Here is a 57,671-nt window from a genome sequence, read left to right on the forward strand (position 1 = left end):
TCACGGTACTTGTTCACTATCGGTCACCAGAGAGTATTTAGCCTTGCGAGATGGTTCTCGCAGGTTCCCACAGACTTCCACTTATTCCGTGGTACTTGGGAACGCTCATCAGAGAGCCACTACAATTTCGCTTACAGGATTTTCACCTTCTATGATTCGTTGTTCCAAACGATTCAGCTATCATAATGGTTTTTTACTCTCCGTCTTATTTACGATTCAGACCACAAGCGCCCCACAACACTCCTGATACAACGGTCGTATCCTTGAATGTATCAGAAAGTTTAGGCTCTTCCGCGTTCGCTCGTCACTACTGACGGAATCATTATTATTTTTTCTTCCTAGGGGTACTGAGATATTTCACTTCCCCCTGTTTGCTCTACTACACCTATGAATTCAGTGTAGAGTTCTCAGGCATTACCCTGAGAGGGTTGCCCCATTCGGAGATCATCGGGTCACAGGTTGTTTCCACCTATCCGATGCTTATCGCAGGTAACCACGTCCTTCATCGCCTTCTGGTGCCAAGGCATCCACCGTATGCTCTTTGTAACTTAACCAAAAATCTTTATCGATTCACATGTATCTTCACCCGTTTCCAAAATTACTGGTTGAACAGGTTTCTAAGATGCATCTTTTCATATATTTATTGGAAAGAACATTAAATTTTAGGATTACATAGTAGTTCATGTTCGATATATTTGTTCATCTATTGGCATTCTCATTTTCATGAAATTGCTTGGATAACTACTAATACCTACTAATAAACTGACTCTTCTAATAATATGTCAAAGAACGATTAAAAATTGTTTCTGTGGAGCTGATCGGGATCGAACCGACAACCTCGTGGTTGCAAACCACGCGCTCTCCCAGTTGAGCTACAGCCCCGTGGCACGGTGATGGCATCAAACGTACACGCCGTTGTGGGCCTGAGTGGAGTTGAACCACTGACCTCACGCTTATCAGGCGTGCGCTCTTACCACCTGAGCTACAGGCCCGGGGATAAATATATTTCTATAGAACTAAAGTGTAATAGAAAAGGGTGCATAGTCTAAATCATTTCCGAGACAATTTGAATCTCGAAGCGCTTTCTTACTTTTCAGTAAGAAAAGCTCCTTAGAAAGGAGGTGATCCAGCCGCACCTTCCGGTACGGCTACCTTGTTACGACTTAGCCCCAGTCGCTGGTTTTACCTTAGACGCCTACTTCCTTGCGGTTAGCGCAGCGTTTTCGGGTACCCCCAGTTTCCATGGCTTGACCGGCGGTGTGTACAAGGCCCGGGAACGTATTCACCGCGTCGTGCTGATACGCGATTACTAGCAATTCCAGCTTCATGGGGTCGAGTTGCAGACCCCAATCCGAACTGAGGATGGTTTTTTGGGATTGGCTCCACCTTGCGGTTTGGCAACCCTTTGTACCATCCATTGTAGCACGTGTGTGGCCCTGGGTGTAAGGGCCATGAGGACTTGACGTCATCCCCACCTTCCTCACTACTTGCGTAGGCAGTCCACTTAGAGTGCCCAGCATTACCTGATGGCAACTAAGTGCAGGGGTTGCGCTCGTTGCAGGACTTAACCTAACACCTCACGGCACGAGCTGACGACAGCCATGCAGCATCTGTATAAGCTCCCCTTGCGGGACGCGAACTTTCATTCGCCTTAGCTTACATGTCAAGCCCAGGTAAGGTTCTTCGCGTTGCATCGAATTGAACCACATGCTCCACTGCTTGTGCGGGCCCCCGTCAATTCCTTTGAGTTTCAACCTTGCGATCGTACTCCCCAGGTGGGATGTTTAACGCGTTAGCTCAGGCACCGATCCCGTTCAACACATATTAATATATGCTGAACGGGACCGACACCGAACATCCATCGTTTAAGGCGTGGACTACCAGGGTATCTAATCCTGTTTGCTCCCCACGCTTTCGTCCCTGAGCGTCAGTAACGAGCCAGATGATCGCCTTCGCAACCGGTGTTCTTCATGATCTCTACGCATTTCACCGCTACACCATGAATTCCATCATCCTCTCTCGTACTCAAGATAAACAGTATCGGAGGCAGTTCTGCAGTTGAGCTGCAGGATTTCACCACCGACTTGTTTACCCGCCTGCGGACCCTTTACACCCAGTAATTCCGGACAACGCTTGCACCCTACGTATTACCGCGGCTGCTGGCACGTAGTTGGCCGGTGCTTATTCGCAGGGTACGGTCAATCCCGTAAAACGGGACATTCATCCCCTACAAAAGAGGTTTACATCCTAACGGATTTCATCCCTCACGCGGCGTCGCTGCTTCAGGCTTTCGCCCATTGAGCAATATTCCTCACTGCTGCCTTCCGTAGAAGTCTGGACCGTGTCTCAGTTCCAGTGTGGCTGATCGTCCTCTCAGACCAGCTACCCATCGTCGACTTGGTGGGCCATTACCCCGCCAACTATCTAATGGGACGCAGGCCCATCTTGTGACATCCTTTTGGGATCTTTCATTCAGCTACAATGCTGTAACTGAACTTCATCGGGTATTAGCCCCGCTTTCGCGGGGTTATCCCCGTTCACAAGGTAAGTTGCCTACGCATTACTCACCCGTTCGCCGGTTTACTCAGAGTATTGCTACTCCTTTCTCCCTGACTTGCATGTGTTAAGCACGCCGCCAGCGTTCGTCCTGAGCCAGGATCAAACTCTCCGTTGTAATTTTTAAAATTATAACTTCGAGCCTGATTTTGCCTGTTTATTTAACAGGTTGAAGTCTCTTGAAGCTGACTAAGAGCTATGCACCATCTTTTCAAAGAACACTTGAGAAAAAAATTCCGACCCAGAAGAATTTCTATTAGGATCGGTGAACCACATTGTGTGGGGTTAATAATATACTAAAATTAATATCAGATGTCAAATTTTTTTACTGAATTTGAAAATTTATTTTATTCTAAAATCATTGAATATAATCTCAATTCAGTATTTTTATAAAATTTAAAAATCCTTTTGAATTCTGTGAATTTCCGCCTCGATCCGCTTATAAACTTCTATAAGTGGTAGGTTTGTTTGCCGCGCAAGCTGTTTACATTCTTCAAATTCAGGAAATATCCTTTCATATCCGTCGATTTTCGCCACTTTTACCTTCGTTAATCCAAACTCGGTGATAACCTCCCTATTATATCTTTCCACTTTTTCTCGCCTGCACTCCTGGATTCGAAATCCCAAAGTTGATGTTTCCGATAATAATAATTTTCTTATTGTATTCATCTCTGAATGATAGCATAAAACGGATAAAATCGTACCGGGTCTTCCCTTCTTCATAATTGTTGGAGTGAGAAATGCATCGAGAGCTTGATTTTCCAATAATAATTCTATTATATAAGGATAAATTTCGGGATTCATATCATCTATATTCGTCTCAATCAGATATACATTATCTTCTAAACAATCATCAATTTCACCAATTACGATACGCAATAAGTTTGGAATTTCCTTTATTTTTCGTGATCCAGCTCCATATCCTACTATTGTAGGTGTGAATTTTCTTGTGCCAAGAACTCCGATCGATAATGATTTGATTATTGCAGCTCCGGTGGGAGTTGCTAACTCATAAGGTATTTCGGTAAAAACAACAGGATAATTCTGAAGAATCTCTATAGTTGCCGGAGCTGGATTCGGAAGAGTACCATGCTCGGCTATAATAATACCACCGCTTCCTAATTTAATTGGGGATGAATATACGGTTTTAATATCCAGCTTATCTAAACATATTGCCGTTCCGACGATATCTACAATCGAGTCGACTGCACCGACTTCATGAAAATGAATTTTATCCACTGTTGTTCCATGAACTTTAGCTTCAGCATTAGCAAGAGTAGCGAATATTTTTTTTGCATTCTTTTTAATCTCTTCTGTCAATGTACTAGCGTCGATAATTTCATTAATTTCTTTTATACCCCGATGATGGTGGTGCTGATTGAGCGATACTATTACATCAACTTTTACTGCATCGATACCATTACACGAAACATGAGACGCCTCCAGTTCAACATTGTTGAGTTTAAGTTTTTTAACCTCATCGACAAGCTCTTGAAAATCTACACCCGCATTTACAAAAGCACCCAAAGTCATATCCCCGCTAATCCCGCCGATTGTATCAAAATAAGCTGCTTTCATTTTTTTTCTTCTTAATGTTTTAGATTTTTAAATATTTCATAAACAATTCTGTTGCACCAATATTATTCTCAACGAGAGCAAGTGCATTGCGTCCCATTGATAACCTTTTTTTATCTTCTCTGATTAACATGTAAAACACCTGATAAATTTCTTCGCTTGAATGAACAGATTTCCCACCCGTTGAAGAAATAAGAAATTTTGCCTCCTGTGAGTTTTCATGTCTCGGTCCAAAGATTACCGGTATTCCATACACCGCTGGCTCAAGGACATTGTGTATACCCGAACTGAATCCACCACCCACATACGCAACATTCGCGTACTGATAAAGAGGCATCAAAACACCAACGCTGTCAACCACTATTATCGATTCACCGTTATAATTATGGAGATGAGAGAATCTAATGCTTGACACTTTTCCATTGAATTCTTTTTCAAGATAATCAAGATTTTCTTCTGTCGGTTCATGAGGAACCCAGATGATTAACAATTTTGTATTTTCCAGCAGTAAACGATTGACCGCAGTCAATAAATGTATATCGTCTTCCCTCCAACTGCTTCCTATCACAATTATTTTTTTATCTGCTGTGATCTTTGAATCAAGTAATTGCTTCCTTCTTGAATCAGCGCTTCTTTGCCAAACCTGATCGTAACGTGTATCTCCAATTTCTTTTATTATCGGACGGGATATTTTAAATTCAATAAAATTTTCTCTATCCACCGATGAAACTGTCAGGATATAATCGACCGAATTATAAAGCGCCCGAAGAAAGTTTTTTATCACCGGTATCTCCCTGTATTTTTTCCGGTGGAAAGTTGCGCTGGCAAGATATGCAGGTATTCTCCTTTTATTCAACTCCCACAAATGGTTAGGCCAGAGATCGTATCTCATGAATACTGCCCCGAATGGTTTAATCATCTCTATAAATTTACTTGCATTTTTAGCACTATCGAACGGAATATAGGTTATCACATCGGCAAGCTTATACGACAAGGAATGCTCGTATCCCGATGATGAAAAGAACGATACTATTACCCGAACCGATGGGTGTTTCTGTTTCAATCCGGCAATAATCGGTTTTGCCTGCTCGAATTCTCCCATTGAAGATGCGTGGAACCATATTCTTTTTTCAGAATCCGATATGCGAGATAAACCTTTATCTAACCGCTCAAACAATCCTTCACGCCCATTCCATGATCGCTTTGCTTTCGTGTTGATGGCGGCGTAAAACCGAAATGCTAACCAAAGAGCAGGAACGATTAAAATGTTATAGAATAATTTCCAAATCATACCGACATCAACTTATGAACTTCTGATATCATCATCTCCACGGTAATCTTTTTCATGCAATTAAAATGTTTTTTTGGGCATTCAGATCTTCCGATGTGGGAACACGGTCTGCACTTAACGCTCACCGCTTCCACTACAGAACTCTCAGTTCCTGACGGAGCGAATCCAAGATGCTTTACTGTTGAGCCAAATATTGCCACAACTTTTTTCTTGCGTGCGGTGGCTAAGTGCATTAAACCGGAGTCGTTAGTTATTATAAGATTGCAATAATCTAAAGTTGCCGCAGTTTCAAGAAGATTTAGTTTCCCTGCAAGATTGTCAGAAACATTCGCGCCCGATCTGCTGTCTATCATTTGCGATATGTCGTCGCAATATTCTTGTTCATCTTTTCCACCAAAAATTAATATTTTAGATTTGTAATCACGGCTTAATCTTATACCTAATTCAACAAATCTCTCGGGCAACCATCGCTTCGTAAAATGTTTCGCCGACGGTACAAATCCGAAAATATTTTGATAACGCGATAAGTTTAACTGCTCGGCTAATGTCTTTGTTATTTCGCGAACTTCATCGGGAATAAATATTTCCAATCCCTGGATATCATTAATTACTCCAAATTTTTCTACCGTCTTAAAATAACGATCAACAACACTTTCGTTATCTCCGAATAAATTTACGCCGAATTTTACCAATAATAATCGCTTCAATATCTTTTTATTGATGACACGCGTGTACCGAGACATCGATAAAAATCTGATGTATCTGCTTCGTAAACTGTTATGCAGATCGATGATTATATCGTAGCGTGTTCGCGTGATTTTTTGCTTCAATGATTTCAACTCATCCGGATCCGCTGATTTTAGTTCGATAAGCGATGAAATATTTGGATTGAAACGATAGAGATCTGCGTATTCCGATTTGATCAGGAAATCTATTTGTGCGGATGGAAATGTTTTACGCAAACAGCGCACCACAGGTGAAGTTAGAATTACATCGCCTAAAGAGCTTAAACGAATAATTAAAATTTTTTGAGGAGTAAGCATAACGACTAAGAAACTTACCACTTTTTGAGAGGATTTGCAAGGATGAGATTATAAAAGGTTGACTTAATGGCCGACTGAAAAATAATACATATTTATCATAAAAAAATATTATTTGCAAAGTTTTAGTTTATGTATGCCGCCACCTTCTTTTATTGAATATATGTATCCACTTTTTTCATCTAAATCCTGGAAATAAAAATTTGACCCAGATTCTACAAAAATTGGTCGCCAAGTAGCTGCCTTGTCGGTGGTCTTATATATACTCCCGTTTTGAAATAATGCATATATTGCATCCTGATTTTTGGATAGATAAATATTTGCATAAGCTGGAATGGACAATCCATTACTAGAGTTTTGCCACGATTGTCCTCCATCCGTTGATTTTAGGAATATCCGTCCACCAATATAAATAACGTCAGGATTTTTCGAATCAACATGTATCGAATAAATTGATTCTATTTCATCATGTGAAAAACAATGCAAAATATCCCATGATTCACCGCCGTTAGTAGATCTATATAATACTGTATCATTATATAATGATCGGCTTGCATAAATTATATTTGAATTCGAGCGGGCAATTGCAATTGCATACGGTCCATCTAGAACATAATTTGTATCAAGCGCACAATTGTCCGTATAATAAATAGTCACAATTGACCATGACACACCACCGTTTGTTGATCTGTACATATAGGAACCATACCAGCCATATACTTCAGCAAATAAAATTTGAGAATTATTTGGATCGATCGTTAAAATATCTACACTAGGGGATTCAGGATCATACCAGAATCCACTATCAGCGTGAAACCAAGTTGTTCCTCCATCAGTTGTTTTCAAAATCCCCGGAAGACAATCGTTCCTACTTCCCAAAGAAGCATAGCCCACATCTGGATTGTTTGGATCAAGTACAACCTTGTACGGATCAATACCAGTTACTAACGTATCCCACGTCCCTCCCCAATCTGTTGATTTCAAAATAGCACCGACACTACCGGTGTAATAATCGTACGATGTTGTCGCGAAAAGTATATTGGGTTCTGTAGGGTGGACAGTTACTCTTGGATCATATATATCTGAAACTTTAATCCACTTTTTTTCAAACAAACTACCATGCTGGCTCGCCTTTACCCAATATCCTTTACCCGGCTCAAGCGTATCTGCACGCGAATAACCCGAGCCGGAATCATAACCGTAATAATTAGATGTAACTATGCCGCAAAAATCAGATTCAAGTTTGTCGACGGCAATCTTTTCATTAAATGAACCTATCATATTCCATCCGGTGCGTAAACTGCATCCATATTCCTGCTGCAAACTGCCGATAATTGTTATTTGCTCGTTCTGCGCAAACTTCAACCAGTATCCGGTTCCCGCTTCCAGTGTGTCTTTCATAATATATCCCCCTTCAAAACTAAATGCGCTGGATATTGCTGTTGGAAAAAGTGTTATGGTTCTAAAATCGGGAACATTGAGGGAAAGTGAAATCAGATTCCATCCTTCATGAACGTTTATGGTTACTGTATCGGTTTGAGTGCTTTTAGATGATTGGCTGTTCTTTGAATTTTGATCGTTTAATCCACTCGGACTGTGTGAAATACCTCCCAGCCATAGGAATTGGATTGCTATGATTAACAATATGGTAATAATCCGCTTCACATCGCCTCTTTATGGTTAATCGAACATTATTAACGATGTAATATCTAATTAAAAAATTTAAATATCAACTATTATCACATATAAAATATCTGATTTCCCGATAAAAATTCTCTACCCCGGATGCCGTTTGGTTGTAAATTGAATTTTTAATTCATCATCGAAAGCGTGAAAAGATTCGGCATCGAATAATACAAATCTGACAAGTTTGAGGTGCTCGGCTTTTATTAAAAACTCTATCGCTTCGGTTATCATTATTTTTGCACAGTGAAAAATCTTAAAGCCCCCAACGCCCGTTCCCAGCGCAGGGAAACTTATTGAAGAAAAATTTTTCTGTTCGGCAAGTGATAGTGCGCTTTTGGTGGAATTCTTGATTTTTATTTCATCTGTGTGAAGATCCTGTCCCATTACCGCGGCGTGAATTACATGCTTCGCTTTTAAACTACCGCCAGTGGTTAAAACCGCACTGCCAATTTCAACCGGTCCCAATTTCATTGCTTCTTGTTCTATTATAACTCCTCCCCTTCGTTTAATAGCACCTGCTACACCGCCGCCCATCCAAAAATGATTGTTAGCCGCATTCACCACAGCATCAACCTGTTGATCTGTTATATCACCCTGAACGATTTCTATTATCGCTTTATTGATATGATAAGAAGATGCCATTTCGATTTTCTCTAATTACCTTTTTAACGGCAGATACAACCGTATTGTTGTCCCTTTATTTTGTTTGCTTTCTATATTAATTTTTCCGTTATGATCGTCGATTATTTTTTTAACTATCGACATTCCAAGTCCGGTGCCGTGTTTCTTTCCGAAAGTGAAGAACGGTTCGAATATTTTTGCGCGCACATCTGGCGGCATTCCGCATCCCCGATCGATAAATTCGATTACGAGAAATTCTTTTTCCTGAAAAACATTGACGGTCAATTTCCCGCCGTTCGGCATCGCATCGGCGGCATTGGATGCTATATTATAGAAAGCCCGCAGAATCTTATCCGGATCAAGCATAATTTTGCCGCGATATTTTATTTTTTTCTCCAGCTTAATTTTGCGTCTATCCAAATCCCTGTCGATGATCAAAAATATCGTCTTGCCTATGTCCGAGAAATCAAATTCCTGTAAATTCAATGTGCTGATCCCCCGCGCGTAATCTAAGATCTCCTGTGTCATCGCGGTGAATCTATCGATCTGCTGCATCATCTCTTCGGCAACTTTTTTTATCTCCTCATCGTGCGATCTTTTTTTAATAACCTGTGCCGATACACGCAACACTCCCATCGGATTTTTGATGTCGTGAATTATCGTGCTCGCCATTCTCCCCACGGCAGAGAGTCGCTCTTCCTGAATCATCCTTTGCGCAAGCTGGGCGTTTTCCAGAGCGAGCGAGGCATGAACGGAGAATGCCTCTATGAATGCTTCATCTTCTTTTGTAAAACATCCCTTGATCTTATTCAGAAGTTGAAACACGCCGATTATTTTCCCATCCCGATTTTTCATCGGCATACATAAAGTTGATTTTGTGCGATAGCCGGTTCGTTGATCGACTTTCGGATTAAACCTTGAATCGCTGTACGCATCGGGAATATTTATAACTTCTCCTGTTGCCGCAACAGCGCCGGCAATTCCGGAGCCAATCGGTAATCTGATCTCTACCTTTGAAGAACCTTTCTGTACTTTTGACCATAATTCTTTTTTTGTATCATCGATTAGATATAAAGTGCCTCTATCGGCACCAACAGTTTTTGCAGCTGTTTGAAATATCAATTCTAAAAGGTGATCGACATCTATCGAGCTGTTCACTATTTTGGATGCTTCAACAAGTTGTTCCGTTTTATCAAGCTGAGTGCGGAGAGCGAACAAATTAGTCTCTTGGTGGAGCACATATGTCAAATTATTCGATCGTAACCGTAAAGTTACCATCGTAAGTAAATTCATCAAGAAAGCAGGACTTGCTTTAATCAGTTCATTGAATTGCTTACGCCCCATCCAGGCAAGTGAACACTTTCCTATTGCCGTTGCCTGCGCCGATCTCTGACGCCTGTCGATCAGATCAAGTTCACCGAAAAAATCTCCTTCATGCAATACACCTAAGATAATTTCTCCTCCCGTTTTCATTTTTTTGGATATCTTAACAGCGCCACCAAGAACTAAGAATAAGCAGTCTCCCTTTTGCTCATCTTTAAAGATGATTTTTCCATCAGGGTAATTTATTCTTTTAAGCGTACCTGAGGTGTTTTTAACAAGTTGAGGATCAACTTTATGAAATAATGCGTTCGATTTGATTTTATCCATTTTCATTATAATTTTCCCATAAACATCCCCAAAATATGAAAAGATGATCATAGAAACAAGCTAAATATTAAAATTTGATAAATCGTAACCTTTCATACGCTTTTCCGTACTTTTTAGAAGGAAATTAAAGATTATAAGACTGCGTATTATGAACCAAATAAAAACTTTTTTGCGGCATTCCTTGATTATCGGACTGCTTTTTTTCATCTTCATTTGCATTTCTACATTTGCATTCGCATCTGAACGATTAATCATTCAGCTCAAAGATTTCACGCAAACCGAATTAAAAAGCGGAGGTTTCATTCTCCCCTCCGATCAAACAATCCATATCTACGCTGTTGGCGGCGGTGGGAAAAAGAGCGGTATTTTCAATTCAGATATGTTTGCGTACGGCTGGATCATCAACGCAGATACAAGGGAAGTTGTTTGGCAAATGGAAAGATCGAACACACGAAGTCAAGACTCGTACAGAAAATTTGACGATGATATCAATCTTAAAAAGGGAAGTTATGAAGTTTATTTTGCCGGATATGCGTATGGCGGCGGCTCCATATTCTCAAATTTTTATATCAACATAGATCGGCAGAAAAACTACTCTTCAAGTCGTTCCGACAGCCGTGGTTTTTTCAACTGGCTTGAAGAAGTTTTTTCAGACGAATACGAAAGCGATTGGAGGAAAGTCGCGAAGAACTGGGAAATCTCTCTTTTCACAAGCGATAAGAATATTGATATTTCCACCTTCAACGTACCGAAAGAATTGCAAAATATACTTTACAAAGCAACACGTCTTGGCGAGGATGTTCATATCCGTCAGCGATTCTCTTTAAAAAAAGATATGCCGATTCGAATTTATGCTTTTGGAGAAAAAGATTATCAAGGTTCTTATGCCGATTACGGATGGATACTGAATGAAAAATCGAGAGAACGTGTGTGGGAATTTAAAAAATCAGGTATCAAAGACGCAGGCGGCGCCGATAAGAATGTTAAGTCCGATGAAACGATTACTCTGCCTGCTGGTGAGTATGTTCTTTATTTCATAACAGATGATTCTCATTCATTTATAGATTGGAATGCTGCGCCTCCAAGTGATCCATTCAATTATGGGATAACGTTATGCGCAAAAAATCCAGCCGATAAAGATGCGTTTAAACTACTTCAATCGACTGAAGAAAAAAATATTATCGCGCAACTGGTAAAAATTACAAACGATGAATCCCGCTCTGCAAGCTTCTCGCTTAAAGAAGACACTCCTGTTCGTATTTACGCCATCGGAGAACGAAGCAACGATTGGCGCCGAATGGCAGACTTTGGCTGGATTATCAATTCAAAAACACGCGAGAAGGTGTGGACAATGAATGACGAAGAAACCGAACATGCCGGCGGCGTGGAAAAAAACAGAATGATAGATGCAATAATTACGCTGCCCAAAGGATCTTATACCGTTATGTATCAAACCGATGATTCTCACGCGTATGATGACTGGAACGGGTCACCTCCGTTCGATCCGCAACATTGGGGAATTACACTCTATGGTGAAGGTGAGTCGTTCTCAATGCAAACCGTGGAAAAAAATATTACAGATAAAGAAACGGGCGTTATCACCCAGATAATTCGTGTCGGTGATGAGGCGAATAAAACTCATCAATTCAGACTCGATAAACTAACCCGCGTCAGAATCTATGCGATAGGTGAAGGACAAAACAGAGAAATGTACGATTACGGATGGATAGAAAATTCCGACAAACATGTTGTCTGGGAAATGACTTACGGAATGACGTTTCATGCGGGCGGCGGGCGAAAAAATCGCTCGGTGAACACCACCATCATGCTCGAAAAAGGAAACTACACACTTCATTATACTTCCGATGATTCACATTCATTCAACGATTGGAATACAGACCCACCCGATGACCCAACTATGTGGGGAATAACATTGTACGATGCAGACAAATAATTTTCCGGAGATATGATTATGAACTTGAGATTATTTCTGATGGCTTTTGGATTTCTTGGTTTATTGAATTTTTCCTCAGTAGCACAGGAGAAGGAGGAATCATCGAAATTCAAGAAAGATTTAGATTCTATTATAGAGGATGCTTTCCATCGTTTCGACGAAAAATTGGGAACTTACATCTTCCGGGATGAACCTGAAAACTTCGATGAGTTTGAAGAACAAAATGATGAAGTCGATTCTTCAACTAACGACAACGAAAATATTCGGAAGCCGGAGAAACGAAGTTTCCCGCGCGGTCTTTATTCCGTTCCACCGGAACATGGGATCGTCCGCAATATTTCTCCCGCGATGCCTTGGGAAATCATCGATGAAAATCTTCTCTTCCGTTATAACCGTGTAGAAGGTTTGTTTCTTGGACTGAATTTTCCTCAGAAATATTACTGGGATGATCATCATATGTCGCTTTTTGCATCGGGTGGTTACGGATTTAAGTCGCACAAATGGCGCGGGGGAATTGGTGCCGCCCAGCAATTCGGAACGAACGAAACATTATTTGAAATCGGAGTTGAAGGTCACACCTTAACAGATACACACGACGAATGGTTGCTTGATCTCGATGAAAACAATTTGGCAGCATTTCTCCTACGGTACGATTACCGTGATTATTATGAGAGGAGAGGAGCTTCTGCATGGACCGGTATCTACAAACGCTGGCAAAAATCCGATTTACAATTTCAGATCTCATACAGAAACGATTCTTATAAATCTCTGGAAAATACAACGAACTGGTCAATCTTCGGTACTGATAGAATATTTCGTGAAAATCTTCCCATTAACGATGGAAGAATGCACAGCCTTCTTGCTACACTGCACTTCCATTCAACCGAATCGCGTAAACTGTTGACCGGCGGCTGGAGTTTCTCGGGCAGCGCCGAATTAGCCGGAAATGCATTCGGCGGTGATTTCGATTTTAATTCATACACTATTGATCTGCGCCGTTATCAACCGATAAGTAAATACAATAACCTCAATATCCGTTTACGCGGATCATCAGCCACTGGCGATTTACCTCTTCAAAAACAATTCTCGCTCGGCGGTTTAAGCACATTACCGGCATACAGATTCAAAGAATTCAACGGCAACAGAATGCTTCTTCTAAACGCTGAATATGTTGTTAATGGCAAGATGTTCGACGATGTTGATTTTTTCCCATCGTGGCTTCTCCGAAATATCAACATGATAATTTTTGCCGATGCAGGTTATGTGAACGATGCAGATCGTAATGCAAATTTAACAGACGGATTTAAGTCACTTGACAAAACAACCATTCGTTCCGATTGGGGAGTTGGCATAGGAACAAGAGATGCAAAATTGCGTTTAGGATTCGCATGGCGAACAGACGTTGCACAGCCGCCGATGGTGTTCCTTAGAATCAACAGACCTTTTTAAAATTTTTGGATTTCCAAAAAGGTTTTTCAGTCAACGGAATAGTTCATCTTTTTTAACTCTTCAGTTGCTCTTACGCGTTGATCGCCCTGCAGTTCTATATTACCATCCTTTACGGTCCCGCCGGTTCCTAATCGTTCTTTAAGAATCTTCGCTATTTTTTCCATCGTGGCGGGATTATGTTGCAGACCGGCAATAATGGTTACAGATTTTCCTTTTCGACCTTTGGTTTCGAGATAAATACACACCTGTCTACCGTTGCCATCATGTACACCCTTCTTGGTATCGCGTGTGGGTTGCGTAGAATTGGGAAGAATCAAGTGAAGATCAGAGAGTGATTTTAATTTCATATTTCTGTCGGGAGTGATGAATTTTCCGATTGATTAATTCACTCCTTCAGGTCAATAAATGTTATAGATTCTTGGAACTTCTCAAACTTCTTAAAAATCGTTCGCTATACTGTTACTTTCCTTTAACCAGCGCCACCATCTCCCTTACTGCGGTTTCCAATCCCACAGAAAGCGCGCGAACTATTACCGCGTAACCGATGCTCACTTCTTCTATCTCCCGTATTTTCACTATCGCCTGTATATTTGTGTAATTCAAACCGTGTCCGGCGTTTACACCAAGCTCCAGCTTTCGTGCAAGACGCGACATTTGACTTATAATCACAAGATGTTTTCTTTTTTCACGCGCCGCGATTGCTTCCGCGTATTCTCCGGTATGAATCTCAATCATGTTTGCGCCAACATCTTTCGCCGCGTCTATCTGATCTTGGGCTGGATTAATGAAAAGACTGACTAAAATTCCGTTATCCCGGAATTTATTTATAACTTTCTTTAATACCGCTTTCTGTTTTATAACATCCAAACCACCCTCAGTCGTCAGTTCCAGTCGCTTCTCGGGCACAAGCGTTACCATTTCCGGTTTGATCATCAAAGCGGTCTTTACGATATCCGGCGCTATCGACATTTCAAGATCGAGTTTGGTCGTGATGATTTTTCGGAGTTTCTTCAGATCGTTATCGCGGATGTGCCGCCGGTCTTCCCGAAGATGACACACAATGCCATCCACTCCGGCTTGTTCACAAACGGTTGCGGCATCAGACGGATCGGGCAATTCCCCGCCGCGCGCGTTGCGCAGTGTTGCTATATGATCTAAATTTATGCAGAGACGCATAGGCAGTTCCTGTTCACAGTTTTTTTCTTATAATATATTGAAATCTTTCGGGTTTTTTACTTACAACTTTAATTTCGGGCGGAGATGAAAATGCCGGTTGTATTGTTCCGGTTGTATCGGCAATTAACTCCTGATAGTTCATACTTACCTGAAAATCTTCCGTTGATAATCTGGCTAACTGTTCAATGCCACCGCGAACTATAATATCCATTTTAGGTGGAATGAAAATAACTTCTCTGTTTGGCGGAATTGAAACCGCGGTCACCGGAATTCCCGTAAATATTTTTTCGGCGAACGGTTGTACATCAACAATCACATGGGCGGAAGTATGAAGCAACCTGACAGATGGTGTAGCCGGTTCCTCTAATGGCAAGTCGATGTTGAGTGGCGCATTCAGATCATCGAATCTCCGAAATACGGTTGGCCAAGACTCGATCGTCCCGATGAGATGCCGCGAACCGCCTACGGTAATGCTGTCCGGCGTTACACGTATGCTGCCAACCTGTCCATATCCGGTTTTATATCCCGCGGATAGGTTAACAGTAATTGGAACACGTTTTTCACGATATTCATCTATGGCAAGTATCATAGTATCTGGAACAATTTCAATCGGCTGGATTCCAAACGGAATCTTAACATGATCGGGAAGATCTTTTGCCGTGATAATAAAATCATTGGGACCTAAGGATGAAAGATCGATTGAATATTTAAGATCGGGAGTGAGATAAAATCCCGCCAACGCCCACCCTCCGGCTTTGAATCGTACGTTGACCGTTTTAGGAAAAGGATATTTGAGTGCTTTACCTTGCTTCAGATTTTCGAGAACGACGGGAAAATGCTTTACTACTGTATACTCTTCTCGCAAATTAACCGATATCCAAGTAAGCGCTGCGAATAGAAACGATGCAATAACAATATGATATCGTTTTTGTTCCATCATGAAAAAATAAAAAACTCCATCCAATTAAGAGGGATGGAGTTGATAAATATTCCTTTAATCATTTCTGAAATTTCACCCGAATCAACTCAGCAATAAGTTGATCACGGTTTGCCCGCGAAATTTGTCTGCCAAAAATTGAAAGTCCCTGCACACTGCGTGCGTAATGACGAAGTTGATGAACCGTCATAGATTCTAATTCCTGTTTATAGGTCGCCTCATCGTCGCTTCCCACAACAGGATGTTCGATATTTTCTTCGGCTTTACTTTCCTCCTGTAACACCGGAGGTTTCTGTGGTTTAACCACAGGTGCTTTGGTAACTTGTTTGGTGGTTTTAGTCGCTTTTTTTTCTTCTGCTTTTGGAGTCGGTTTAATCACGGACACACGGGGCGGGAAGATAAGTATTTCGGTTCCGGAATCGGGGCGCGGTATAACGTGCTTCGAGACCAGGTCTCCAACCCTTTGGGCTGCTGCCGCGCCTGCATCCACAGCAGCTCTCACCGCAGCCACATCTCCTTTTATTTTAATGCAGATGAGACCGCCGCCTGTTCTTTCTTTGGAAATTAATTGAACCTCCGCAGATTTGCACATGGTATCGGCAGCTTCAACAGCCCCAACAAGTCCGCGGGTTTCAATCATCCCTAACGCGTAATCGAGCATCGGAATTTCAAAAAGCTAAATTAGAAATGTTGTATTACTTATCCGAACGTTTCGGAAGAATCATTTCAACATCAACATGCGGACGCGGGATTACATGGACAGAAACAAGTTCACCCACACGTTGTGCCGCCGCTGCTCCGGCATCGGTTGCCGCTTTAACTGCGCCAACATCGCCGCGAACCATAACGGTTACGTAACCGCCTCCAATAACTTCTTTTCCGATAAGTGTTACCTTCGCAGCTTTCACCATCGCGTCGGCTGCCTCAATCGAGCCAACCAGCCCTTTGGTTTCAACCATCCCTAATGCATCAAGTGATATTTCCGCCATTAATGAATCCTTTCATCAAATATATATGTTGCAATACAATAATACGTGATTCGAATATACCAAAATGGGAGCATATAGTCAATATTTTAGGTTGCTAATCTATCCGTATTTCGGTATATTTTTTCTGACTTATATTCATCTTCCTAAGGAAATCAGCCATGGCACTAGGCAAAAAAGCAAAATTATGGATTATAATTCTTTCAATCCCTGTCGCATTTCTGGCAATCGCTCTCATCGGGCTTAAGCTTTACCTAACGAGCGACCGGCTTAAATCGCTCATCATACCTAAGATCGAAGAAGCCACGAATCGAACCGTGACCGTGCAGGACATTTCTTTTTCGGTCTTTCCGTCATTTGCAGTTTCGATAGATGGATTACAAATATCTAATCCGCCGGAGAGGAAATTTACGAAAGAACTTTTTCTCTCATTCGAGAACCTGCGGCTTAAAGTTAACCTCTTCGCGATACTTAAAAACAATTTAGAAATCAATTACGTAATAATTGATCACCCCGTGATAAACATGGAGGTGTTGGAAGACGGTTCTAATAATTATTCGATGTCTGAAAAAAAATCTCCAGATGGAAATGTTGAAGTCGTAAAGAACAGCGGCGGCGCCCTGCTCCTTTCGAATCTTGAAATCAATAACGGCGATCTGGAATTCATCAACAAAAAATCTGATTTCCGATTTACAATGATCGGCTTCAATCAAACTTCCCGCGTAATTTCCGAAACGGGTAAGAGAACATTAGAGATAAACGGAACAACGTCGACCGAAAAAATCAGTTACGGCACTGGCACATCATGGCTTCTCATCGAGCAGCCCCTTAGCGGTTCTATCAAACTGACATACGAAATCGACAAAGATAAATTGATCTTCGATCAGGTAAACGCGAAACTTAGGGAGCTTCCGCTCAGCGTTACCGGTTCTATTGCTCAGCTTCAAAAAGAAACGATGCTGTTCGATCTGACAATCTCAACACCCGGCACACAAATGCAGCAATTACTTTCGCTTGTGCCGCCGGATTTACTTAAAGCGGCAAAAGGTATTTCAAGCTCTGGCGATATAACCTTCTCGACGATTATTAAAGGTTCGCTGGGAGAAATACAAACTCCCGGCGTCACCGGATTATTTGCGGTATCGAAAGGTACAATACAATATACCGGACTTTCGAAATCGATAACCAACATCAACATCAAAGGCGGATTTAACCGTCCAGAAGTTATTGCAGGTGAAAAACCTATCGGTAATTTTTCGTTGGATAAATTCACGGCATCCCTCGGTACAAACGAATTGAACGGAAAATTGAATCTGAATAATTTTGATGATCCGTTTTTATCGGCATCATTTTCCGGAATCCTTAATTTGAATGAAGTTAAAGATTTTTATCCGCTTGAACAAGGAACGGAATTGAGCGGAATTATAAAGGGTAATATTTCAATTGAAGGAAAAGCAAAATTGCCGCAAAGCATTAAAGCTGACGGTAAAATTGAATTTGGCAACGTGACAATAAAAACGTCAAACTCGCCTAAACCGCTCAGTAATCTTATTGGCACAATTTCATTTAATAATCAACTCATAGAGTCTAAGCAACTCGCGATGAATATCGGTGAGTCCGATCTTACGCTCGGATTCGTCATGAAAAATTATTTGGCTATGGTGAATGAAGATGCGAAGAAGGCGGGCGGGAAACCTTCGGCGTCGATTACGCTCACGTCAAAACAACTTCGGACGATCGATTTGATTTCCGAAGAGAAACAAGCAGTAACGGATTCGGGGAAAAAGGAACCTGTAAAACAAAAAGCGATGTTTCTTCCCGGAGTCGATGTTGACGCGAATGTTTCGATAGGAAAATTAGCCACGGAGAAATTTGAATTCACAAACGCACGCGGTAGTTTGAACATAAAAGATGGTATCATCAATTTGAAAAATTTTTCAGTGAATGCGTTTGAGGGAACGATTCTCACAAAAGGAATGCTTGATGTCAGGGACATGAAAAAACGACCGTTCAATCTTGATCTTGAGATGGTCGGTGTCGAATCGAATGCCGCCCTTCCGAAATTTACTTCGTTCGGAAAGAATATCTTCGGCAAGTTAACAATGAACACAAGAATCAAAGGCGATCTTAATGATACACTCGGTTTAAACGCACAAACGCTCGGCGGCGACGGCAAGGTTCAAATATTTGACGGAAAGTTACTCGGTTTTCCTCTTACAACAAAACTTGCCGAAGCTACAGGAATAGAAGAACTGCGACAGGTTGATTTTAAAAATTGGTCAAACGCATTTTCAATATCCGATGGTAAAGTAAACATCAAAGATCTAAAAGTAAATGCCGGCTCTACAGATTTTAATATGAACGGAACCCACGGACTCGACGGGGCAATGGATTACGGACTGAACATTAAACTTCCTTCTTCGGCATCAGATCGGCTTAAATTATCCGGTGTTGCAAGCCAACTCGTGCAATTTTTCAAAGATAAAGATAATCGGATTAGCTTAGACTTCAACGTCAGGGGTGCTACAACAAGCCCGTCTCTCTCGCTGAACACGAAAGCACAGGAAGATATGGCGAAGCAGGCGCTCGATAAAGAAAAACAGAAATTGCTTGACGAAGGAAAGAAAAAAATCGGCGACGAGTTGAAAAAGAAAGCAGAAGAGGGTATCAAGAAATTTTTTAAAAAGCCGTAAGGGCATGGCAACACCAAAGATAACAGTTAGACCGAAGCAATCACTCGGCCAGAATTTTCTAATCGACGATAATATCGCTCGAAACATCGCAAAGTCACTCAAGCTTCAGGGCGAAGATGTTGTTATCGAAATCGGGCCCGGACAAGGCGCTTTAACCCGTCATTTGGTGAGCAATCCAAAACGACTCATCGCTGTGGAAATAGATGCTCGCGCTATAGAGCAACTGCGCTCAACCATATCATCAAAAAATCTCGAGATAATTCACCAGGATTTTCTCGACATATCATTAAAATCAATCTCAAAAAAATACGATACAAAAATTCGAATAGTAGGGAATATTCCTTATCATCTCACGAGTCCGATTTTATTTAAAATTTTCGATGAAAGAGAAGCAATTTCCGATATAACCCTGACAATGCAGCGCGAGGTAGCACAACGGATTACGGGATCTCCCCGCACAAAAGAATACGGAATTTTATCTGTCTTCTCCCAATTCTACGGAACTCCGAAACTCCTCTTCAACGTTTCACCGAACTGTTTTTACCCGAAACCTAAAGTAACTTCATCTGTCATCCAACTATTGATTCGCGATGAGTTACCAGGAGATGTAAACTTAAAATTATTTCATGATATAGTTAAAACAGTTTTTGGAAAGCGAAGGAAAACATTACGGAACGGTTTGCTGTACATGCCTTTTGAAAAAGAAGTTCTCGAAAACATTCAAACCAGTACCGATCCTTTGTTTATCAAAAGACCGGAAGAACTTTCAATCAAAGATTTTATTTCTCTCACGAATAATATCCAGCGTATACTTAGTTGACTGTATGGATAAGATAAGATAAAATGCATCCGATTTCTGATTTCTTAAATATTGCAACTTTACTTTTACACTGGATAGTTTAACGAGGATTTATTCGAGTGAATATTCAAAATATATTTAAAAATCTTAAACCTGTTGATGCTCTGTTCATCATTTTTTCACAGATCCTTTCTATTCTCGGTTGTATCTTTTTCCCCGGAACAATTACGAATGTTTCGATACTGATCATAAACATTGCCGTTACTGTTTTAATATTATTTCTCTCAAAAATATCGGTATCGAATAGATTCAAGATAGCGCGGTTCATTCATGATTGGTATCCGGTGCCGGGGATTTTTTTTATTTTCAAGGAAGTCCACTACACTATCATGGCAACCGGCGGAAAAGAGTGGGATAGATTTTTAATAAATATCGATAGGGCGATATTCAACGTTGATCCGACAGTCTGGTTGTCGCAATTTTCAACTCCGCTTATCACCGAGATTTTGCAGATGGCTTACACAAGTTATTATTTTATCATGCTCGCGGTAGCAATCGAGTTATACCGAAGAAAAGAATTGAATAAATTTAATTTCTTCGCGTTCACTATTGTTTACGGTTTTGTTTTGTCTTATTTGGGTTACTTAATGTTTCCGGGAGTAGGACCAAGATTCACGCTGCACAATTTCGCTCTGCTCGATTCCGAGTTGCCGGGGTTATGGTTAACTCCATATCTCAGAGATTTTATAAATGCCGGCGAATCGATACCGAAAAGTGTAATCAACCCGATCGCCTATGCGCAACGCGATATTTTCCCGAGCGGACATACGCAAATGACTTTACTTACTATGTATTACGCTCACCGCTACAAGCTTTCAATCCGATATATTATTGATCTACTCGGAGTTCTGCTGATAATAGGAACGGTCTATTTGAGATATCATTATGTGATTGATATAATCGGTGGATTTATTTTTGCAGCTGTAACGATTTGGACCGCAAAGAGGTTGATTTTGTGGTGGGAAATGAAATTTAACGCTTAACAATTAAGCCTTATAGAAATCCCGTAGATAATGAGGTACGCAAATCTATAATAATCTCAACAAAATAGGGAATATTTCTTAGATATTCCTTATGATTTTGATAAAAATAAATCAGTTGTTTTTTACACCCGATTTTTGTATCATCTTTCATTCACGGATGTGGTTCTTTCCGCCATTATAATTCGGCAGAAATAAATCTCCAATCTGATCAAGGCATCAGATATCTTTTAAATCAATTTATGACAATTCATCATTTGAGTTTTCATATCCGGGTTTTTCTTTTCATGGAGGTTTTATGCACAGAATATTTTTCTCCGTTTTGTTATGTTGTGTATTATCGTTTTGCAATTCCGGTTTTTCTTTCGGATCGGGAAATCAAAAAAATAAATCACATAGAACTCCTTCAACGGTTAACGACTTCACACAAATAAACATCAACAATATTTCAACTTATGTTAAGAACGATGGAACATTCAACCGTATTCCATCAACCGGTAATTCAGGTTTTGAATGGCCAAAAGGCAGCGGCAAGACAGCTATCTACGCATCCGGTTTGTGGATAGGCGGTATCGATGCCGCAACCGATTCTATTCGTATGGCGATTGCCGAATACAGTTCCGAGTATATTCCGGGTCCGATCGCTTCGGGTGTGAATATCTACGACCCGCGCTGGAAAGTTTATAAAATATCTACCGGAGACGACGCACTTAATAATCCCGATTATGCTAACTGGCCCGCTGAAGACGGAGCGCCGTGGATCGATGTCAATAGTAATGGTGTTTGGGATCCCGGTGTCGATAAGCCCGAGCTTCTTGGCAATCAAACTGTCTGGTGCGTATTCAATGATGCCGATCCAAACTATATACATAATATCCATCCTCAACCGGTCGGTGTAGAAATCCAGCTTACCGGTTTCGCGTACAATCAGGCCGGAGTTCTCGGCAACACAATTTTTTACAAATGGAAAATCATAAACAAGGGCGGAAAAAATATCAACAATGCTTACGTAACCGTATGGTCTGATGATGATCTTGGAGAAGCCAGTAACGACCTGGCAGGTTGCGATACAATTCTCGGACTCGGCTACACATATAACAACGGCAGTGATGGAATATACGGCAGCGCGCCACCGGCAGTAGGTTTTGATTTTTTCCAGGGACCTATCGTTCCTTCTCCCGGCGACACGGCATATGTTTCTGGTAAATATATTCCGGATTATAAAAATTTAAAAATGACTTCTTTCATACGATATAATAATGACGCCTCTAATATCGGTAATCCTAATACCGTTCAAGATGTGTATAATTACATGCGCTCATTTGATAAAAACGGTGTAAAGCTTCAAGACCCGCTCGGAAATCCGGTAGACTTCATGTTTCCGGGAGATCCCAACCAAGGGAATAATCCTCCGACTAATTGGATTGATAATAATCCGTTTGATGTAAGGTACATGATTACTTCGGGTCCATTCAATCTGGCGCCGGGCGATACGCAGGAAATTGTCGCTGCTAACATGATAGCATCGGGATATAATCCGGTTAACAGTGTATCGATTTTAAAAGTGGCAGACCTTGTTGCCCAATCTGTTTATGACAACAATTTCCGTTATGCACCTCCCGCCACATCGATCTCCTTAGATTATGTAAGCAGCCAATTGACGAGAGTTAAATTACAAGCTGATGCGAACGGTATCAACGCGACAAACATTACCGCATACCTGCGGAAGTACGACACAACGATCGCCGTCCTCGAACAATTATTTGACGATGGTCTTCATAACGATATTGCTAATGGCGACAATATTTTCGGGAATCTGATTCCGGTCGTGCGTCAGGACAGCGGTTTATACCTCGATCTCGAGGTCACTTACAATGATGCCAATGTCATTCGCTGGCCCCACGTAATTGAAGAAATCACTACCACCGGTCCTATAACCGTCACAAGCAGCACCATTAACGCCGACAATTTAAACAACGACGACATTCCGAACCCGGGAGAAACTGTCCGGTTCAATTTTACTCTTAATAATAATTCTTTCACCAATTTACCGAACATCAAACTCTCAACCGAGCCGACAGGAGAGATAAAAACTATAGATATAGGAACATTAAACACCGGTTCATCCTATACGATGAATTACATTCCGGATGATGTTAATTCATACTTTAGTTTTTACGTCGACCCCGGTTATTCCGACTCGGTATATCATGTCAAGATTATAATATCAGATTCGAGCAGGAATCGTTGGACAGACACGCTGACATTCCCCGTTGAGCAATACAGAGATGAAATCTATGGAACACCTTTGTACCACGCATCCGGAAAAAGTGACTGGATGATTAATTCTACCATCATTGATCCTGCCGCCTCAACCGATCATCTCTATCTTATTACAGTTACAGATTCTGTTGATACGAATCGTAACCAGGGAATAACTCTTAAAGACACAGAAACGGGTGACACGCTTTTTTCAAAATTAAACATTCAAACTCTGTTAGATGGCGGATACTCTGTTCCGGTTGCGGACGGAATAAAATTAATAGCCGGCGATAATTTCGGAAGCATGGGTCTTCACCGCGATTCAACTATCTGGATTTCCAACTATCCGGCTTGGTTTGAGGGTAATCGTTTCAACATCGATGAACACAGGGCTTTTAACAACGGTGTAACAACCGGATCGATGCTGTTCAATTATCTCGGTCATATGTCTCCAACTTTTTCTTCTAAAAAATCTTTTCCTGTTGAAGTCCGATTCGATGTCGGCAACACACAGAAAGCATATCGTTTGAGACGTACCGGGCCAAGTAACGGTTACATGATTCAATCTATAAATCCGTTTGTCAATCTTCCGTTCAGCGTGTGGGATATAAGCAATCCTTCCGCCCCGCGTCAGATTACGATTGCCTGGCGCGATCAAAATGATAACAGTATCTGGGATCCAACAACGATTGACGATGGCGTTGAGATTATTTATATCTACAATAAAACATACAACCCATCGATGAGCACTCAATTTTCCATGCCACCCGCGGCAATCGAAGACGAAACAACAATCGGCGGCAATGCCGATATCGTTTACGGTTTATCATTAAAAATAAAATCGGGACATATATTGAATGAAAACCCCGGCATCTTGTTCATCCGTCCCAATTATCAACTCGATTCTTCAGATACATTTATCATTAACCCAAAATTATTTTATTCTATCTCAAAAGGATGGAACATCGTCTCCATTCCAACCCAATGCCCCAGTTATCATAAGCAATATCATTTCCCCAACGCGGTATCAAAAGCTTTCGCTTATAACGGCACATATCAAGCTGTCGATTTTCCGGAACAAGGGATTGGTTATTGGTTGAAATTTTCAGAAGATCATAACGTTGCCGTGGTTGGAACACCGAGTGTTGAGGAAACAATTAAAGTGAGGGCGGGTTGGAACATGATCGGGTCTATTTCTTATCCCGTTGATGTGAATGGCTTGATTTCTGATCCTGCCGGAAATATTGTTTCGAGTTATTTTGGATTCACGGGCGGGTATCAAATTGCCGATACAATTTACCCCGGCGCGGGTTATTGGATTAAAACAAACGACAGCGGTTATATTATCATCTATCGTACGTTCAGTTTTCTTAAAAATGAATCCGCAAAAAAAACAGTCGAACAACTCAGCCGCATAACCATCACCGACGCGAGCGGAAGTTCGCGCAATCTCTATTTCGGTTTTTATACGGATGAATTTAAAAAGGATCTTTTTGAATTACCTCCATTGCCGCCGCAGGGAGTGTTCGATTTACGTTTCAAATCTCAATCGTTTGTGGAGTGCATCAAAAAAGGAGAGCGCGGAGAATTTCCGATATTGCCGACCGACGCGATATATCCTGTCAAAATTTCATGGTATAACTCCCAATCAGGTATAAGCGCAAAACTTATAATTGATTCGAAGAAAGTCGGCTTAGACAATAACGGCACAATAACACTTAACAGCCAAGCATCCGAGTTGAAACTTGTTCTTGAAACGGGAAATACAATCCCGATTGAATTCGCGCTTCATCAAAATTATCCGAACCCGTTCAATCCTGTTACAACAATTAAATATGAAGTTCCAAAGACGAGTCATGTTTCGTTACGGATTTATAATTTATTGGGACAGGAAGTAAAATGCCTGATCGATGAAATCATCGAAGCGGGTTATCATGAAATAGAATGGAATGGTTCAAACAATTACGGAGTTCCGGTAGCAAACGGTGTTTATTTCTACCGGATGTTTACCCGCCCAACAGTTGGCGGGCAAACCAAATCTTTTAACGATGTGAAGAAGATGATAATAGTAAAATAAAATATCTGCCTGAGCTCCGGCTTCTATCAACGCAATAATTTAGATAGAAGCCGGAGTTCTACAGCAGATTGCTCTTCACAAAGTGATGGCTTCGACACGAATTTTTCATTAATCAGTGGCGCATAACGTTCGGTGAATAATGCAATACTTCTGTGAGCATATCAATCTCATTCAAGCGAACAAAAGTATTGAGATTCATCGGCAGAGTTGATTTTCTTTTCACTGTAAAACCCGTGCGTCATTTTTACGGCTGTTAGCCGTCGTGTTACAACCAAGCGATCAATAATGTTTGTCAAGACAATAGTTCTGTATTTAGAGAACTGACAATCCTGAAAATGTTGTCAAATGCCTGCCGCTCTTTACCAGAATGTATCAAGCTCACGGACGAGACCACAAGGTTATCGAAAAGGAAATTGTAAATGGAACTAGCATTTTGAGATCTGTTGATAATCGAAACGATTTGGGGTGCGATACGTTTGTACTCCGAAATAAGTTCAGAACCGTTTGGGAGGTGGACTACATAAGTGTCTCTAAACCGCCTTAGTGTTTCAAGCTCTGGACAATTGTCGGGCAGCCCTTTTGCTTCTATACAAGCAGACGTTATGAAACATCCACCTGATTTTTCTTCTTCACCTTTTTCGTATCCAGCATCATATGATTTCTCTTCTTTTGTGCTAGATAGAGGTTTTGAAAAGTTGTCATGTATCCAGTGGGAGAGCCCATCATCCTTCTTTGCATTCTCTTTCCCTTTTTCAAACTGCTCGTCATATTTGTTTTTCTCTGTCATAAAGTAATATCCTTTCTTTTTGGTTGTGTAGCATGGCGGCTAACGTGTCGCAAAAGTACGCAATGCTGAAGTGAACTCATAACAAACTAATTATCGTAAGCGGAAGCATTGAGCGATTCGAGACTCAATGTCGAAGAATCTCTCAGGAAAATTTGGTTGAGCGTTATGTTTTTGCTTGTTAGGCGTTCGTTGTTTTTCACTCGTTGAAGGCCAATCGACATTATCCCCATACTATTCCTTACTAAGTATGTTAAGATATGTCTGAACACGATTGATTAATATATTTGATCGTTTGTCAATAAATTTAGAACCTTTTCGTATTGTATATACATTACATGATTTCCCCTCGTCGTAAGGGAATGGCTGTTGAGCTTGCTCGTAAGTCGGATCAATAGCTTCCGTTTTGTCCTCTTTACAAAGCCACCAATGTGTACCACCGTCGGCTGTATTGCACCAATTCGGTTGGAATCCTCTGTCTTTTGCAAACAAATGAAAGCAAGCATGCGTTGCCACAAAGCAATGCCCCTTTACGTTCAAATCTTTTAGGTCGTGCAAGCGTTGCAGTTCTGTAGTGAGTAGATCAGGCGAGAGGCATGACCGGACAGCATCGAAAAATATTTGATCTTCAGGTGATAATCGATTTAATGGTATTTTCATTATGATTACTCTTCAAAAAGATGCCAAGCATCTAAGTGCAAAACAATGACGCCTAACGTGTGCGCAAACTATGCCACGCCGCCCGTCCACGCTTGCGTTCTTCCCAAATGACGCGCGGTGTGGCGCGAACTCCACTGTGGCGCGCGTCGGTATTGTGCGTGAGCTTTGACAATGTGTGAGCGTCGTAGTTTGTCGGTGTTAGGCGCAGGGCTTTTTGCTGATTTCATCATATACCTGATGGTCGCCAAGCCATGAAATCGTAAAGAGGATACAAAAGCTCCAAGTTGGAAATCATTTCAGCACGTATTCGGTCGATATCTAGCAAAGTATCATCAGGTTTATATTCCTTGACGATCCCAGAATATACTCCGCCTTTATCCTTCTTTACAAATCGGATGAGTTGGTCTTGCGTTAAGCCAGTTTGAAGGGGAAGTACAGACGAATCAATTTCATAGAAGAAGCCCTTTCCCAGTAAGGGAGTGACAAGCTGGAACAGTCTCTGCCGCTCAGCTTGGCCACGATTCAGCCGTTTGAGATACTCGGATCGATCATAATAGTTCTTGTCGGTAGCCAGAAGCAACCAGCACCGAAAGCAATCTGCGTTGATATAGAACTGGACTCGTGTGTGAAGATAGAATGCGTTGTAGTATTCGTCATCATCAATCTTTCGATAGTCGTAGCCACCTAGAGTTTTCAGAAAGTCCAATTGCTCACGACTCTTTCCATAATGAAGCCACATCCCGTCGATGTACTTAACAACAGGTGTTCCATCGGGCAGGAAAACAAAATGATGGCTCGAGACATAATGCGTGGCTTGTCTGTGTCTGTGAAGATCCCAACCTGAGTGGTCAATAAATGGCCACAGCATGTCGTCAAGCTGGAGGAGGGCTTGGCGAACCCTTCCCCTCTCTGCGATAGTCGGTGGGTCATCGAGAGTTGGTTTCGGTTGATCAAATGCTGCGTAATGAAATGTATGAAACAGTTTCATATTATATCCTTCAATTGCAGAAAGTCTTGCGCCTAACGTCTCGGCAAACAACGCAATATTTTTGTGAACCTATAATTCTCATTGTCGTGAACAAAAATATTGAGTAAGGCTTTTCATAATTCTGATTCCATCTAACGTCGTTATTTGCCGTGTTATCTGCAGTGCCGTAGTTACTATTTATTTCTTTGTAACATTTTTGATTGTTTCACTCGTGTTCTTAAGCGTTTCGAGAATATCCTTTTCTTCGGAATCTGATTTGTCCTTTGCTGAGATTGGTGAGTGGTAGATACCATTGACTGCATTTACAATTAGCTGATCTTTGCTCTCGTCTTTCGTCAATAATTTTGAATATGCATTGATTGTCAAGGCAACCGCAGATTTGAATGCATATTGCTCTTGGTAGGTTCTTTCTCTTGAGTATTGACGAATGGCGAAAAATAAGAGAATAAAAAATGGAATCGTCTTAAGAGAATTGAGAGCCAATCTCTCCCAGCCAAGGTCAATCGTGGCGGTACCGTATAGACCAAAGATGTTTGTAAAGATGGCATAAATTCCTACGACTGTGATCATACTCATCCCAAGAACTGCCCACTTCCAGAAACGCACAGGGTGGCTGAGTTCATTTTTTCTTTGTTTAAAAGTCTCAAACAGCGATGCGCCTACTTCTCGGCCAATGAGTTCATCTAGATAAGCATTTCTTTCGTCGAATATTTTTTTCTTCTCTTCAACGTAATCGAGTTGTTTTTTGAATTCAATATTCTGGTCTTGAATTTGAGTAATTTCGGATTTCGCATCATCCATTAGCTCTTCTGATTTCGAACCGAATGACTTCAGCAAATTGCGTGCTTCATCGATTGCTTTGCTGGCTTGATCGAGATTCTTGTTTTGTTGTTCAAGAAGAGTATCAATGCGGGTGCTTGACGAGTTACTCTTGTTAAGTAGCTCATTGATTTGATTGGTCTGTTGATTTGCGGTCTGTAAGTTAACCGAGATTTGATCTAGTTGTTTTCGTTTCGTTGCCTCGAACTCATTTATTTCATTCTTCTTTTTCTCAAGTTCATTAAATATTTGATCTCTAAGTTGTATATTCTTGGTAAGATGGTCAGAGATTAGCTTGAGACGGTTTTCGATTTCTGTAATTCTCAAGCCACGAAGATCATGTACCTTAAGACTAGACTTATCAAAGAACCCATGGATCACTTGGTAGTGTGCCAATTTTAGGAGAAGGGCTTCGCTGGGTTTGAATTGCATCTCCTTGATTTGGTTATAAAAATTGTAGAGATCGTTCTGTAAGTTTAATGCTCCAAAGTCATCGTGAGCATTGACATTCAATGGCAACAGCAACCCGAGCCCAGTTGTAAGTTCAGACTTAAGTTGGATAAGAACTCTACGTGTTAAGTTTACAAACTCGGGGACAGTGAGTTGATTGACCTTTGTGCGGGATATATCCTGATCTGCGTAAAGTGTGGCAAGCAATCGGTCAATATCAAGCTGGTTGAATTCTTCGATCTTGGTTAATATTGTTTGGATTTGGATCGGGTCCATATTTTACAATGTCCTCTCTTGTCTCTTTATATAATTACGATTACACGGCATTGCACATAACGTTGCGCGGGAAAAACGAAGTGGGCGGACGAGTCGAAGACTCGGACAAACATTTGAGTTTTCCTAACTGTCGTGAAACGCTTTTTGTCAGAATTTCCCACGACAGCTGAAAGCGGGAAAATACAAGATCTGTTATAGGTTGTATCTTCATAGTTTAAATAATAGTAAAGTTAAGTATAACTTTTTCTCGCAATTTCTTTTCGATTACTACCCGATAAAATAAATCCGATTTAATTTGAATATAAAACTCATCCATCTTCAATATATTAACTGAAGTAGCTTCAAAAGGACCACTTATGTTTTTTGATATACCAAATATACCTTTAAATGAAAGCGTTAAAACTTCTTCGCTGATATTATTTGCGATCTTGTAACCGACTTCATATTTAATAGTAGCAAGCTCGTCTAATAGTGCCTTCGTTTCATTTGCTTCAATTGTTATAATAAATCTCGACGGTACTTCTTCCGTTGGATTATCTTTGAGAGTGTCTGACAATAGAGGTGTATTTTCAGCTATGCGTTTCACCTCATGTGACGACAACGAGGATAGAGTATCGGACAATTGTGATCTATTTTCATAAACCGGACTATTGTTTTGCTGTTCGAGAACTGCACGGACGTTATTATCATCAAGCGAGTACCAACACCCTGTCGCTGCGTCAATTACAACTGGAAATAAACCAAATATTACATCCAGAACAATCCAACCTGCCCCAACTGAATTAGTTACAATTACAGTTCTCTTTTCATAACCTTCTTTGGCGAATTCGAAGTAATAGGTCTTGGCAGATTGCAATTTTATTTGTAATGGAGTTTTACCCATCAAGTTACCATTGACGTAGATTTTTGCACCACCCGGTTCAGAAGAAATATCAACTTTTTCTGTTGAACCTTTAAATATTGTTGCGCATCCGGAAAATAACATAACGGTAACAACAACTGTTATTATGATCCATTGAGAGTTTTTGTTCATTGTAATTTCCTTATGCGTAAGTTCCCGTCTTTCTACCCGTCAAAATCGTGATACGTAAATTATAAAACATCCGTCTAATAGTCAAGCAAAAAAACTTCTATCTGCTTGACATTTTCATTTTTTTATATTACCATATCTGCATAACCGTCTCCCAATAAAAGGCGCCGCCTGTACATAAGCGGTGTTTAAGTTTATTTATTGCAATAATGCTTAAAATGAACGTTTTTAAGGGAAAATACGGTTTACACATTCAATCGGGGACTCCCCGCTTCCAATCTGTAAGTTCGCACTTACTGTCTGCAAGTCCCCGGATTCAATCAGGGACTCCCCACTTTCAATATGCACGGGTTATCGCGCCGCCGTACACTTTCCAGATTCAATTTGTAACCTCGCACTTTATATCTGCAACTCCCCAAATTCAATCCGGGACTCCGCCCTTAGAATGCGGGACTATGCGGTGGAATCTGCAGGTTCGCACTTTCAATTCGGGGAGTTGCACTTTCAATCTGCGAACTCGCATTTGGAAAGTGCCCACTTGCACTTTCTGTTTGGGGAGTGTACGGTGACGGCGATAATTACCCCGATACAATCTGCGTTTACCCGCACGGGAGGTGCGCACTGTATTTTGCCTGATGGGAAACCCACGCCGTTAATTGGAGACACCACTACTGCGAAAATAATCTCCCACCGTGGAAAGGGAAGCATAACATCTCTGGGTGGATTAACTAACATTACATATTTACAATTAATATAGGAGGGTATTGTCATGCCCACACGAGATTATTTACCACGATCCGATTCACAATTTGTTGTCTGGCTTGAAAACTTTGCGGCAAAGTTAGAAACACACGCATTAACGCTTGGCTTCGAAGATGCGGTGTTTACGCAAGCCCAAAACGATCTTACAGCGCTCCGCGCGAAACTTGCCGATGTGCAAACCAAGAAGACGTCTGTTGCCTCATCTGTTGAAGCGAAGGAGGCAACTTTGGCAGATGTTAAAAAACATGTCCGCGATACTGTTATTATCACCAAGCGCAAAAGCAGTTACACTCAAGCAATCGGCGAAGATCTTGGTATAGTGGCAGCGGAAGGCATCGATGTGCCAACCGATCTTTCGACGCCCGAATTCCAAACCACAATACTGCCCGATAAGGTACGTCTCGATTGGACCAAAGGATATTCCGACGGCATTGTTGTACAATCGAAACGCGGCACCGAAACCGAATATACAACAATAGGCAAAGATACGCGTTCGCCTTACGATGATGAACGCGCCTGTTTATCGCCCGGCGTTCCCGAGGTACGCATGTATCGCATCCGTTATCTTGTTGGCGATGATGAAGTGGGTAACTGGTCGAACGAATCGCGTGTGGTGTTTGCGAAATAATTGATCTTCCCTCACTCCCCTCCTTCGCAAGCTTGCCTGCCGCCGCGGGGAGGGGACGAGAGGGTTGTAAAATTATGCTGACGAGGTAGACTTACGTAAATGTCCGACATTTGATTTAGCTGATCGGAAAAAAATGTCGGAGATATTTTCAACACGTTTTATTTGACCCCCTCTGTAATCTCCCCCTTCTCAAGGGGGAGATTGATAACTGACATGTCAAACCACCGAAGATTGCTGTTGTATAATCAAATCAACCTTCGGAGGGTTCAAATGTTTTGATTCCCCAAGGTTTTCTTTCCCCCTCGATGAGGGGGAAACACAAAAGGGGTCAATATTCAACTTGCAAACAGATTAAAAAGCGGCTAGTTTAAGCGCCGCTTTCAGAATATCATCTTCCTGAACAAGAATCGCGTGTTCAAGTATTCTTGATAGCGGTACAGGTGAATTTAATTGTGGATAGTAAAATATTTTTGATGATGTAAGGTTAGTAAGGTTCACTCCAGTTCGACCCCCTATCGTCCCCCTTACCAAGGGGGACAAAAACAGTGGCACTCAAATTAACTTTGATTTTCTTTTCCCCCTCGATGAGGGGGAAACACAAAAGGGGTCGAGCACAACAACAATTTTTTTCTATGTAAAACATTACCCAATCGACCCCCTTTTCAGTCTCCCTCCTTCGCTCCGCTCAGGACACGCCTTTCCCAATAAAAAGATTGATGGCTGCTTTTTAGCGGTTTTGCTTTTCACCCGCTCTTTTCGTAATTTGAGCAAACCACGATGTAGAAAAATATAACAGGAGCGTTGCGCACCGATGAGATTACGATATAAACGGTTCTCTTCCGAGGCGCAGTACTCTCTTCTAACCGGAATATTTACCTGTAATCTTATCTGTCATTCCCATTCGTTTTTTCGTCAAGAATAATGATTTTATCGCTACTGAAAATATTGTTTGCCATTTTAAATACAGCGTTCGTTGCCACGCTGGAACTCATTATCACGCCGTTTCACCGCACAGGGAAATTATTTCATGCTTTAGCAAGGTTCTGGGCTTACGGAACTTTGAAGGTTTGCGGAGTGAAGGTTATAGTTGAAGGAAAAGAGAATGTGGATTTCTCGCGCAGTTATATTTATGTTTCAAATCATGCGAGCCAGTTCGATATTCCGGCTGTTGTAGCCGGTATCCCCGATCAGATTCGAATTGTTTACAAGAAAGAGCTTGAGAAGATACCGATTTTCGGATGGGGATTGAAATACGGTAAAACATATATCGGGATAGACCGCGGCAGAGGGCAAGACGCCGTTCAAAGTTTGGAAGATGCGGCAAACAAAATACGGAATGGAGCATCGGTGCTTTTATTCGGCGAGGGAACGCGCTCGGCAGACGGAAAACTTCAGCAATTCAAACGCGGTCCATTCAATCTCGCGATGCGGGCAGGTGTGCCGATTGTACCTGTTGCGATAAACGGAAGTTATAAAATATTGCCGAAACATTCGTTCCGCATAAGACCGGGAACAATCACTCTCGTTCTTTCATCACCGATAAATCCGGTTGAGAACGAAGGTAAAGAAGCCGAATTAAAATTGCGCGACGAAGTGCGCGCCGCAATCGAAAGGAATTTAAAAGAGTGATCAATCCGAACATCGTTGCTATAATCCCCGCACGTTACGCTTCCACCAGATTGCCTGCCAAGCCGTTAATCGATTTGTGCGGCAAGCCGATGATTCAAAGAGTGTATGAACAGGTTAAACAATCTTCACTCATTAAACGAGTAATTGTTGCAACCGATCATACGGATATTGCATCTGTGGTGAGTAAATTCGGAGAAGTGATTATGACTCCGACCTATCTGAAGTCGGGCAGCGACCGTATTGCCTATGTAGCGAAAGATTTGAAAGACGCCGATATAATCGTGAATGTTCAGGGAGATGAACCGTTGATTCCTCCGAAAATTCTGGACGAAGCGATTCGACCCCTGCTAAGCGATAGTTCAATCAATGTCGGCACTGTTGTTAAACCGATTACATCTTCCGAAGAACTTTTTAATCCGAGTGTTGTAAAAGCCGTGCTTGATAATAAAAATTTCGGATTATATTTTTCACGTTCACCGATACCATATTTTCGCGGAGCAACAGAATCTAAAGAATGGCAGCTCAGTCACATTTATTACAAACATTTGGGTATATATGTTTTTCGGCGCGATTTTCTTTTGCAATATTCAAACTGGAATGAAACACCATACGAGAAAGCTGAACAATTGGAACAGCTTCGCATATTAGAGAACGGCTTTAAAATAAAAGCCACGATAACAGAACTCGACAGCATTGCCGTTGATACGCCTTCGGATGCGGATCGCGTTAGGGCTATTTTGGAAAATAAAAAGGGAAGTAAGTGATGGACACCGAGAAAAAAACGTTTTGGACAATTTTCCGCGCCGCATTCGGAAGAGGACTTGTGGTCATTGTGCCGTTGGTGATTACATTCATGGTGTTGAATATTTTATTCACCGCGGTAGACGGAATCGCATCGCCAGTTTTCGATAAAATATTTGAGCGGCACATTCCCGGCATTGGTTTTATCACGATGATAGTTTTGATTCTGATAGTCGGCGGTTTGTCGCGCAATTTAATCGCTCGGACTATTTTCAGATCGATGGAAAAATTAATTTCAACTGTACCGCTTGCTCGAACAATCTACACTGCAATGAAAGATATCATTAACGCCCTTCAGCCGGGAAAGAAGGGGCGTTCTTTTAAAGAAGTGGTAATGATTGAATATCCCCGTTCAGGTTTACATACAATCGGTTTTGTAACGAACGAAATTTCCGTTCACGAACATCAGTCGCAGGATGAATTGATCTCGGTTTACATACCCAATCCACCGAATCCTACATCCGGATTTCTTGTTCTGGTTCCGCGCAAAAATGTTAGAGTTGTTGATATGACAATTGAAGAAGGTTTAAAGTTTGTACTTTCGGGCGGTATTGTTACAACCGGAAATCTTAAAATTAAAACATGAGAAAATTTATGGCACGAAATAAAGTAAAATATATTTTTATCACGGGAGGTGTAATTTCCTCGCTCGGAAAAGGAATTGCCGCATCATCCATCGGCCTGTTATTGAAGTCGCGCGGATTGCGTGTAACGATTCAGAAGTTTGATCCTTATCTAAACGTCGACCCCGGAACTATGAATCCGTACCAGCACGGTGAAGTTTATGTAACGGATGACGGCGCGGAGACCGATTTAGACCTCGGTCATTATGAACGATTTCTTGATGTAAATATGACCAAAGATAATAACGCTACTACGGGTCAAATTTATCATGAGGTCATAATGAAAGAAAGGCGCGGCGATTATCTTGGAGCTACCGTTCAGGTGATACCGCACATAACTGATGAAATAAAAAAACGTTTTGAAGCGCTTGCCAAAACCGGACAATACGATGTTATCATCACCGAAATCGGCGGAACAGTTGGCGACATCGAAAGCTTACCGTTCCTCGAGGCAATGCGGCAATTCATGTTTTCCAAAGGAAAATCGAACACACTTTGCGCTCACGTTACACTCGTCCCTTATATAAAACATGCCGGCGAAATAAAGACCAAGCCGACACAGCATAGCGTAAAATCGTTACTCGAAATCGGCATTCAACCCGATATGCTGATCTGCCGCTCGGAGGCACCCTTAACAAAAGATGTAAAAGAAAAAATCGCCCTCTTCACAAACGTTGACGTGGAATCGGTTGTGGACGCGCACGATGCGTCGACAATTTACGAAGTGCCGCTCCAGTTCGCCGATGAAGAGGTTGATGAAATTGTGCTGGAAAAACTCGATCTTACTTGTCCGAAACCGAATTTGAAGGACTGGAAAAATTTTGTCGGCAATGTAAAAAGCTCGAAAAAAGAAATCAGCATTGCCGTGTGCGGTAAATACACCGAACATCAGGATGCTTACAAGAGTATATCAGAAGCGTTCGTTCATGCCAGCGCCGCCAATCGCGTTAAAGTAAAACTTTCCTGGGTGAGAGCCGAAGATATTGAAAAAGAAAACGCGGAAAAATATTTGAAAGAATTTTCGGGATTATTGGTTGCACCGGGTTTCGGAGAAAGAGGCATAGAGGGTAAGATAGCGGCGATAAAATATGTGCGTGAAAATAAAATTCCATTCTTTGGAATTTGCCTCGGCTTGCAATGTGCCGTGATTGAATTCGCGAGAAATGTTTGCGGCCTGGCTAAAGCGCACAGCACCGAGTTCAAACAAACCGAGCAGAATGTGATTGATTTGATGCTGGAACAAAAGAAAGTAACCGCCTACGGCGGCACAATGCGGCTGGGTTCGTATCCGTGCACGATATCAAAGGGAACAAAAGCGTACAAGGCGTATAAGAAAGATCAGATTAACGAGCGTCATCGTCACCGCTATGAAGTGAACGATGCTTTTAAAAATATTCTTTCGAAAAACGGAATGATTTTCAGCGGCACTTGTCCGACTAATAATCTTATCGAAATAATCGAACTGCCCGATCATCCCTGGTTCGTGGCAGGCCAATTCCACCCCGAGTTGAAATCGCGCGCAACGAATGCACACCCTCTTTTCCGTGATTTCGTAAAAACCGCGGTAGAATTTGATTTAAAAAAGAAATCAACATAATCAAGCGCTAATTTCTTTCTCCTAAACGATGCAGGATAAATATTCAGGTGATGTTGGCGATTTCGGTAAATATATTCTTCTGAAGAAAATTCATAACATCGCAGGTCCGGGAGTTCGATTGGGTGTCAACTGGTACTATTGCACCGCCTATGAACCACATTCAACTGATGGCAGGCATATATCATATTTGTCGCCGACCAACAAGCATCGGTCAAAATACATTCAATGCGATTTTTTATTATATGATCAGCTATCAGAGGTAATAAATACTAATCGAAGATCGATTAAAACGATAGAGAATAGCCGCATCGTTCCCTCGAATACAATATTTTATTCCGATCCGTTGCCGGAGCGTAACGGTTCAAAGCATGTATCACGAGCGAATCGTGCAGGGTGGTTCGACCGATCGATACACGTACTGCATAAAGCCGATATAATTTTTCTCGATCCGGATAACGGCATTGCACCGGCATCTGCATCGATCAGCGAATCACGCGCTGTTAAATATTCTTTCATGCACGAGATAGAAGCATACTATAAAAAAGGAAAATCGGTCATCGTATACAATCATCGTGATCGCTCCCCGGCAGAACAATACAACCGGAAATTATCCGACACTGCAAAATTTCTCGGTTGCGCACATAACGCAAAAGTATTGCGCTTTAAACGCGTTTCGGTTCGCGATTACCTGATACTTCCACAACCTCATCACGAAAATATATTCAACTCACTCGTGCTTGTATTAACCGAAGAACCGTTTAATTTTTTATTCGATAAAATAATATGATACCGCGAAAAATAATTGATTATATTTTTTGTTTAATTTTATTCTTCTTGATTGCGATTGGCAGCGCATCGGGACAATCACATTACAAACTTACATTCACTAAAGAAGCATCCATTATCGGAGGTGGTCTGGCTTTAAGCGGTATTTATTTCTTTATGCACGATAATACTGAACCACTTAACACTGTGCAAATTGGGGGGATTGACAGATCATCGATCAACAGATTCGACAGGGCTGCGACTTTCAATTATTCACTGAGTGCAAATGATGCGAGCGATGTTTTAGTAGCTGCTTCAATTGCACTCCCATCAGTTTTCATGCTAAAAAGAGAAACACGGCACGATTGGCAAACATTGTCGATGATGTATTTTGAAACGGCTCTCTTCGCCACAATTATTCCGCAGATCGCGAAGAAAAGTTTCGAACGTGTACGCCCTTTCGTTTATAATCCGAAAGTACCGCTCGCAGAAAAGTTGACTGCCGATGCCCGTGATTCATTTTTTTCGGGACACACAACATGGGCATTCGCATCGGCTGTTTTTATTTCAACAGTTTATGATGAATACTTTCCATCATCACGGTGGAGAACTTACGTGTGGGGTGGTTCTATCCTTATGGCGGGTACAATAGGTTATTTGAGATATGATGCGGGTTATCATTTCCCAACCGATATCATAACCGGCGCGGCGGTGGGAGCCATCATCGGGTATGTAATCCCCGCAGTTCATAAATCAAACCAAAATAATGTTGAATTATCAACATCATATTTAAAAGATGGTGGAAGGTTGACTGTCATTTATAAATGGTAGAAGAATTGCGCGGGACTAATATTCTTTCCTGTTCGCGTACATATTTAAGAGTAAACCTGCCATTATCATATTCGTAAGAAGATTAGATCCACCGTAACTCATAAACGGAAGCGGAACCCCAACCACCGGCATGACGCCCATCGACATGCCGATATTGATGACGGTGTGAGTGCCAAGTGCGGCTACAATTCCGATCGCTACCAAGCTTGCGTATTTACTTTTAACCATCGAAGCAATTTGAACACCTCGAAATAAAATCAACGTAAGAAACAAGAGTATGGCAAACGCTCCAATAAATCCGAACTCTTCACTCGGTACGCAGTAAATAAAATCTGTCCACTGAGCAGGTAGAAAATTCAACTGTGTTTGCGATCCCTGTAAAAATCCTTTGCCGAAAAATCCGCCCGAGCCGATGGCGATCTTTGATTGAATGACATTATATCCTGCGCCAAGCGGATCCGCGTCTGGATTCAGAAATGTTAAAATACGTTTTTGCTGATGCGGGGCAAGCTTACCGAAAATATATTGAACCGATACTCCCATTAAAACAGTGAACGAAAAAACCATCGCGGAAAAAAGCCAGTTCTGCCTTAAAATAAACAGGAGAATGAATGTTGTTGCGATAACAATCAGGAATGCCGTTGTTCCGAACAAAGTTGCCACAGCCGCCGCGACCGGGGCAATCAGTAGAATCATCAGAAAATTTGTAGCCCCTGCCCAATAGATTATGACCACCAACATTCCTAAATAAACCAACGCAGTGCCAACATCCGGTTGCAATACGATTAAGATCACCGGCAATAAAACAAATCCGAACGCGATAGCTACATTTTTCCATCTTGCCAAATTCACCTGTCGCTCCGACAGAAATGCAGCCAGAGCGAGTATAGTTGTAACTTTAACCATCTCGGAAGGTTGTAAACCGTATCCTCCTATGCCGAACCAGCTTTTTGATCCGGCAACAATTTTTCCCATAACCAGAACCACGATTAAAAAGATAACCGACAATCCATAAAGAGGAAATGAAAGCATTTGCAACGTGCGGAACGGAATGAACATGATAGTAATCATCAGGGCGAAACCAACCGCAGCCCAAATTAATTGACGATTGAAATAAACCGATGCGCCCGCATCGTAGGTTGCGCTGTAAACCGACATTATACCCAACAACAGTAATAATATAACCGGCATGATAGTTTTAAAATCGGTATTTTCTTTATACCAAAGATCGACCATTTTATTGATCTTCCTGATTCATAAGAATTAGATTTGAAATCGAGCGCAGCGGTTTTTCTCTGATTAGTTCACCGTAGAGATATTGCTCGATGCAAAGTCCTGCTATCGGTGCGGCAAACGCGCCTCCATAACCCGCATTCTCAACGAGGACGCAAATCGCAATTTTAGGATTATCTTTCGGCGCAAAACCTACGAACCACGCGTGATCTTTACCGTGTGGGTTTTGAGCCGTTCCGGTTTTACCACATACCGATGCATTCTGAACTTTCGCCGATTGTCCGGTTCCACCTTCTTCATTAACGCATTTATACATTCCTTCTCTTATCAGTTTCCATGTGTTAGCCGATAAAGTAAAGCTGCGGGTTTGTGGTAAAATTTCTTGTGACTGTTTTGTTTGTTTATCCAAAATTTTTTGAACTGCATGAGGTGAATGATAGAATCCCATGTTCGCGATGGATGCCGCATAGTTTGCCATCTGAATCGGGGAAACCCCAAGTTCACCCTGCCCGATCGACAGACTTAAAAGATAACCCTGAGTCCATCTTCCTTTACCGTACATTTTATCGAAAACCTCATTCGATGGAAGTAATCCGGGATTTTCCTCAAGTATATCGATACCGGTGGATGAACCGAATCCGAATTCTTGTCCGTACCTTGTCCACTTTTCAAATCCGGTTTTCAACATCAGTTGATAAAAAAACACATTGCATGATTTTTGAATTGCTTCAACCACATTTGTTGAGCCATGTACGTGAAGATCGTGAAATACACGTGAACCGAAAGTGTAAGAACCACGACAGTTTACGCGCCAATTCAAATCGATAACTTCTTCTTCCAAAGCCGCCGCAGCCAATACCATCTTGAATGTTGAACCGGGAGGATATCTTGTTAGTGATGCGCGGTTAAACAACGGTTTACTTTCGTCCGTGTTAAAAGCTTTCCATACATCAACCGGCGTTACGCTCCCGAATTTAGTTAGATCATAATCGGGTTTACTTACGAATGCAATGACACCACCATTCGATGGATCTATCGCAACTACCGCGCCGCGTTTGTCTGCCATCAGCGATTCGGCGAGTGCTTGAGTTTTCGCGTCTATGGCTAAGAAAAGATCATTCCCCTCTCGCACGGGAATATCGTTCATCCCGTCGTTATATCTGCCGAGCAACTGACCGAAAGCATTCACCGTGATAAGTTCGAATCCTTTTTGACCTCGAAGGTATCGTTCGTATGCTGCCTCGAGCCCTGTAGCTCCGATGTTATCACCCGGACGGTAGTCGTTCCCCACCTCCATCAATTGCTGATCTGAAATTTCTTTCGTATATCCGAAGAGGTGCGGAGCTTTCGCGCCCGTGGGATAAAATCTTTTCGATTCAACCTGATAATCGACACCGGGAAGTTTTTCCTTGTTCTCTTCCAAAGCGGATAACGTCGGAAAATCGATATCCCTTTTTACTTTAACAGGGGCAAATCGATTATACCTTATTCCCTTCTCAATTTTTTCACGAAGAGTTATCGTATCAATTGATAAGATCGATGCCAGATATGATATGTTTGACCATTTAAATTCAGATGGAGTTACGGCGACAGTGTAAGATGGCCGGTTATCGACTAGAAGAATACCTGTTCTATCAAAAACCATTCCCCTGATTGGGTCTCGCGCGATTTGCCTGATACTGTTCTCTTCAGATTTTTTTCCGTACACATCACCGTATAAAACTTGAAGTTGAATAAGCCGCAATAAAAATAATATGAACACAAATCCGATCGCGCCGAAAATAACAAATTTTCTGGGAAAGATATCGTTGAACTCTGACATGTTATGATATGTATTTTCTGCCGAAAACTAACATTGGCAATAGCGCCACCGCCGATGTATAGAAATTGGTTGCAAGTCCGATCTGGAATATTGCCTTCAGCAATCCAATCTCACTGCCGCGTGTTAATATGATGAAGTATATAGTATTGTGTATTAAAGAAACGAATAAAACTATCAGAACAAAACGGTAACTTCCGAGTATGAGGTGCGCTCTGTTCTCGTCAAAAAAATACCCCGCAGTAAAACCCGCAATCGTTTTCGACATGGCAGCGAGACCCGTAAAACTTCCTGTAGATAGATCGAACATTAAGCCGATTATAAAACCCCAGATTGTTCCTGTCAGTTGTCCTTCTTTGATCGCAATATAGACAAGCCAGATAAGTAAAAGATCGGGCGCAATATCACGAAGCGAAATCAACTGCGAGATGTACGTCTGTATGTTCATCAGTATAAATGAGAAGAATAAATATTTTAGATGTTTTCCCATTATTTTTTTCTAGCGATTTTATTTTCAAGAGCCACACGTTCCGAATCGACACTTGCTATAACAACGAATACCTGCTCAAGTGAAGAAAATTCAACGCTCGGAGTCACTTCAATGTTTTTAAATAAACTCCCCGGCTGATCGCTCACCTTCGATACATATCCAATTTTCACATCGGGTGGAAATATCGTGCTGTATTCCGATGTTGTTACAACATCACCTTCTTTTACATCCTGCATCTTTGAAATATTTTCCAAGTTTACAATTTCTCCGCCGCTCCACGAAATTATGCCGTCAACTCTGTTGCGCTGAATCTTGGCACTTGATCGGAAATCTTTATTCAACATAATCTGTCCGACTGAATAATGATCGCTCGCCGCGATTAGTTTGCCGACTAAACCATGTTCCGAAATTATCGCCATGTCCGGTTTTGCTCCATCCGCTTCACCGATATTAAGTGTGATTGTATTGCGTAAAAGGTGAATATTCTTCCCGACAATTTCTCCGGCTACAAGTTTGAAAATGGTTTTTTCCTTCAATCCGATTATTTCACGCAATCGCATATTTTCCAAACGGGCTTCACGCAATCTATTAACCTCATCCGATAAATTTACGCTAAGTTGACGCAAAATTTCATTTTCTCTTTTTAAGGCGAACACATTCGGCACGATAGAAATGAAATCTTGTGTCACGCCAAAAAATCCTACCGTGTACGAACGAATGGCCCGTATCTGTGAATTATCGTTTGAATTCAGAAGAATTATGGAAACAACTATAAGAAATGTGAGAACTACATATTCTTTGAAGGCAAGCAGTATGTCGACTAATCTTTGCATTTATAGCATAGGGCTTTGAGCATAGAGCTGAGAATTTTTCATCCCTGCACTCTTTCCTGTAAATTCAATATCTCCTGCTCTTCACCAAAACTTTACTGTAATGGCTCAGATGTTCAAGAACTTTTCCGGTTCCCCGGACAACTGCAGTAAGAGGATCTTCGGCAACGTGCACTGGCAAATTTGTTTCGAGACGTATACGTTCATCAAGTCCTTTTAGCAACGCACCGCCGCCCGATAGCATTATCCCCCGGTCAAGTATATCGGCTGATAATTCCGGTGGAGTTCTTTCTAAGGTGAGTTTTATTCCATCGACAATCTGCTGAACCGATTCGTGCAAACATTCACGTATTTCAACGGAGCTTGCCTCGGTGGTTTTCGGTATGCCGTTTACTAAATCGCGGCCCTTTACCTGAATTGTAACTTCTTCTTTTAATGGCATTGCGGAACCGACTTCGCATTTAATCGCTTCAGCAGTTCGCTCACCTATTAATATGTTGTGATTTTTTTTGAAGAATTGAATGATCGCGTTATTCATTTCATCACCCGCAATACGGATTGATTCTTCGTTGACTATACCTGATAAAGCAATGACCGCTATCTCGGTTGTACCACCGCCGATGTCAACAACCATGTTCCCTGCGGGCGCATCAACATCAAGTCCTATTCCTATCGCTGATGCCATCGGCTCCGCAATAAGGTGCACTTCTTTTGCGCCGGCATGTTCAGCCGCGTCGCGGACGGCACGCTTTTCAACTTCCGTTACACCGCTCGGTATGCAAACTACAATTCTTCTGCTCGGCAGCCAGTTCGAGTGAACTTTTTTAATGAACTCTCTCAACATGCCTTCGGCAATCTCGAAATCGGCTATAACTCCGTCTCTCATCGGACGGATGGTTCGAATGTCGCGGTGAGTTCGCCCTAACATTTCCTGCGCTTCGTTACCAATGGCAACTATGCGTTTTGTATTGCGATCGAACGCAACAATGGATGGTTCATTCAGTACGATCCCTTTCCCTTTCATGTAAACAAGAGTGTTGGCGGTGCCGAGATCGATTGCTAAGTCTGCCGAGAAAAACGAGAACAAGCCCATGGTAATTTCTTTTAATTAGAAAATTGAAATGTTATGATTGAATTAACGTTCTTAATGTTTAAAATGTCTGATACCTGTAAAAATCATTGCAATATTATTTTCATCTGCGACTTTTATAACTTCCGCGTCTCGTACCGATCCGCCCGGTTGTATAACTGCCGTGGCGCCTGCTTTTACAGCTTCCAATAAACCATCGGCAAACGGGAAAAAAGCATCTGATGCTACCGCCGTGGCTTTCAAATCAAGTCCGGCTTCCTGCGCTTTCATCACTGCAATCCGTGAAGAATCAAAACGCGACATTTGTCCGGCACCAACTCCGATTGTTCTATCAGCTTTCGCGTAAACAATTGCATTCGATTTCACATGTTTCGCAACCCGCCAACCGAACATCATAGCTTTATTTTCTTCAACAGTCGGCGATCTTTTGGTAACCACTTTCATTTTTTCACTGTCGATTAAAATATCGTCTGCCGTTTGAATAAGCAATCCGCCTACAACCGGTTTGATCATCAGCCGGTTTTCATTCTTCGAAGATTTTATTTGATGAATTAACCGGCGGTCTTTTTTCTTCATCAAGAAATCTAGCACGCCGTTTTCAAATTCCGGTGCAATTATTACTTCCGTAAAAATCTTATCTATAATTTGCGCCGCTTCAATATCTAATTTCCGGTTTACGGCTACAATTCCACCAAACGCCGATTTCTGATCTGTTGCGAATGCTTTTTCGTATGCCTCGGCTAAACTCTTTCCTGATCCAACGCCGCACGGATTCGTGTGCTTTATTATTACAACAGTCGGTTCTTCAAATTCATCCAAAAGTTCAACCGCTGCCTGAATATCGACGATATTATTATAAGATAATTCTTTTCCGTGAATTTTCTTAAAATACAGGTCGAAATCACCATACAACGCCGCTTGCTGGTGTGGGTTTTCGCCATACCGCAAATCTTCTTTTTTCGTGACCGATACTGAAAACTTTTCCGGCAATGCGACAGATTTATTTCCATTCAAACCGTTTAGATAGTTCGATATAGCCGAATCATAATGTGCAGTTCGCGTAAAAACATTTTTCGCTAAACCGAATCTGGTTTCTCCCGAAACCGCGCCGCCATTTTTTTCAAGTTCATCAAGAACAAATTTATACTGCGATGGATCTGATACAACCGTTTTAAATTTATAATTCTTCGCTGCCGCTCGAAGTATAGATGGTCCGCCGATATCTATCTGTTCTATCGCTTCATCTAATGTAACGTCCGCTTTCGAAATTGTTTTTTCAAAGGGATACAGATTAACGACAACCATATCTATCGAAGCAATATTTAATTCTTTCAACTGCTCCTGATGATTTTTATTATCAAGAACAGCGAGAAGGCCGGCATGAATTTTCGGGTGAAGCGTTTTCACTCTTCCGTCTAATATTTCCGGGAACCCGGTTACATCGCTGATCGAAACCGCATCTACACCCGCATCACGCAGGTGATTTAATGTACCGCCGGTTGAAATTATTTCAACATTAAATTTTCGAAGTTGTTTCGCGAAATCAACCAGTCCGGTTTTCTCCGAAACACTTATTAAAGCCCGTTTAATTTGAATTGAGTCCATTTTTTGCAATATTAAAAACCTGAAAATAATTTAATAAGTCATGGTGAGCTTGTCGAACCATGACGTGTGGTTTCTTTGTCACGCTTCGACATGCTCAGCGTGACATTTTATCTTATTTATTTCAGACGTTGTTTATAATTATTTTTTGATCAATGATTTTTATTTTACCTTCAGCAAACAAACCGATTGCTTCAGGATAAATTTCGTGTTCGAGTTTTAGAATTCTTGCGGCTAACGTTTCAGCAGTGTCGGACGGTTCGACCGCAACTGTTTTTTGCAGCACAATCATTCCGTGATCGAATTCTTCATCGACGATGTGAACCGTTGCACCCGAAATATTTTCCTTTGCCGCCAGTACCGCTTCGTGAACATGCAATCCGAACATTCCGCTGCCGCCGAATTTCGGCAGTAACGCCGGATGAATATTTACAATACGATTACGAAAAGCGCCAACTATACTCGCGTCTATTTTTTTCATATATCCCGCAAGCGCAATAAAGTTTATATGGTGCTTCGCCAGCGCACCGATCAACGTGGCATTTAATTCATCATCAGAATTATACTGCGCTCGGCTTATGTGCACAGCCGGAATTTTGAAACCGCGTGCAATCTCTAATGCGCCTGCACTGGAATTATTGCTGATAACAAGTGCAATTTGTGCATTCCGGATTTTACCGCCGCTGATTGCCTCTTGAATCGCTCTGAAGTTAGAGCCATTCCCAGAAGCGAAGATTGCGATATTCAATTTGTCCGGCACTGTTGATAAACTAAAATTTCCTTCCAAATTTACGCATAATCTTGAGAATAATCAATAAGCAGGTAAAGCGGGTAACAGATGAGATATTGTTAAATATTTTAGGGTTAAAATTTACAAGTGAGTTAGAAGGGAGGGTATAAAAATCAAAGAATATTCATTGAAGAACTATATTTATTGGTACATATTGAATTTTCAAAATTCTTAAAGTATCTGATAAGTATTGAAATTTAAAAACTAGAGTGTCAATTCCTGCATACTGTGGAGCTTGATATTCAAACTCTTTTCCTTCTGATAACGAATTTGGGTCTGTTGATTCTAAATTAAACGTCTGATCAGATAAAAAATTTTCATATTGATGTTTTTGATGAACTTGAATTTTTAAGGCATTTAATGTTACAGGGCTTTGATTATGTATTTTGAATTTGATGACACCAGCAGTACTAGCTTGTATTGATTGGTTAAACAAGGTTTCAATGATTACACTGAATTCAGGATCTTTAAACGAATACTGGATATCATTCAGTCCATGCTTATAAAACTGAAAAAATGGATATACACTCAAGATTATTGCAAGCCATAGGGGAGTTTTTTGAGTCCATTTCTCACCTGTTTTATACAAAGTTCTTATTTTATTTATCACGCTGGCAAACATAAATTTTTTAATATTGGATTTTTATAAAGTTATCACATTACGATTACTAAATCAAGCTACCCTCTGAAATATTTTTCAATTTATTATTTTCTATTCATAATGATTTTCTTTCGAGGTTTTTAAAATCTATTATTTAAACTTTTAAAAAGCTTCGAGGGTAACAGTTGGAAAACATTTCATTTAGATTAAAATGTTGTAAATCATAAATCCAGTCTCCGCAATCATATTGCTGTCAATTAGCCACTACCAATCTCCGCTTTGCGATTCCATCTAATTACCGTTTAGCGCCAGAGATGGAATCGCCTGAAACTTCGCCTGCTTTCATAAGCCACCGTTTATGATTGCGGATGTTCTCTTTGTTACTTTCTCTTCAAAGAGAAAGTAAAAGTATTATTTATTAATCTTTCTTGTGTAGGTTCACCTAACAAATTAAGAAGCAGGAACAAACATTAACAAACCCCCGCCTCCGAAAACTGCAAAATATTTTTATCCCCGTTGAATCTCACTTTCACTCCAACGACAAACGGCAGCGACGCTTTGAAATGTCCGTAAGGAATTTCGGAAACTACGGGAAACTTATAACTCCCAAACTGATCTTTAAAAACTTGCTGAAGCGTTAACGATGGTTTGCCTTTATCGGGCACACACGAAATAAATTTTCCCAGCGCGACACCGTCGCAAGCATTAAACAGTCCCGCAAGTTTCAATTGCTCCAGCATCCTGTCTATGCGGTACGGTTTCTCGTCTATTTCTTCAATCATCAAAACGAATTTTTTAAATCGCGGGAAATATTTGGTGCCGCACATTGCGGCAACAAGAGAAAGATTTCCTGCCAGCAATCTTCCTTCCGCTTTTCCGTCTCTCTTGAAAGTGGAACTTATATTTTTTGCAATAATCGGCTTTGGCGGTTTAACCGACATCAATCCGTCCCAAAACCGTTCTTCGATTTCACCTTTCAATCCCTCGCTCATCTCCACCGCCGCCATCGGACCCGAGAATGATACCAACCCGACTTTTTCAATAAGCGCAAGATGAAGCGCGGTAATATCGCTGTAACCGACAACAATCTTGGGATTATTTTTTATCATACGGTAATCAAGCAAAGGCAAAATTCGCTGTGTGCCGTAACCGCCACGGGCGGCAAAGATTGCTTTTACATTTTTGTTGGCGAAAAGATTATTTAAATCTTCCGCGCGTTCTTTATCGGTGCCTGCGAGATAACCGTGTCTTCGGTTCAGATGTCTGCCCACTTCAATCCTGAATCCGCATCGCTCGATATATTTTATGCCGTCATTCAGTTTCTCCGCCGAGGCGGGCGGGCTTGCCGGCGCGCAAATGCCGATTACGTCGCCATGTTTTAACCGTTTGGGTTTTATGATTTTCATAGATGCGGAAAGATAATCAGATTTCAAATTAATTTCAACAAAATATTTTCTTTGATTGCTATTTACAGTGAAACTCAATCACATGTTCGTGGCACGTTGTGGACCGCGCCATCCGGACTAACCTTATCATCTGCCGACAGACAATCTTTCTGCAAGATACTTTGGTAATCCCGCCGATAATATTTTTTCCGATGTTGTTTTAACGTCGTACTCCGTGCGGATATTTTCGTAGCTCCATTGTTCCGTATCAAAGATACCAAAACTAAGCCGAGGATCGTGATCGCGGGGCTGTCCAACGCTTCCAACGTTTATCAAATATTTTTCGTCACGATTAATATTTTCTGTTTTGCCGTTTTCGGTATAAACACCCGGAAAATGTGTATGCCCGAAGAAACAAATATTTTCCTCGTAGAATTTAAAGTTGAAATTTCTATCTTCACCTGAGACAATGTAGTGCCATTCTTCAGGTTCGAAAGGGGATGAGTGAACGAACAACAACTCTTCCAGCTTAAACTCCATCGGAAGGTTTTTTATAAACGATTTGTTTTCGTCGGTTAGATGTTTGTATGTCCACATCGCCGCAATTTTTGCGTTGGGGCTGAAATCATTGATTTGATCAGGATTAACAATAACACTTTCATGATTGCCCAAAAGAATCTGCTTACAGTTTTGGCGAATTAAATTTAAACATTCGTTGGGACTTGCTCCATACCCTATTATGTCGCCGAGGCAGACAATCTCATCAACTTTTTTTTCTTCGATAATCTCAAAAGCTTCTGTCAAAGCTTCAAGATTCGAATGAATATCCGATATAATTGCTATACGCATAATCGATCAGGTTTTTTGTTGTTTCTTTTTTGCCGCCGGGAATAAAATATTATTTAAGATGAGCCGGTAGCCGGGAGAATTCTTGTGAAGCGATAAATCGGTTGGCGGATCGCCGACCGCATGCTGGTAATCTTCGGGATCGTGCCCGCCGTAAAAAGTGAACGTTCCCCTGCCAAAATTTCCATGGATGTAACGCACTTCTTCAGTTCCTTCTTTTTCCGCGAGTATTGTAACCGGTTTTTTAATCAAGTTCTTTTTAAAATTCGTGGTTTGTCCCATGAATCCTTTGATGATATTCGCGTGGTCTTGTGTGAGCATCGTGGGAACGGGATCGTATTTTGCCGAAAATTCGAACAACGTGAAATAATCCGTTTCCTGATTAACCAAAGTCGGAGCTATCGGGCTTGGCGGGATATCGATGTCGGAATATTCGTACACCAACGGATTTTTTTCGAGCGTGAAATTTTCAAAAGCGAGACATTTCGTGAAATCGAGTTTTTTCTGAAAGTTTATATCGGGCGGATCTCCATCGTATATAACATCACATATATCCGTGTTTTCGGCGGCAAGCGCGATATCAAACGCGTCGGTTGCGGAACACATCGCGAACATGAATCCGCCTGATGCGATATATTCTTTGATCTTCCGGGAAACCGCTTTTTTCATGTCGGATACTTTTTTATAGCCAAGTTCTTTCGCTTCTTTTTCGTACATCACCTGTTGCTCAACATACCATGGGGCTGAAGCAAACTGCGCGTAAAACTTTCCGTACTGTCCACTGAAATCTTCGTGATGGAGATGAATCCAATCGTATTTAAACAGTGAATCTCTCAGAACATCGGTGTCCCAAATTTTATCATAAGGAATTTCGGCGTATTGCATCACCAGCGTTACGGCATCATCCCACGGAAGTATGTTTGGCGGAACATAAACGGCAATCTTCGGTGCCTTCTCCAAACGGATCACATCCATATTATTATTTTCATCTTGAATTTCTGCATAGATTTGTGAAGCCCCAACTCCGCCAAGATCTTCGAAGTAAACACCTCGCACGCGGCATTCCTGCTTTACCAAATCCAGAGCGTCAATCATAAAAGAACCTGATCTGTAATTCAGAAGCCAGTCGACTTCTATGTTTTTTGTGAGAGCCCAATAAGCCACGCCGTACGCTTTTAAATGATCGGTTTGTTTTAGGTCTAAGGGGACAAGAATTTTCTGAGCGAAGAGAGATGTTGCAAAAAATAAAATTGTCAGAAAGGTTTGAATAAATATTAAATGGAATTTATGGAAAAAGAAATTCGATGTTCGATATTTACAAGTTACTTTCATATTCCATCCCTGCGAAGCACTCTGATTCTGCGTCTTGCCTCATTAGCGTAAATAGAATTCGGCAGTTTCAACAATAATTTCTGATACGCGTCAATTGCGATTGATTTATTTTTAGTACCGTACTCTCCGACTATTCCGATTTTCATAAGAACGCGATCGAGAAGAATGCTTTCTGGGAAACGGGCAACAAGAGTGTCGTAAGCGGTGAGAGATTCCGAAAAATGCCGATTTCTGACCTGAAGATCGCCGATACTCATCAATGCCTGTTCTTGAATACCCGGCGATTTAAATTTATCTGCTACCAGCGTAAAAAGGGTGAGCGATTCCGAGATTTTATTTTGAGCACGCAGAAACTCGGCGCGGGCGTATTCTTTCAGTCCATCTTCCGATTGAGTTTGATTTTCCGAAATAAATAACTTCAGCAACAGCGCGTCGTTCGCTTCGTCGGAAGAAGAGTTTGACGAAAGAGCTGATAGTTTTTCTAACGCCTCTTTAAATTTCAAATTATAGTAATCGATCTTTGCCAATTGCAATAAAACCGAGTCTTTAACGGAAGGTGTTACCGCTTTCATATTGAGAACCGTTGTGTATTGTTCTGCCGCTTTGTCGAGTTCACCTTGAAAAAGAAAAACATCTCCCATTTGTATTCTGGCTTCGATTGTTAAAGGCACAAAATTGCTGTAATCTTTAAGTATTATTCTGAGAACTGTCAACGCTTCCTGCGGAAAAAACAGTTTGTTTTTTTTGATATGAGCGATACGCAGATAAGACCGGGCTGCAAATTCGTTACCGGTATAGTTCGAGGCAATTTGATCGTAGATATCTAAAGCCGGCTGGTATTTATCTTGTAAATTTAAAATGTCGGAGAAAGGATTTATCGCACCGAAAAGATGAAGGGTATCTGCAGGTTCAACAGATTCTTCCAGAACAACAGCCAACCGGAATTTAGCGTGAGGTATAATACCCGAATTTGGATACAGTTTTATTATCTCCTCGAGAGCTTGTTTGGCAACCGTAAAAGATTTATCACGTGCGGCGCGTTCTGAAAATGAAAAAAGCTCTGTTCCCTTCGCGCCTTTTTTTGTATCGAGAAATTTATAAACATCGTATGCGCGTTCGTATTCGTTCGCTTCCATGTAAAGCCACGCGAGGAGTTGATGATATTGGATATTATCGGGTTGAGAATGAACCGCATCCTCTACTGCTTCGGTCGTCACGCGTAAACCGTCTGCTCTCTCGGTGAATGTTCCTATGTTCATCTGCACAAAACCCAACTGTGCCGGATCGGCGCGCAACATATCCAGATATTCGCGTGTTGCGGCGCCGTAATTCAGAACGGCGGTATAAAGCCGTGCTATATCTGCCGTAAAAAGATTTGGATTATTCAACACACTTCTGCCTCTCTTTAAAACCGAGATAGCATAATCGAACAAACGGTTTTGTGTAGCCGCGCTTGATATGATGCGGTAGGTATTTTCGTTTTTCGGTGCTGATTCAATCGCTTTGTCCCAGATATCGATTCCTTTTTTTTCTTCCGATGCAAGAACATAAGCGGAACCAAGCTGTGCGCTGGTGCCAATATCTTTACCGTAGATTCTCAGCCGGTATTCCATCAAAGAAATCGCTTCGGGATATTGCTTGAGTTGAAGCAGCAACCGCTTCAAGGCATCATAAATAACAATGTTCGATGAATCTTTCGAGAAAGCTTCCTTGTATAACTTTACCGCAGATTCAATATCACCGGAACGTTCGTAACTTTGTCCGAGCTTAAATTTTATATCGGAATAAGTTTGGGGTTGCGCGGTGACAGTAATACAGCAAACAAAAATCAGTCCCGATAATAATATAAATAAAGATTTGTTTATCATTGCCGAGAAATAAAAGCCGGAGCTATACATCATTTATTCATTAAGACAGAAACGTCTTGTTTTTCTGTCTTTGAATAATCTATTTCCGATCCTAACACGCTGTGAGGTATTAGATAAACTACGAGGGTTATAATCGCGGCGGCTAATGCCCATCGCTTGGAATTCTTCGACCGTTTTAGCATCACAGCGGCGATCACCCACATTATTACGATCAAAGCGGTTTTATTGTCTGTTAAATCTTTGCCGAAGGGCCAGCCGGTCCAGAATGCCCCGAATGAATACCATTGTACGATGGGTCCCAAAATCAATCCGCCAACGGTAAGCAAACCTATTGTCCAGTAGATAAAGTTTTTCAGTTGCGGCTGTTTTAATAACGATTCCAATCCGGCGCGTGTTGCAAACAGCATTCCTATGAACATTGCCAATACATGAATAATAAGAATTAATAAAGGTACATCGCCCCTGAAACGAATTACAACCGATTTATTTTCCGGAATGGTGATAAGGTTGTTGTTTTTTTGAAGTGAAACCTTGTATTCTAATTTCCCTGCCGGTGGTTGATGCGGAAGATCCGCGGAAAGTACACCGTTACCAAATGACATCGGTACTTTTGTGTACTCGTCCTGAGTTTTGAATCGTTTCCATTCAACATAACCGGAAATTGATTCATCGTTAGTTTCAATCTTTACGGTATGATTTGTTTCTCCCGGATGTGCACGGTCGAATCTATATGGAATCTCTTTGCCGCCTAGCATACATTTACCGGAAAGCGCGTAAGTCGGGCCTGTCATTCTCTGGTAAATTGCCGAGCCGGCGGTGATTAGAAATGCCAGCATCCAAAATAACAATGATTTATTCATAATATTCCTTTTTCAATTAAGATGATACTGTCTGAATGTTGTAAAATGCAAAAAAGGTTTGATTTATCAAAGTTTTTATTTACTTTCTATTCATCTTGGTTTCAAATAACAATAACAAAGAACAACTAAATATAAATCCTTATGGAAAATGATTTACTAAATAGAGTCATCATAGTTACCGGCGCTTCAAGCGGTATAGGAAAAGCAACAGCACTTATGGCAATTGAACGCGGCGCGAGTGTTTCATTCGTTGCTCGACGAGAAAATGAACTTAAAGCTTTTTGCTCCAAACTCTCGGCCGATAAATTTGAAATCATACCTGCCGATCTCACAAAAGAAGAAGACAGGCAGCGAACTGTGAATCAAACAATTAAACGATTCGGCGGTATAGATGTGCTTGTCAACGCTGCCGGCATAATCGGCAATGGCACAATTGAGAATACAACTCTCGAGTTTTGGGATAATATGATGGATATTAATCTCCGATCTTTATTTCGCCTGACTCAGATTGCTCTCCCTTCTATAATAGAGAGGAGAGGAAACATCGTGAATGTATCCAGTGTTACGGGTGTCCGCGCGTTTCCGAATGTACTCGCGTATTGTGTAAGCAAAGCGGGTGTCGATCAACTCACCCATTGTGCCGCGTTGGAATTAGGACCAAAAGGTGTCCGCATAAATGCCGTTGATCCCGGTGTAGTTCTCACCAATCTTCATCGTAACAGCGGTATACAGGAAGAAGCGTATCAGAAATTTCTTGAACACAGTAGAACCACTCATCCGATCGGCCGCGTGGGAAAACCGGAAGATATTGCGGAACTGATTTTGTTCCTCGCCTCGGATCGAGCAGGATGGATAACCGGCGGAAGTTTCAATATTGATGGCGGAAGAGCGCAAACCTGCGCGAGATAAATCTTGAGTTATGAATTATAAGTTATGGGTTATTTTTAGAGGTTAATAATGAAGGTTAAAAAACAAAATGATCTTTCTCTTGCGACCAAGGCAATCCACGGAAAACATCTTAGTGCTTTCAAAGGACCGGTAACATTCCCGATTTACCAGACAAGTACATACAGATTCGACAGTTCAGACGATGCCGTGCGTTATGCCAAGGGAGATCCTAATGTTCTCGTTTACACCCGTTACCATAATCCGAGCGTTAACGAGGTGGAAGAACGCATCGCGCTGATGGAAGATGGTGAAGCGGCGGCACTGTTCTCGTCGGGGATGGCGGCAATTTCAACAACCATTCTCGCGCTTTGCAAAAGCGGCGATGAGATTGTAAGCACGCCGGCGTTGTACGGCGGCACTTATAGATTCTTCCGCGACACACTGCCGAACTATAATGTTCCCGTGAAGTATGTCGATCCAAATTCATTGGAAGATTTGCTTTTTCTTATCACACCAAAAACCAAAGTGGTTTATTTTGAAACCCCCACCAATCCAACGTTGGGGCTTGTTGATATTGAAAAGCTTGTTAAGTTGACAAGGCGGATCGAAAAAGAATTTCGCACGAAGATAACCATTATCATGGATAATACATTCGCCACAATACTTAATCAGAAGCCATTCGATTTCGGTGTTGACATGATTGTGGAAAGCAGTACAAAATATTTGGGCGGTCACGCAGACTTGATGGGCGGCGTTGTTATTGGAACGAAGAAACTGATTCATAATGTAAAAGCATTGGCAAACCATCTTGGCGGCTGTGCCGATCCTTTCGCGGCGTTTTTACTTGACAGAAGTTTGAAAACATTCGAGCTTCGCGTTCAGCGGCAAAACGAAAATGCCCTCGCGCTTGCACGCACACTTGAAAAACATCCCAAAGTATTGCGGGTAATATATCCCGGACTGCAATCTCATCCTCAGCACAAACTTGCGAAGAAACAAATGCATGGTTTTGGCGGAATGGTAACTATCGAAGTGAAAGGCGGTGTGAAGGGCGCGGTGAAAGTATGTGATTCACTTAAAGTTGCAATCAACGCAATGTCGCTTGGCGGTGTGGAAACGCTCGTGAGCATTCCGGTTTATTCTTCGCACGTTAATATGAGTGCTAATGAATTGAAGCAACATGGTGTAACACCGGGAATGATTCGCATTTCCGTTGGCGTCGAAGGAATAAAAGATTTGATTGATGATTTTAAGCAAGCGCTGAGTAGGGTGTGAAATAGTTTCTTCTTTTTTACTTGACCCCTTTTGTGTTTCCCCCTCATTGAGGGGGAAATGAAAACCGGAGTGATGGAGCGATATCCTTAATCCGTTACCAAGAGAAGATTTTGATTTATCTCCTTTGATTCCAACCGAGCCGGATTTTGAAGAGATCTCAGGACTGTCTCAACTTAGGGGCTCACTCCACCAATGACCCACCCCTAAATCCCCTCCCGAGATGGGACTTTTTATCCGATAATCTCAAACCCCGTATACTTATGCAAAACTTTCGGTACAATAACTTTTCCTTCAGGTGTTTGGTAATGCTCGAGGATTGCCGCAACAACTCTTGGCAATGCAAGCGCTGAACCATTTAATGTGTGAACAAACTCCGGCTTCCCTTCTCCACGCGGACGGAAGCGGATATTCATTCGCCGTGCCTGAAACGCTTCAAAGTTGCTGATGGAAGAAACTTCAAGCCATCGCTGCTGCCCAACCGACCAAACTTCCAAATCGTATTTCTTCGTCTGCGTAAATCCCATATCGCCCGTGCACATTAGAAGTGTGTGATAATGCAATCCAAGTTTTTGGAGAAGCAGTTCCGCGTCTTCACGCAAACCCTCGAGTTCGTTATATGAAACTCCGGGGTGAACAAGTTTTACTAACTCAACTTTATCGAATTGATGCAAACGGTTCAAACCTCGCACATCTTTGCCGTACGAGCCCGCTTCTCTGCGGAAGCACGGTGTGTAAGCGCAATATTTTACAGGGAGTTGATCTTCCTTCAGAATTTCATCTCGATGAATATTTGTTACCGGAACTTCTGCTGTGGGTATCAGGTACAATTCATCTTTGGTTGCAACGTACATTAAATCTTCTTTATCAGGAAGTTGTCCCGTTCCTGTGGCACTGTTCGCATTCACCATGAGCGGTGGTTGGATTTCTTTGTATCCGCGCGTTGCGGCTTCATCAAGAAAGAAATTAATTAATGCACGTTGAAGCTGAGCACCCTGACCTTTATATAGAGGAAAGCCCGCACCTGAAATCTTTACACCACGTTCAAAATCGATGATGTCCAATTTTTCCGCAAGCTGCCAGTGCGGTTTCGGTTTGAAATCGATTACCGGCGCTTTGCCCCATTTTGAAATTTCTTTATTATCGGTTGGGAGCTTTCCAACGGGAACAGAAGGATGAGGAATATTTGGTATCGTTAGAAGTAACAGGTTGAGTGACTTTTCAATCAGTCCAAGTTCATCATCAATTGATTTGATTTCTGTTTTCACTTCATCCATTTGCGCGATCGCTGTTGCGGCATCTTTCTTTTCGCGCTTCAATTTTCCAATTTCATCTGAAACAACATTGCGTTTGTTTTTTAACACTTCCACTTTTTGCAGAAGTTCTCTCCGCTGCAGATCCAACTTCAACACTTCATCGATTCTATCGTCGCCACCTTTTTTGTGAATTCCTTCTTTTACTAAATCTGTATGTTCTCTTATGAATTTAATGTCTAACATGAATGAGATGCCTTTATATTTTTCTTATTTGTTATTGCTGTTTAGAATTTCTAACTGATTTTTGAAAATCGTGATACCGCGTTCTATCCCCGACATTTTTATACTTAAATCCGTTTCGGCTTTTAATGTTATGAATCCCGATTTCAGAGGTCGTGGAGCCGGTTGTTTGAACATAGTCGATTTTACGGGTGTGATTAATTTCTTGTTGAATTTGAAAACCTCTGCCAGCGTGAGAGCGAATTCATATCTGCTCACTAAATCTTTTCCGGCTACATGATAGATTCCGTTCTTATTCAATTCGATAATTTTTAATATCGCGAGAGCGAGATCATCGACGAGAGTAGGATTTCCGATCTGATCGTCGACTACTTTTATTGATGTCTCCTGACTCAGATTATTATACAACCAAAGCGCAAAGTTAGGTTTTATACCGATACCAACACCATAAAGAACCATAGTGCGTAAAATTGCCGATGGTATGTTACTTGTGAGTAAAACATTTTCACTCGCCAATTTAGTCCGGCCGTAATAACTGATCGGGTTGGGTCTGTCGATTTCAGAATACGGTCCGCTGTTCCCGTCGAATACGTAATCGGTTGATAGGTGAATGACCTTAGCGCCGACAAGTTTTGCCGCGTAAGATATATTTTCAACAGTGCCGACATTAACCTGCCAGGCAAGTCCGCGTTCTTTCTCGCACAAATCAACATCGGTCACGGCGGCGGTGTGAACTATAACTTCAGGTTCGTATTCATCTATAATTTTCCTGACGTCCTGTCGCTTGGTTAAATCCAACTGACGGTACGGGAAAATCTCGAGATCAAAAACGGA

47 protein-coding genes, 2 tRNA genes and 2 rRNA genes (1 of these 51 running past the window's edge) are annotated in these 57,671 nt (G+C 41.5%); 15 read left to right on the forward strand and 36 right to left on the reverse strand.

Annotated elements, in window-relative coordinates; translation table 11 throughout:
* From HZB59_07295 to HZB59_07340, 10 genes are all read right to left on the reverse strand, one after another.
* Positions 1 to 561: ribosomal RNA gene (locus tag HZB59_07295) — 23S ribosomal RNA — on the reverse strand; the annotation flags it as partial.
* 248 nt (positions 562 to 809) lie between these two features.
* A tRNA-Ala gene (locus tag HZB59_07300) sits at positions 810 to 882 on the reverse strand.
* A 36-nt stretch (positions 883 to 918) separates the two neighbouring features.
* A tRNA-Ile gene (locus HZB59_07305) sits at positions 919 to 992 on the reverse strand.
* Between the two features lie 119 nt (positions 993 to 1,111).
* Positions 1,112 to 2,674: ribosomal RNA gene (locus HZB59_07310) — 16S ribosomal RNA — on the reverse strand.
* A gap of 278 nt (positions 2,675 to 2,952) precedes the next feature.
* A complete protein-coding gene (gene larC / locus HZB59_07315) occupies positions 2,953 to 4,134 on the reverse strand; it encodes a nickel pincer cofactor biosynthesis protein LarC (protein ID MBI5021224.1) in 1,182 nt (393 codons plus the stop codon).
* Positions 4,135 to 4,153: 19 nt separating this feature from the next.
* On the reverse strand, positions 4,154 to 5,422 hold the full coding sequence (locus HZB59_07320; GenBank protein ID MBI5021225.1) for a 3-deoxy-D-manno-octulosonic acid transferase: 1,269 nt from the start codon (positions 5,420 to 5,422) through the stop codon (positions 4,154 to 4,156).
* Entirely contained in the window at positions 5,419 to 6,465 is a 1,047-nt protein-coding gene (waaF, locus tag HZB59_07325; protein MBI5021226.1) for a lipopolysaccharide heptosyltransferase II, read from the reverse strand. Before waaF ends, HZB59_07320 begins: the two co-directional genes overlap by 4 nt.
* Before the next feature lie 108 nt (positions 6,466 to 6,573).
* The gene (locus HZB59_07330; protein MBI5021227.1) at positions 6,574 to 8,127 is read right to left on the reverse strand and encodes a hypothetical protein; all 1,554 of its coding nucleotides are present in this window, start codon (positions 8,125 to 8,127) and stop codon (positions 6,574 to 6,576) included.
* Positions 8,128 to 8,238: 111 nt separating this feature from the next.
* A complete protein-coding gene (locus HZB59_07335) occupies positions 8,239 to 8,790 on the reverse strand; it encodes a macro domain-containing protein (protein ID MBI5021228.1) in 552 nt (183 codons plus the stop codon).
* A gap of 15 nt (positions 8,791 to 8,805) precedes the next feature.
* Positions 8,806 to 10,425, reverse strand: a complete 1,620-nt coding sequence (locus tag HZB59_07340; GenBank protein ID MBI5021229.1) for a GAF domain-containing protein — start codon at positions 10,423 to 10,425, stop codon at positions 8,806 to 8,808.
* Positions 10,426 to 10,567: 142 nt separating this feature from the next.
* Here HZB59_07340 and HZB59_07345 point away from each other — a divergent pair, with 142 nt between their 5' ends.
* Positions 10,568 to 12,373, forward strand: coding sequence for a hypothetical protein (locus HZB59_07345; protein ID MBI5021230.1), 1,806 nt, complete (start codon positions 10,568 to 10,570; stop codon positions 12,371 to 12,373).
* Positions 12,374 to 12,391: 18 nt separating this feature from the next.
* Positions 12,392 to 13,822, forward strand: coding sequence for a BamA/TamA family outer membrane protein (locus HZB59_07350; GenBank protein ID MBI5021231.1), 1,431 nt, complete (start codon positions 12,392 to 12,394; stop codon positions 13,820 to 13,822).
* Positions 13,823 to 13,848: 26 nt separating this feature from the next.
* Here HZB59_07350 and HZB59_07355 read toward each other — a convergent pair whose 3' ends face one another.
* The 5 genes from HZB59_07355 to eutM all read right to left on the reverse strand — a co-directional run bounded on the left by HZB59_07355 (position 13,849) and on the right by eutM (position 16,924).
* The gene (locus tag HZB59_07355; GenBank protein ID MBI5021232.1) at positions 13,849 to 14,169 is read right to left on the reverse strand and encodes a translation initiation factor; all 321 of its coding nucleotides are present in this window, start codon (positions 14,167 to 14,169) and stop codon (positions 13,849 to 13,851) included.
* 112 nt (positions 14,170 to 14,281) lie between these two features.
* Complete coding sequence (locus tag HZB59_07360) at positions 14,282 to 14,998, reverse strand: pyridoxine 5'-phosphate synthase (protein MBI5021233.1); 717 nt, start codon at positions 14,996 to 14,998, stop codon at positions 14,282 to 14,284.
* Between the two features lie 13 nt (positions 14,999 to 15,011).
* Entirely contained in the window at positions 15,012 to 15,938 is a 927-nt protein-coding gene (locus tag HZB59_07365) for a hypothetical protein (GenBank protein MBI5021234.1), read from the reverse strand.
* A gap of 58 nt (positions 15,939 to 15,996) precedes the next feature.
* Complete coding sequence (locus HZB59_07370; protein ID MBI5021235.1) at positions 15,997 to 16,596, reverse strand: BMC domain-containing protein; 600 nt, start codon at positions 16,594 to 16,596, stop codon at positions 15,997 to 15,999.
* A gap of 34 nt (positions 16,597 to 16,630) precedes the next feature.
* The gene (gene eutM, locus HZB59_07375; GenBank protein ID MBI5021236.1) at positions 16,631 to 16,924 is read right to left on the reverse strand and encodes an ethanolamine utilization microcompartment protein EutM; all 294 of its coding nucleotides are present in this window, start codon (positions 16,922 to 16,924) and stop codon (positions 16,631 to 16,633) included.
* A 158-nt stretch (positions 16,925 to 17,082) separates the two neighbouring features.
* On the opposite strand from eutM, the gene HZB59_07380 reads away from it, so the two are divergent.
* From HZB59_07380 to HZB59_07395, 4 genes are all read left to right on the forward strand, one after another.
* The gene (locus HZB59_07380; GenBank protein ID MBI5021237.1) at positions 17,083 to 19,614 is read left to right on the forward strand and encodes an AsmA family protein; all 2,532 of its coding nucleotides are present in this window, start codon (positions 17,083 to 17,085) and stop codon (positions 19,612 to 19,614) included.
* 4 nt (positions 19,615 to 19,618) lie between these two features.
* Positions 19,619 to 20,434 (forward strand): ribosomal RNA small subunit methyltransferase A, encoded by an 816-nt coding sequence (rsmA, locus tag HZB59_07385; GenBank protein MBI5021238.1) that lies wholly within the window; start codon positions 19,619 to 19,621, stop codon positions 20,432 to 20,434.
* A gap of 98 nt (positions 20,435 to 20,532) precedes the next feature.
* Positions 20,533 to 21,456 (forward strand): phosphatase PAP2 family protein, encoded by a 924-nt coding sequence (locus HZB59_07390; GenBank protein ID MBI5021239.1) that lies wholly within the window; start codon positions 20,533 to 20,535, stop codon positions 21,454 to 21,456.
* Positions 21,457 to 21,751: 295 nt separating this feature from the next.
* Positions 21,752 to 25,792, forward strand: a complete 4,041-nt coding sequence (locus HZB59_07395) for a T9SS type A sorting domain-containing protein (GenBank protein ID MBI5021240.1) — start codon at positions 21,752 to 21,754, stop codon at positions 25,790 to 25,792.
* A gap of 292 nt (positions 25,793 to 26,084) precedes the next feature.
* Here HZB59_07395 and HZB59_07400 read toward each other — a convergent pair whose 3' ends face one another.
* The 5 genes from HZB59_07400 to HZB59_07420 all read right to left on the reverse strand — a co-directional run bounded on the left by HZB59_07400 (position 26,085) and on the right by HZB59_07420 (position 30,802).
* Entirely contained in the window at positions 26,085 to 26,579 is a 495-nt protein-coding gene (locus HZB59_07400) for a hypothetical protein (GenBank protein MBI5021241.1), read from the reverse strand.
* A 231-nt stretch (positions 26,580 to 26,810) separates the two neighbouring features.
* Entirely contained in the window at positions 26,811 to 27,236 is a 426-nt protein-coding gene (locus tag HZB59_07405; GenBank protein ID MBI5021242.1) for a hypothetical protein, read from the reverse strand.
* Positions 27,237 to 27,462: 226 nt separating this feature from the next.
* Positions 27,463 to 28,224, reverse strand: coding sequence for a hypothetical protein (locus HZB59_07410; GenBank protein ID MBI5021243.1), 762 nt, complete (start codon positions 28,222 to 28,224; stop codon positions 27,463 to 27,465).
* 177 nt (positions 28,225 to 28,401) lie between these two features.
* Positions 28,402 to 29,769 carry a hypothetical protein gene (locus tag HZB59_07415; protein ID MBI5021244.1) on the reverse strand — a complete coding sequence of 456 codons (1,368 nt, stop codon included), beginning with the start codon at positions 29,767 to 29,769 and terminating at the stop codon, positions 28,402 to 28,404.
* 214 nt (positions 29,770 to 29,983) lie between these two features.
* Positions 29,984 to 30,802, reverse strand: a complete 819-nt coding sequence (locus tag HZB59_07420; protein ID MBI5021245.1) for a PEGA domain-containing protein — start codon at positions 30,800 to 30,802, stop codon at positions 29,984 to 29,986.
* A 766-nt stretch (positions 30,803 to 31,568) separates the two neighbouring features.
* Between HZB59_07420 and HZB59_07425 the strand changes: the two genes are divergently transcribed.
* Positions 31,569 to 32,189 (forward strand): hypothetical protein, encoded by a 621-nt coding sequence (locus tag HZB59_07425; protein ID MBI5021246.1) that lies wholly within the window; start codon positions 31,569 to 31,571, stop codon positions 32,187 to 32,189.
* Positions 32,190 to 32,540: 351 nt separating this feature from the next.
* Here HZB59_07425 and HZB59_07430 read toward each other — a convergent pair whose 3' ends face one another.
* On the reverse strand, positions 32,541 to 32,687 hold the full coding sequence (locus HZB59_07430) for a hypothetical protein (GenBank protein MBI5021247.1): 147 nt from the start codon (positions 32,685 to 32,687) through the stop codon (positions 32,541 to 32,543).
* A 423-nt stretch (positions 32,688 to 33,110) separates the two neighbouring features.
* Here HZB59_07430 and HZB59_07435 point away from each other — a divergent pair, with 423 nt between their 5' ends.
* Genes HZB59_07435 through HZB59_07460 form a run of 6 tightly spaced genes read left to right on the forward strand, consistent with a single transcriptional unit; the run spans position 33,111 to position 38,435 of the window.
* On the forward strand, positions 33,111 to 33,818 hold the full coding sequence (locus tag HZB59_07435) for a 1-acyl-sn-glycerol-3-phosphate acyltransferase (protein ID MBI5021248.1): 708 nt from the start codon (positions 33,111 to 33,113) through the stop codon (positions 33,816 to 33,818).
* Positions 33,815 to 34,582 carry a 3-deoxy-manno-octulosonate cytidylyltransferase gene (kdsB, locus tag HZB59_07440; protein ID MBI5021249.1) on the forward strand — a complete coding sequence of 256 codons (768 nt, stop codon included), beginning with the start codon at positions 33,815 to 33,817 and terminating at the stop codon, positions 34,580 to 34,582. The genes HZB59_07435 and kdsB overlap by 4 nt, the downstream gene beginning before the upstream one ends.
* Entirely contained in the window at positions 34,582 to 35,205 is a 624-nt protein-coding gene (locus HZB59_07445) for a DUF502 domain-containing protein (protein MBI5021250.1), read from the forward strand. Before kdsB ends, HZB59_07445 begins: the two co-directional genes overlap by 1 nt.
* Positions 35,206 to 35,213: 8 nt before the next feature.
* Entirely contained in the window at positions 35,214 to 36,839 is a 1,626-nt protein-coding gene (locus HZB59_07450; protein ID MBI5021251.1) for a CTP synthase, read from the forward strand.
* 28 nt (positions 36,840 to 36,867) lie between these two features.
* A complete protein-coding gene (locus HZB59_07455; GenBank protein MBI5021252.1) occupies positions 36,868 to 37,626 on the forward strand; it encodes a hypothetical protein in 759 nt (252 codons plus the stop codon).
* Complete coding sequence (locus tag HZB59_07460; protein MBI5021253.1) at positions 37,623 to 38,435, forward strand: phosphatase PAP2 family protein; 813 nt, start codon at positions 37,623 to 37,625, stop codon at positions 38,433 to 38,435. The genes HZB59_07455 and HZB59_07460 overlap by 4 nt, the downstream gene beginning before the upstream one ends.
* A 15-nt stretch (positions 38,436 to 38,450) precedes the next feature.
* Here HZB59_07460 and rodA read toward each other — a convergent pair whose 3' ends face one another.
* The 13 genes from rodA to HZB59_07525 form a co-directional block, all read right to left on the reverse strand.
* The gene (gene rodA / locus HZB59_07465; GenBank protein MBI5021254.1) at positions 38,451 to 39,671 is read right to left on the reverse strand and encodes a rod shape-determining protein RodA; all 1,221 of its coding nucleotides are present in this window, start codon (positions 39,669 to 39,671) and stop codon (positions 38,451 to 38,453) included.
* 1 nt (position 39,672) lies between these two features.
* A complete protein-coding gene (gene mrdA / locus HZB59_07470) occupies positions 39,673 to 41,490 on the reverse strand; it encodes a penicillin-binding protein 2 (GenBank protein MBI5021255.1) in 1,818 nt (605 codons plus the stop codon).
* Position 41,491: 1 nt separating this feature from the next.
* Positions 41,492 to 41,977, reverse strand: coding sequence for a rod shape-determining protein MreD (gene mreD / locus HZB59_07475; GenBank protein ID MBI5021256.1), 486 nt, complete (start codon positions 41,975 to 41,977; stop codon positions 41,492 to 41,494).
* Complete coding sequence (gene mreC, locus HZB59_07480) at positions 41,977 to 42,810, reverse strand: rod shape-determining protein MreC (protein ID MBI5021257.1); 834 nt, start codon at positions 42,808 to 42,810, stop codon at positions 41,977 to 41,979. The genes mreD and mreC overlap by 1 nt, the downstream gene beginning before the upstream one ends.
* Positions 42,811 to 42,874: 64 nt before the next feature.
* Positions 42,875 to 43,900 (reverse strand): rod shape-determining protein, encoded by a 1,026-nt coding sequence (locus HZB59_07485; GenBank protein MBI5021258.1) that lies wholly within the window; start codon positions 43,898 to 43,900, stop codon positions 42,875 to 42,877.
* Between the two features lie 51 nt (positions 43,901 to 43,951).
* On the reverse strand, positions 43,952 to 45,502 hold the full coding sequence (gene purH, locus HZB59_07490; GenBank protein ID MBI5021259.1) for a bifunctional phosphoribosylaminoimidazolecarboxamide formyltransferase/IMP cyclohydrolase: 1,551 nt from the start codon (positions 45,500 to 45,502) through the stop codon (positions 43,952 to 43,954).
* A 121-nt stretch (positions 45,503 to 45,623) separates the two neighbouring features.
* Positions 45,624 to 46,259 carry a phosphoribosylglycinamide formyltransferase gene (locus tag HZB59_07495; protein ID MBI5021260.1) on the reverse strand — a complete coding sequence of 212 codons (636 nt, stop codon included), beginning with the start codon at positions 46,257 to 46,259 and terminating at the stop codon, positions 45,624 to 45,626.
* A 154-nt stretch (positions 46,260 to 46,413) separates the two neighbouring features.
* Positions 46,414 to 46,911, reverse strand: a complete 498-nt coding sequence (locus tag HZB59_07500) for a hypothetical protein (GenBank protein MBI5021261.1) — start codon at positions 46,909 to 46,911, stop codon at positions 46,414 to 46,416.
* Between the two features lie 449 nt (positions 46,912 to 47,360).
* Complete coding sequence (locus tag HZB59_07505) at positions 47,361 to 48,296, reverse strand: LD-carboxypeptidase (GenBank protein ID MBI5021262.1); 936 nt, start codon at positions 48,294 to 48,296, stop codon at positions 47,361 to 47,363.
* A gap of 126 nt (positions 48,297 to 48,422) precedes the next feature.
* The gene (locus HZB59_07510; GenBank protein MBI5021263.1) at positions 48,423 to 49,124 is read right to left on the reverse strand and encodes a metallophosphoesterase family protein; all 702 of its coding nucleotides are present in this window, start codon (positions 49,122 to 49,124) and stop codon (positions 48,423 to 48,425) included.
* A 6-nt stretch (positions 49,125 to 49,130) separates the two neighbouring features.
* A complete protein-coding gene (locus HZB59_07515; GenBank protein MBI5021264.1) occupies positions 49,131 to 50,396 on the reverse strand; it encodes an asparagine synthetase B in 1,266 nt (421 codons plus the stop codon).
* A gap of 53 nt (positions 50,397 to 50,449) precedes the next feature.
* Entirely contained in the window at positions 50,450 to 52,321 is a 1,872-nt protein-coding gene (locus tag HZB59_07520; protein ID MBI5021265.1) for a hypothetical protein, read from the reverse strand.
* 29 nt (positions 52,322 to 52,350) lie between these two features.
* Complete coding sequence (locus HZB59_07525) at positions 52,351 to 53,181, reverse strand: hypothetical protein (GenBank protein MBI5021266.1); 831 nt, start codon at positions 53,179 to 53,181, stop codon at positions 52,351 to 52,353.
* A gap of 141 nt (positions 53,182 to 53,322) precedes the next feature.
* On the opposite strand from HZB59_07525, the gene HZB59_07530 reads away from it, so the two are divergent.
* Together HZB59_07530 and HZB59_07535 are read left to right on the forward strand one after the other, a co-directional pair.
* Positions 53,323 to 54,090: an SDR family oxidoreductase gene (locus HZB59_07530; GenBank protein MBI5021267.1), complete on the forward strand. Its 768-nt coding sequence runs from the start codon at positions 53,323 to 53,325 to the stop codon at positions 54,088 to 54,090.
* A gap of 48 nt (positions 54,091 to 54,138) precedes the next feature.
* Positions 54,139 to 55,344, forward strand: a complete 1,206-nt coding sequence (locus tag HZB59_07535; protein ID MBI5021268.1) for an aminotransferase class I/II-fold pyridoxal phosphate-dependent enzyme — start codon at positions 54,139 to 54,141, stop codon at positions 55,342 to 55,344.
* Positions 55,345 to 55,574: 230 nt separating this feature from the next.
* Here HZB59_07535 and serS read toward each other — a convergent pair whose 3' ends face one another.
* A complete protein-coding gene (serS, locus tag HZB59_07540; GenBank protein MBI5021269.1) occupies positions 55,575 to 56,840 on the reverse strand; it encodes a serine--tRNA ligase in 1,266 nt (421 codons plus the stop codon).
* Positions 56,841 to 56,864: 24 nt separating this feature from the next.
* A protein-coding gene (gene rfbD, locus HZB59_07545) for a dTDP-4-dehydrorhamnose reductase (protein ID MBI5021270.1) crosses the window boundary here: on the reverse strand, positions 56,865 to 57,671 show its 3' portion. The gene runs 108 nt beyond the window's last position; 807 of the gene's 915 nt are visible here — the last part of the coding sequence; the start codon falls outside the window, past its right edge — the gene reads right to left on this strand; the stop codon is at positions 56,865 to 56,867.

The sequence above is a fragment of the Ignavibacteriales bacterium genome, assembly GCA_016214905.1.
In the GTDB taxonomy this organism is placed as follows: Bacteria; Bacteroidota; Ignavibacteria; order UBA10030; family SZUA-254; genus PNNN01.

What these genes read in the sequence shown, in the direction of transcription:
- HZB59_07530 (MBI5021267.1), top strand. Translation starts at nt 53,323, where the DNA reads ATGGAAAATGATTTACTAAATAGAGTCATCATAGTTACCGGCGCTTCA.
- HZB59_07450 (MBI5021251.1), top strand. Translation starts at nt 35,214, where the DNA reads ATGGCACGAAATAAAGTAAAATATATTTTTATCACGGGAGGTGTAATT.
- mreD (MBI5021256.1), bottom strand. Translation starts at nt 41,977, where the DNA reads ATGGGAAAACATCTAAAATATTTATTCTTCTCATTTATACTGATGAAC.
- HZB59_07415 (MBI5021244.1), bottom strand. Translation starts at nt 29,769, where the DNA reads ATGGACCCGATCCAAATCCAAACAATATTAACCAAGATCGAAGAATTC.
- HZB59_07355 (MBI5021232.1), bottom strand. Translation starts at nt 14,169, where the DNA reads ATGAAATTAAAATCACTCTCTGATCTTCACTTGATTCTTCCCAATTCT.
- HZB59_07400 (MBI5021241.1), bottom strand. Translation starts at nt 26,579, where the DNA reads ATGACAGAGAAAAACAAATATGACGAGCAGTTTGAAAAAGGGAAAGAG.
- HZB59_07435 (MBI5021248.1), top strand. Translation starts at nt 33,111, where the DNA reads ATGATTTTATCGCTACTGAAAATATTGTTTGCCATTTTAAATACAGCG.
- HZB59_07370 (MBI5021235.1), bottom strand. Translation starts at nt 16,596, where the DNA reads ATGCTCGATTACGCGTTAGGGATGATTGAAACCCGCGGACTTGTTGGG.
- HZB59_07405 (MBI5021242.1), bottom strand. Translation starts at nt 27,236, where the DNA reads ATGAAAATACCATTAAATCGATTATCACCTGAAGATCAAATATTTTTC.
- HZB59_07335 (MBI5021228.1), bottom strand. Translation starts at nt 8,790, where the DNA reads ATGGCATCTTCTTATCATATCAATAAAGCGATAATAGAAATCGTTCAG.
- HZB59_07360 (MBI5021233.1), bottom strand. Translation starts at nt 14,998, where the DNA reads ATGCGTCTCTGCATAAATTTAGATCATATAGCAACACTGCGCAACGCG.
- HZB59_07520 (MBI5021265.1), bottom strand. Translation starts at nt 52,321, where the DNA reads ATGATAAACAAATCTTTATTTATATTATTATCGGGACTGATTTTTGTT.
- HZB59_07445 (MBI5021250.1), top strand. Translation starts at nt 34,582, where the DNA reads ATGGACACCGAGAAAAAAACGTTTTGGACAATTTTCCGCGCCGCATTC.
- HZB59_07395 (MBI5021240.1), top strand. Translation starts at nt 21,752, where the DNA reads ATGCACAGAATATTTTTCTCCGTTTTGTTATGTTGTGTATTATCGTTT.
- HZB59_07410 (MBI5021243.1), bottom strand. Translation starts at nt 28,224, where the DNA reads ATGAAACTGTTTCATACATTTCATTACGCAGCATTTGATCAACCGAAA.
- HZB59_07380 (MBI5021237.1), top strand. Translation starts at nt 17,083, where the DNA reads ATGGCACTAGGCAAAAAAGCAAAATTATGGATTATAATTCTTTCAATC.
- mrdA (MBI5021255.1), bottom strand. Translation starts at nt 41,490, where the DNA reads ATGTCAGAGTTCAACGATATCTTTCCCAGAAAATTTGTTATTTTCGGC.
- HZB59_07320 (MBI5021225.1), bottom strand. Translation starts at nt 5,422, where the DNA reads ATGATTTGGAAATTATTCTATAACATTTTAATCGTTCCTGCTCTTTGG.
- HZB59_07500 (MBI5021261.1), bottom strand. Translation starts at nt 46,911, where the DNA reads ATGTTTGCCAGCGTGATAAATAAAATAAGAACTTTGTATAAAACAGGT.
- serS (MBI5021269.1), bottom strand. Translation starts at nt 56,840, where the DNA reads ATGTTAGACATTAAATTCATAAGAGAACATACAGATTTAGTAAAAGAA.
- HZB59_07365 (MBI5021234.1), bottom strand. Translation starts at nt 15,938, where the DNA reads ATGATGGAACAAAAACGATATCATATTGTTATTGCATCGTTTCTATTC.
- HZB59_07485 (MBI5021258.1), bottom strand. Translation starts at nt 43,900, where the DNA reads ATGGGCTTGTTCTCGTTTTTCTCGGCAGACTTAGCAATCGATCTCGGC.
- rodA (MBI5021254.1), bottom strand. Translation starts at nt 39,671, where the DNA reads ATGGTCGATCTTTGGTATAAAGAAAATACCGATTTTAAAACTATCATG.
- HZB59_07535 (MBI5021268.1), top strand. Translation starts at nt 54,139, where the DNA reads ATGAAGGTTAAAAAACAAAATGATCTTTCTCTTGCGACCAAGGCAATC.
- HZB59_07345 (MBI5021230.1), top strand. Translation starts at nt 10,568, where the DNA reads ATGAACCAAATAAAAACTTTTTTGCGGCATTCCTTGATTATCGGACTG.
- HZB59_07460 (MBI5021253.1), top strand. Translation starts at nt 37,623, where the DNA reads ATGATACCGCGAAAAATAATTGATTATATTTTTTGTTTAATTTTATTC.
- HZB59_07340 (MBI5021229.1), bottom strand. Translation starts at nt 10,425, where the DNA reads ATGAAAATGGATAAAATCAAATCGAACGCATTATTTCATAAAGTTGAT.
- HZB59_07455 (MBI5021252.1), top strand. Translation starts at nt 36,868, where the DNA reads ATGCAGGATAAATATTCAGGTGATGTTGGCGATTTCGGTAAATATATT.
- purH (MBI5021259.1), bottom strand. Translation starts at nt 45,502, where the DNA reads ATGGACTCAATTCAAATTAAACGGGCTTTAATAAGTGTTTCGGAGAAA.
- rsmA (MBI5021238.1), top strand. Translation starts at nt 19,619, where the DNA reads ATGGCAACACCAAAGATAACAGTTAGACCGAAGCAATCACTCGGCCAG.
- HZB59_07420 (MBI5021245.1), bottom strand. Translation starts at nt 30,802, where the DNA reads ATGAACAAAAACTCTCAATGGATCATAATAACAGTTGTTGTTACCGTT.
- HZB59_07525 (MBI5021266.1), bottom strand. Translation starts at nt 53,181, where the DNA reads ATGAATAAATCATTGTTATTTTGGATGCTGGCATTTCTAATCACCGCC.
- mreC (MBI5021257.1), bottom strand. Translation starts at nt 42,810, where the DNA reads ATGCAAAGATTAGTCGACATACTGCTTGCCTTCAAAGAATATGTAGTT.
- HZB59_07505 (MBI5021262.1), bottom strand. Translation starts at nt 48,296, where the DNA reads ATGAAAATCATAAAACCCAAACGGTTAAAACATGGCGACGTAATCGGC.
- waaF (MBI5021226.1), bottom strand. Translation starts at nt 6,465, where the DNA reads ATGCTTACTCCTCAAAAAATTTTAATTATTCGTTTAAGCTCTTTAGGC.
- HZB59_07425 (MBI5021246.1), top strand. Translation starts at nt 31,569, where the DNA reads ATGCCCACACGAGATTATTTACCACGATCCGATTCACAATTTGTTGTC.
- larC (MBI5021224.1), bottom strand. Translation starts at nt 4,134, where the DNA reads ATGAAAGCAGCTTATTTTGATACAATCGGCGGGATTAGCGGGGATATG.
- HZB59_07350 (MBI5021231.1), top strand. Translation starts at nt 12,392, where the DNA reads ATGAACTTGAGATTATTTCTGATGGCTTTTGGATTTCTTGGTTTATTG.
- HZB59_07510 (MBI5021263.1), bottom strand. Translation starts at nt 49,124, where the DNA reads ATGCGTATAGCAATTATATCGGATATTCATTCGAATCTTGAAGCTTTG.
- eutM (MBI5021236.1), bottom strand. Translation starts at nt 16,924, where the DNA reads ATGGCGGAAATATCACTTGATGCATTAGGGATGGTTGAAACCAAAGGG.